The sequence below is a fragment of the Oceanobacillus sojae genome (assembly GCF_900162665.1).
Lineage (GTDB): Bacteria > Bacillota > Bacilli > Bacillales > Amphibacillaceae > Oceanobacillus > Oceanobacillus sojae_A.
Genome location: NZ_LT727812.1, coordinates 903801 through 961471 on the forward strand (window position 1 = coordinate 903801; position 57671 = coordinate 961471).

Genomic DNA, 57671 nt, shown 5'->3' on the forward strand with positions numbered 1-57671 from the left:
TTATTTCAGTATAGAATATCCTGCTAGCGGAGGCGGACCGTTTTGACTCCTGAGGGATTAGCACCATCTGAAGATCCACTTTTGCCAAGTGATCTTCTTGGCAAAAGTTAGCTGAAGAGCGTGCCCCTAGGAAAGCAAAACGGTCCGCCGTAGCGGTCGCTTTAGACTTTACCTTCTATCTTTGTCAACAGATATATGGAAGAAATGATCAACCCCTGTTCTTATGGATAGGAAGTTACTTTTTAAAGTCCGAAAGTTGAGTAATTAAGTTAAAAATGAGTGTTATTTTATAGTTATCCGAACGAAAATATTATTTCAACCTCTATACAATGATTATTTTTTTGCAGTATAACAAAAAAACTGTCCTTTTAGAAGCACAAGGTTTTATCAGAACAATTTTTCTGATTTTCCCATCTCTTCTTTAAAAGGACAGTTTCTTTAATAAAGAAACTGCTTCGGCAATTGCTTACGCATCCATAAATCATCTAAGCTTTTAAATTGATATCCTTCTTCTTTTAAATCCTGAATTACTTTTTCCAGAGCAGCTGCATTATCGCTGGAGACAGCATGCAGTAAAATAATTGCTCCGGGATGGATCTGTTTCATAATCTCATCATAAGCGTAATCTGCGCCTTTTTGCGAGTTTGTCTCCCAATCCTTAAAGGCCAGTGACCAAAATACATGAACAAGTCCGAGTTCTGTTGACCATTTCAATGTATCTGAACTGAATGTCCCCCGCGGAGGTCTGACAAATATTAATTCATCCTGGTCACTCACCTCGGCAACTGCCTGCTCTAAGTCTGTCAGTTCTTTTTCAATGGCTTCCTTATTCATAATTGTAAAGTCCGGGTGATGGTAAGAGTGATTACCGATAATATGCCCTTCCTCCACCATTCTTTTGACCAAATCAGGCTCACTTTCTACATAATGTCCTGTTACAAAAAAAGTTGCAGGGACTTCTTCTTTCTTTAATACATCCAATATGTCAGAGGTAAAGCCCTGCTCGTAGCCGTTGTCAAAAGTAAGATAAAGATTTTTCTCTCCACTGTCATCCAGATAAAAGGCATTGTATTTATCCAATACTTCCTGGTACGACCCTATCTCTGGAGGTGTATGATTATTATTTTTCTGGTAGCCCCACCCATACGCGGAAGCTGTATTCCATGTGAAAGCACAAAAGAAAAAGGCAAGCGATAACAGGAAAGCGATTAGTTGTTTCATTCAAATCCCACCCGGTTTTTTCTCTTACCTTTTCCTTTTACCTCTATTATTATACGCTTTTCTTATAAAACCATCGCAGCAATCCACCCAAAAATAAATAACGGAATATTATAGTGTATAAACGTCGGGACACAAGTATCCCAAATGTGATTATGTTTCCCATCTGCATTAAGACCTGATGTCGGACCAAGTGTGCTGTCAGACGCTGGTGAACCTGCATCTCCTAATGCGCCGGCTGTTCCGACTAAAGCAGCTGTTGCTAATGGTGAAAAGCCTGCCGTCAGACATATAGGCACAAATAAAGCCGCAATAATTGGTATAGTTCCGAATGAAGTTCCAATGCCAATAGTGATAACCAATCCTAACAATAATAGTACAAATGCAATTAATGGCTTATTATCGCCTAATACCGAAGCGGAAGCCTCAACTAATTTATCGACAGCACCTGTTTCCTGCAACGTTTTTGCAAAGCCTGCTGCCACTAAAATAACGAATGAAATAGTTCCCATCATAGCGATTCCCTGTGTCATTACACTATCCAGCTCTCTATATGGAATAACGACCAATACGAACAGAGCAATAATTCCAGTTAATGAGCCTAAAATTAAGTTTCCTGTAATAATTTGTACAATCAGTGCTAATACAATGGCAACGAGTGTGAGTAAATGCTTCTTGTTGAATGTTACTTCCTCAACTAAATCCTCTTTTTGTATTTTAGCCTCTTTCACTTCACCGTTCTGCTTTTTATCTTTTCTATAAGTAACCAATACACCGATTAATAAACCGGCAATCATCCCCAGACCAGGAATAAGCATAGATAAAGTTACCTCATGGAGAGTGATTTCTGCACCGTTTGATTCCAGCCCTTTTAAAATCAAATCTTGGAATAATAATCCAAAACCAGCAGGAATCATAATATATGGTGCTTTCAAACCAAATGTCAGTGCGACCGCTACTGCACGGCGATCCATTCTCATTTGGTCAAATAATTTTAGTAATGGAGGAATTAAAATAGGAATAAAAGCGATGTGCACCGGTACTAAATTTTGAGATAAACACGCAATACCGGCTAATGCGAATAGCATCATTGTTTTCTTTCCTGTTAATACCCGAATTATAAAATTCACTAAAATCTTTGTAATTCCTGTGTAGCTGATAGCCACCGCAAAAGCACCTAATAAAACATAGCTGAGCGCTGTATTTGCAGAATCTCCCATCCCGCTCACCATTAATTTGACAGAATCAACAAACCCGAGTCCTGTCATTAAGCCTGCTGAAATAGCAGAAATAATAATAGCTAAAATAACATTTACTTTTAACAAACATAAAACAGTCATTAATAAGACTGCTGAGATAACAACCCATTCCATCTTACTTCCTCCAATAAATAATATCTTTAACACTTTATCATGATAAAGCAACAAAGAGGAAATTGCAAGAGATTTTTCTTTCCTGACAATACTTCGTTTGATCCATTCGTGTGAATCGTAATTCACACGAATGGATCAAAAGCACATATCAGGTCAATGAGGAATTATTTAGTTCAACTCATACAAATACCACCATTTAAGAGAAAAAGGACCGCCTATTGGCAATCCTTTGTTACAGAAATTAAAAATCATAGAATGATGCGGGAGTTAGCGTTTATTCAAAACTAGCTGCATCCAGTTCAAATCATCGAAATCAGGTCTATTATAAACAGGCCGCTTTTGGCATACATTTTATTTAACTTTAAAGGAGAAAGATAAATAATCCTGTACAGGTATCCAGGCGCCAATTCCTTGTTTTGTTACGTTTTTAATCTGAATCGTTTTATTGGATCCTTTTAATTCAATATAGACTTCTCCGAAGGTTACCTGTCCCTTTTCATTAACTGCAGGAGCATAGGCGTCCAGTATTCCATGCTTCTGAACCGGGATGTTATATGAATTTGCCAATTTTGTATTATGTCCAATAACGGTTTGATAAGATAGAGGCAATTTTGTTTTTTCGCTTGCCTTTAATAACATCATTGTTTTTACTTGTTCCGGATTACTTATTTTACTGGTCAGGGCACCTTTTATTTCTTTTTGTTCCTGTTGATAATAACTCATTTCCTGCGCCTGGTCACCGCCGACATTATTCATTTCATTCTTATTTATCAGCTGATATTCCCAGTTTACGTTGGATTCACTGGATTGATAATTTATCGGCCATCTTCCCAGATAAACCATACCGCGGTAGCCAATTGCAATGGGTGATGGTTTAATATTGCTTTCATTTAAAATTTTAATCAGCTCCGGATTTTCAATTGGTATACCAACACCTTCGATTAATTCCTTTGTTAGATCACTCGCCTCAATAATTTCCTGGTCCTCAGTTGAATTCGGGAATGTATTTTCTTTAGATACATCCAGTACATGACTAGGTATATCAGATTCTTTTTTCTCTTTTATTTCTTCAGCAAAACTATTCATCGGCATCCACAGCCATGTTAAACATAAGAGCAGCATAAAAAAACAGACACGATTGCATTTTTTCATTTCCGTACCTTCCTTTCTTTTTGTTTATTTTTTTCAGAAAGGAAGAAAACTATGCACCGGATGATTTGAGACTTTTTGGCAATTAAAAAGAGACATCCTTTTCATTTTAAAAGACGCCTCTTTTCATTCACTATATTTATTTTATAAATGCACTATACCTTTTCTCCAAACGCTCCTGCAACATGCCAATCAAAATACACACCGGCCAATAGATAAGTGCTACTAATACGTACATGGTCATTGCATCAAATTCTCTTCCAGCGACAATTTGCGCTTTTTGAAATAACTCAGGCACTGTTATCACTGCTGTTAAAGAAGTTGCCTTCACAATATCCATAAAAACATTTGTCAACGGAGGGATTGCAATCCGGGTAGCTTGAGGCAAAATAATTTTACGTAACGTCAGCCAGTAAGGCATATTCAACGCCCGTGACGATTCCCATTGTCCCTTCTCTACACTATTTAATGCGGATCTGTCAATTTCAGCAATATAGGCAGCACTATTCAAACCCAGTCCAATAATTGCAGCGTGAACAGCTGCAAGCTGAATTCCCGCTGAAGGCAACCCCAGGTACAGAATATATAAAAATACGATAATCGGTGTCCCTCGCATAAACGATATATACAGTCGTGCCGGCCACCTTAATAATCCATATTTAGAGCTTCTTGCCAAGGCTAACAACAGTCCTAAAATAAGTCCAATAAGCATACTTCCAATGGAAATAAGCAGGGTGATGGGAAGCCCTCCCAACACAAACGGCAAGTTCTCCCAGGCTAATTGAACATCAAAGAATCCTCCGAAATTCACATTTGATATATCCATTAATAACCTCTAAAAATCCAGACCTTCTACAATTTCAACTTCTACATCCGGTTCCTCAGAAGCATCTTCTTCATAGAATTCTTTTGCCAATTCGCTTAATGTACCATCTTCACGCATATCGTTTAAAGCACCGTTAATTTCTTCCTGCAGCTTACTTGCATCTTTTGGCATCATTATCGCCTGCTCAGTCGGATTAAATTTCAGTGTAGGATGCAGATGTAAATCAAAATCAGGGAATGCTGCTACCCCAAATTTAGTCAGATAATAATCATTTAATACCAAATCTGTTCGTCCTGTACTTATATCACTCAGATAAGCTTCATTTGGAGCGTTCCCATACGTTACAACCTCCGCCCCGAAATGCTCTGCAATTTGACTGTAAATAGTTGTAGCTGCTCCGCCCGCTTTTTTTCCTTCTAAATCATCAAGTGTTTCTATACCTGAATTATCCGATTCTCTTACCGCTGCCACAATATAAGAGAATTTATATGGATCAGAAAATCCAAATTTCTCCTGGTTTTTTTCTGTTATCGTTGCATCATTAGCTCCAACATCAATTCTGCCGCTATTAATTGCTGTAGCTAAATCATCCGCTCCCATGATTTCAAATTTAACCTCTAAATCTAAACGTTTCCCAATCTCTTTCATGATTTCCACAGTATAGCCTGTTAACTCATCATTCTCATCATAGTAGGATGCGCCAATCAGCGTTCCGGAAGTACCGGCCACGATTTCCCCTTTTTCCTGAATTTCCTCCCAATGCTTATCCTCTGCTTCGGCATTATCTTTGTTGTCATTGTCCCCTTCACCGCAAGCAGTCAATAAAAATACTGCGAGAAGCATAAAACTAAAAATAAATAAGTTCTTTCTCACTATAAAACCTCCCTGTATTATACGTTTTACACAGAAATAGTATAACAAAGAAAGGTTTATATGAAAACTATTTATTAATCTGTATAATAAATTTTAAAATGCATAATAACACACCCAACGAACGTATAATTAATGTTTCATTTCTTTTCACAAAAAAAATGAAACGGCGAGATAATTTGCCGTTTCATTTTTAAATTCTTTTCTGATTCAGAACCGTAGCATTTAGAATGCCGCCGGTAATAATAATAATTCCAAATAAATAGAACCAGATTAACAAAATAATGATCGTACCTAAGCTGCCATAAGTGGCGGAAAAATTTCCTAAGTTATGCACATAAAAGGAAAACCCCCAGGAGACCAGCTGCCAGGCAAGTGTTGCAAATGCTGTGCCCCAGACCACCTGTGAAAATTTGAGTCTCCGATTTGGTGCAAGCTTATACAAAAAGAGCAGTACTATAAAGAAGATAAGGGATGACGCTACCCATCGCAAGGTCCCCCATGCTGCTAAAAAAGTATCTGTAAAACCAATCCAGGAAAAAAGATATGTCCCAATCATTTTTCCAAATACCGGCAACAGCAAAGCTAATATAATAATTAAAACCATTCCTATTGTAAGCATCATCGCTACAAGCCGCGAAACCAGAAAGGAGCGGTCTGTCTTTATTCCGTAAGCATGGTTAAATGCTCTTGTAATTGCATTAACACCATTTGAAGCAGCCCATAATGTTCCAATGATACTGATGGAAAGCAAGCCGCTGTTTTGAACAGTTAATGATTGCAGATTCGTTGTAATCAGGCCCATCACCTGTTCCGGCGCAAAATCTCCAATTGTTTCCAAAATTAAATCCATATCAATCGGCAGGTACGGAATCAGGTTAAGTAAGAAGATTAAAAAAGGAAATAAAGACAAAATAAAGAAATAAGAAAGCTGAGCTGCTAATCCAAACACCTCGACTTCTCCATAACGTCTCCAAAAATCTTTGCCTATAATCTGAAGGTTTCGAATGCTGGTCCACCTGCCCTTATCACTTTTTGAACTTCCATTTTTAAATAGCTTGTTCAAAAAAGGAGAAGGGAGAAATTAAAATCTTACCTCCATACGAAATAAAGATAACATTTTATTTTTTACGTTTTTATCCTTCCAGCGTTCCTTACTTTTGAACATCCTGTATTAATCTATTGCTTTCCCTGAATATTTATTCGTAACTTTATCTAATGTTTGCTCCACTTGCTCTAAAGCATTCATAGCATTAGAAGATCCGCTCTCAAAAACATGATTCACCTTATCCACTGTTTTTTGCAGGCCTTGAATTGCTTCAGAAGGATTGCTGATATAATAAGATGATGCAGCTTTCATATCCTTTACTTTTCCGCAGGCATAACTGCGCGCTTCTTTGTCCAGCAATGATGCTGCTCCTCCTACAACTGCTCCTGCAATAACACCTAAAATAATTTTACGTTTTCCCATTAGTATCTCTCCTTTAATTTAAATGATGCTTTTCTTTTAAAAATTGAAGTAACCCGTAACAGCCTTCTGAAACTAATCGATTCGTTTGTCCGAAATCTCCTGTGTAATATGGATCAGGAATGTCATCTTCTTCTATGTCTTCCACAAACTCCATTAATTTCACAACTGCTGTTTTCTCATGATTGTTGGACCCGGTAAGCGTATTATAATTATTTTGATCCATCGCAACCATATAATCAAACTGCTCAAAATCATCGGCTGTAAGCAGCCTTGATTTCACTCCGTCATAGGAAATGCCCTGCTGATCAAGTATTTCCTTGGTTCCCGGATGAGGTGATTGCCCGAGATGCCAGTCACCAGTACCGCAAGAATCAACCTCTATCTTATCTTCCAGATGCTCTTTCTTAACAAGATCCCTGAATATTGCTTCCGCCATCGGGGAACGGCAAATATTACCTAAACAAACAAATAAAACACGCACCAATCGCTATTCACCCCATTCATCTCGCGTCAGCTTAAAAATAAGCCCTTCTCAATGAACACCCTAAACAGTGCTTAATAAGTTTAGGGTGTTTTGCTGTAACTCCATTATAAGCAACTTAGCCCGATAAGCAAAGAGTTAATTGTAGAAAGTTGTTATCCTGCTTCCATTTTTGTCGAAAAGATACAGACGCTAAAACACGCTCATATCCCAGCTGTTTGCAATATGACGGAGCAATTTAATTCCTGCAACACTATTTCCCTGCTTATCCAATGCCGGCCCAAATACACCAATACCGCAGCCATCTAAAAAGGGCAAATCATTATCACGGACCCTTGGCGGTACGACTGCTAAAATACCTCCAGAAACACCACTTTTTGCAGGAATACCGACATAGGAAGCAAATTTCCCGGAAGCATCATACATACCACATGTTAACATCAGAGATTTGGCAATTCGAGCTACATTCTTAGGGATAATTATTTCTTCTGTATCAGGATGAACTCCGTCGTTTGAAAGAACCAGTCCAATTCGGGCTAAATCATCGGTCGTAATATTAATGGAGCATTGTTTAAAATAAGTTTCCAGCGTTACTCCCAAGTCCGACTCCAAATACCCCTCTTCCAGCAAATAGTAGCCAATAGCCCGATTACGCATCGATGTATCACGTTCAGACACATAAACATCTACATCAATTTCAGGTCTGTAGCCGATTATTTTTTCCATTAAGTTAAATAATGGCTCCAGCTTTTCATCTGATGTATTTCCATTTAATAAAGAAGATACTGTAATCGCTCCTGAATTTACCAAAGGATTAAAAGGGCGCTTCGGATTATTAATTTGCAAATGCATTATGGAATTAAATGCTTCCCCAGTCGGCTCTACATCTACACGCTGCAAAACATAGGTTATTCCCCTATCAATACATGCAACAATAAAACTGAGAACCTTGGATATACTTTGAATGGAGAAGGAGTGATTTAAATCTCCTGAACGGATTTGCATCCCTCCCTTACCAATAATCGTAATACCTAAAGCATCAGGGTCTGCTTCCTCTAATTTCGGTATGTAATCAGCAACCTTCCCCGTATCTGTCTGTTTCTTAAAAAAAGCCACCCAATTATCTACATATTCCTGAAGCCATTGTTTATTTTTTTCAGTATTTAAATTTACATATCCTTGTACCATGTATTGACACCTCACTTCTATATAATAGTAAATATCAGTTCGTGTTCAAAAAAGCCAATAAAAAGAACTGATTGACTAAGCTCGAAACATTCCTGAACATCCTTTATAAGAACTATACCCCGTATAACAATTATTTACCCATTAACATACTTAATATTAATTATTTGTGTTTTAAAAGGAAATAATACTGTTCAAAAACAAATAAAATTATAATAATTGAGAAAAACCAAGAAAATCAATTAGTCTTTAAAATACTGGTTTTCTTGCCAAGGAGATGTCCGCTGCGATGGTTTTCGATAGGGCGAGTAATCGCAGTCCCGGAAGAAATACACGGAGACTCCTGTGGGAATGCGCAGTGGAAAGACCCCGCAGGAAAAAAGTGCTCTTCTTTTTTTCGAGGAGATGAGCTCGGGGCCCACGGAAAGCGGAGTGTATTTCTGGAGCGGCTATTCTTTAGCAATTTTTATATTCCTATTATTTAAAAAAGTATTGACTTAAATGAAAATTTAGATTAACTTATTACTTAATAATAAAATTGAATCCTAATATCTCTTATCAAGAGTAGCTGAGGGACTGGCCCGTTGAAGCTCGGCAACCTTTTATGTTTAGGCATAAAAAGGTGCTAAATCCTGCAAAACGATACGTTTTGAAAGATAAGAGAGGAATTTTGTACATTGGACAAGCCTCTCTTTCTTTCATTCGAAGTAAGAGAGGCTTTCTTTTTTTATTAAAAAAATACGAGGTGGAAGAACATGAAGAAATTAGCATTACTAGCTGTTATTTTATTATCCGGGATACTCGCCGCCTGCGGTAAAAATGCTGAAGCACTCAGCGAAGACAAACTGATTGTCGGTGTTACTGCCGGACCGCAGGAGCAAATTTTAGAAGTCGCTGCAGAGGTTGCTGAAGAAGAAGGACTTGAAATAGAAATAAAAACCTTCTCTGATTATGTGCTGCCAAATACAACATTAGATGAAGGAGATCTGGATGCAAACAGCTATCAGCACAAACCATTCTTGGATGAATTTAATGAAAACCATAATACAGATTTAGTACCGGTTGGAGAGACTATTTTAAATCCAATGGGTGTTTACTCAGAAAAATATGACAGTATTGAGGACCTCCCTCAAGGTGCAACATTCGGGCTTCCGAACGATCCATCTAACGGAAGCAGATCTCTATTCATTTTAGAAGAAGCCGGTTTGATTACGCTTGATGAAGAAAGCAAAGAAACAGCGTCTATTCATGATGTTATTGATAATCCGCTTGATCTGGAATTTGTAGAATTAGATGCTGCCCAAATCCCTAATCAATTAAGTGAAGTAGACGCTGCAGCGATTAATACGAACTTCGCTTTAGGAGCTGGAATCAGCCCGAAAGATGACTCTATCCTGCTGGAATCTACTAACTCACCATATGTAAACTACATTGTTGTCCGTGCGGAAAATGAGGATGATCCAGTCGTAGAAACACTGGTTAACGCTTATCAGTCTGATAAAGTAAAAGCATTTATTGAAGAAGAATTTGAAGGCTCCATAATCCCGGGCTGGGAAGATTAAAATAGTTATTAATGTGTTAACTTGCAGCATGACTCTTACTCCAAGAAAGAAAACGTTAAATCAATTTTTAGCGGGGGATGAAAAAAGCTTCTCCCCCTAAACGAGATTTCATATTACCTATATCAATACATATCTGGATATTGACAAAATAATCATTACGAAGGGATTTATTTTATATGTCTAATTATCTTTATATCGAAAGAAATGGCTCCATTGCAACGATTGTTATTAATCGGCCCGAAAAAAAGAACTGCTTCTCTCTGGCGATGTTCCGTCACCTTGAGGATTTATTGGATGAATTAAAAGAAGATCCATCAGTGAAATTCCTGATCCTTCGGGGTGTTAATGATACTGCATTTTCTGCCGGTGCTGATATCAATGAGTTTCTGGAAGTCCGCCTGCATGCTGAAAAAGCAAAAGCATATAACGATTTTGCACTTGGAGCTATTGAAAAGCTCTATCGCTTTCCCAGACCGACAGCAGCGTTAATTCAGACACTTGCTATCGGCGGAGGACTTGAACTGGCTAATTCATGTGATTTTCGCTTTGCAACGAAAGGAAGCAAGCTTGGCATTACAGCAGCCAATATCGGAATCATTTACAATCTGACAAGCACCAAACGTCTATTTAATCTGGTTGGACCATCCCAAGCAAAGAAATTACTTTATACAGCAGAATTAATTACGGCGGAAAAAGGCGAAGAAATTGGCCTTATCGATTTTGTCTGTAATCCTCAGGAAATCGAGCAGGATGTTAATACTTTTGCAAAACGTGTGCTACAAAAATCCTCTGTTGCCAATGCAGGAATTAAACAGGTCATCCAGGCAATTATTGATGGTGAAAATCAGGAAACAGAAGATATCGCAAATCTTGTCTTAGACTCTTACAGCTCAATTGATTATACAGAAGGCATTCAAGCCTTTTTAGAAAAACGGAAACCAGATTTTTCTTAATTAAGGGTTTTCTATAAAGGAGAGAAATATATTGGAACAAGCTCTTAAAGGAATGAAAGTCGTAGATTTATCTCAGGTTCTTGCCGGTCCTTATTGCACAATGGTATTTGGCGACATGGGAGCGGATGTTATTAAAGTGGAGAAATATCCGCTGGGTGATGATACACGGACAATGGGACCTTATATTAATGAAGAAAGCTATATGTACATGATGGTAAATCGCAATAAGCGGGGAATGTGCGTAAATTTAAAAACGGAAGCAGGATTAAAGGTTTTCTATGACCTGATTAAGGATGCAGATGTTCTCGTTGAAAATTACCGCCCCGGCGTTACCAAAAAGCTCGGTATTGATTATGAAATATTAAAAGAAATTAATTCAGATATTATCTATTGTTCTATTTCTGGCTATGGGCAAACAGGGCCTTATCGTGATAAGGGCGGATTCGATATTATGGCACAGGGACTTTCCGGTTTAATTGATATGACTGGTGACAAAGAAGGTAAACCTGCAAAAGTAGGTATCGCTATCCATGACATTGCTGCTGCAGAAACAGCCATTCAATCTATTCTAGCAGCTTATATTCATCGGCTTAAAGGAGGAAAAGGACAATATATTGATATTTCCCTCGTCGATTCCGGGTTAGCATGGACTGTCTGGGAGGCTGCTGCCTTTTTTGGAAAAGGTGAGGTTGCAGCCCGTAATGGTACAGCACACCGTGTTTCAGCTCCTTATCAGGGATTTAAAACAAAGGATGGCTTCATCCTGATTGGTGCCGGAAATCAGAAACTGTGGGAAAATCTATGTCAGCACGTTCTTCATAAACCGGAATGGATTAATGAGGAGCGTTTCTTAACAAATAGTATTCGTGCAGGAAACGTAGAAGAGTTAGAAGCAGAGATGGAGAAAATATTAACAGGCAATACCTCTGACTATTGGTTAAATTTATTAGAAAAGCATGGAATTCCATCTGGTCCAATCTTATCCTATGATCAGGCTCTCGGTAATGAACAGATTCAAGCACGGGACATGATTTTAGATTATGAGCACCCGGCAGGCGGCTCCATGAAAACACTCGGTTTTCCAGCTAAATTTTCCGAAACTCCCGGCAAACTTCAAAAACCGGCTCCGCTTTTGGGGCAGCATAATAATGAAATACTTGAAGAACTTGGCTACAGTCTGGAAGACCTGAAGCAGTTAACAAATAACAATATATTAAAAGTTAATCAGACTAATGAAAAAGTAAATTCATAATAAAAAAACCTTTCCGCACGGGTGTACTACCTTTTTAAAAGATAGTTATTCCAGCGGAAAGGTTTTTTATTTAAACTATAAAGTTCATCTGCTTATTTTCCAATAAACATTTGTGTCCAGTAGTTACCGTCTTCTACGTAACCAATTCCAATATGAGTGAAATCACCGTTCATGATGTTTTCACGGTGTCCTTCACTATTCATCCATGCATCTACTACTTCTTCTGGAGACTGTTGCCCTTGAGCAATGTTTTCACCAGCAGTGCTGTAATCAATACCGAAGCTTTGCATCATATCAAATGGGGAACCATAGTTTGGGCTATTGTGATCAAAATAGTTGTTTGCCTGCATATCCTTCGATTTCTCGCGGGCTACTTTGCTTAACTCCGTATCTAATTCAAGTGGAGCAAGTCCTTGTTTTTCTCTTTCCTGGTTTGTTAAGTCAACTACTTCTTGTTCAAATTGACTAACGTCACCATCAGCTTGCTGATCTTCTGTATTTTTCTCAGCTTCTTCATTATTACCAGTCTCTTCTTTATTTGCTTGCTCAGAAGACTGATTTTCTGCTGGCGCTTCTGCCTCTGCTTCAGCTTCAGCGTTTGGAGCAGCTTCTCCATTTATCATATTAAAGCAATCGAAGCCAGTTTGTTCGAATTGCTCATTATTTAATTCGTTCCAGCCTTGTCCATTAACTGAATAATAAACCTGCATAGAATTTTGAGGAGAAGCTCCATTATTTGCAGATGCTTCTGCATTAGAAACAAATGCTCCTCCAAATAATACAGTTGCTGACAACGCAGTCGCAATGCCTACTTTCTTAAACATGCACATACACTCCTTTGTTTTGTTGTTTTGTTTTGTGCAAAATGATCATAACACGGGTTTTTCTGTAATATTTGAAATAAATAAGGCAAGGTTTACCAGACTCATTTTTCAGGCATTAATTTCTTGCTCTTAAACTTGTAAAAGCCTATCAAATCTACTATTCTAAATTGGGTATATTTCTCCTGTGCTGGAAATTAAACAATAGACAGGAAATCATTTCTATAAAACGAATATTGACAAGTTTCTACAGCGGGTCTAATGTTACATTATAAGCATAATTGTAACGAAAATGTTACTTGATTTCATTTCTTTTATGTTTTATTTTATAGACTAGTTCTTTCTATATAAGTAAAGGGAGTTTAATACCCCCAGAAAAACAATTATTTGATAGAATAGTATTTTAAGAAACTGTATTAAAAATAGAACTGTATAACGAATGTATAAATGAAATAACCATTTAGGTTCAAAAGACCTGCAATAAGAATGTATTAATTAGACTTTTGAACACGATCTAATACGGAAAAGTGTCGTAAATTGTCTTTTCTGTCTACAAAAGGAGGTTCAAAAAACCTGATAAACAGGATTTTTTGAACACGTATTATAATAGAAATAAAAAAATGTATTTATATGGAGGATTTTATATATGTTTTCAAGCGCTGAAATTGGAATTGATTTAGGAACTGCAAATATCCTGGTGTATTCAAAGTCAAAAGGAATTGTATTAAACGAACCATGTGTCGTAGCAATTGATGTGAACACAAAACAGGTTATGGCCGTAGGAACAGAAGCAAAAGAAATGGTTGGTAAGACACCAAAGAACATCATTCCGATCCGTCCTTTAAAAGATGGAGTTATTGCTGATTATGATGTTACTGCCCAATTACTGAAAGAACTGCTTAAAAAGGTAAGCAAAACACTGGGGATGTCTATGCGTAAACCGAATGTTATTGTATGTACACCGTCTGGCAGTACAAGCGTGGAAAGAAGAGCAATCCATAATGCTGTATCAAGCTATGGTGCGAAACAAGTTCATTTAATTGAAGAACCTGTGGCAGCAGCTATCGGTGCAGATCTGCCTGTAGATGAACCTTATGCAAATGTTATTGTGGACATCGGCGGCGGAACATCTGAAGTTGGTATTATTTCCTTTGGCGGAATTGTATCCTGCAATTCTGTGCGTACAGCCGGAGACAAAATGGATGAAGAAATTATTCAGCATATCCGTAAGCAATACAATATTTTGATCGGGGAACGTACTGCCGAAAATATTAAAATGGAAATTGGGTATGCACATCCAAATCATAAGGAAGAAACAATGGAAATTCGCGGTCGTGATATGGTTACAGGACTTCCAAAAACGATTGAGATTACTTCTACAGAGATTTATGCATCTCTAAAAGAATCCTTAGAACAAATCCTGGAAGCAATTCGTGCAACATTGGAAGAATGCCCGCCTGAATTAAGTGGTGACATTGTGGATAATGGTATTGTTCTTACTGGTGGAGGTTCCCTGCTGAACGGTATGCAGGAGTGGCTTGCTGAGGAGATCAGTGTTCCTGTTCATATGGCTCCAAGTCCATTAGAATCTGTTGCAATTGGAACTGGCCGTGCGTTAAAAATGATTCATAAACTGCAAAAAGCAGCAAAATAGAACTTGTATTTTCTCTAGAGAATATATATACCGGTATTTGTTTTTAATTAATTTTATATATAATCTGCAGGATTTTCTTATGCCTGCAGATTATACAGCCTTTTAAAAACTTGATTTAAAAAGGCTTTTTAAAGATGCTTTAAAGAACTGTTTCTCTTCAAAAAGAAATCAGACAATGAGCTCATCTGATTTCTTTTGAGATTCAGCCTCCTATTTACTTCAAATGCAGAAAAAATAACCTCTTCCTTTTTTAAAATTAACATTTGGGAAGCTTCTTTGTCATGGTTTCATATGAGATTGCTTTCTTTCACTTGATCAGGAAATCGTTGAGTGGTTCTCCATGGATATTTTCTCTTTTATGATTACTCCTCTTTTCGCCATTTCTTCGATATAAGCTTCTCCCGGGATAATTTTTTCAGGAGGGTAGACTCCTTTTTTAGTAATTGTTCCATCAGCGATCATTTGGGCAGCAACAGAAATGGTGTTTGCAGTAGCACGTGCCATCGCTGTTACCCCTGTCTGCTGATCTTTGTATGTTGTCATTTCATATGTGAATTGTGTTTTTACCTGCTTATTATAGCCTTTAATAATCGCACGTAATAAAACGGCATCTTCTTTATCTTTTAAATCAACAATTGGATCAAGTACCTTTAATAAAACCTTTCGGGGGCTGATTTGTACACCGTCCACAACTACTTCATAATTATTCCTGGTCAGGTTCAAATCTACTAACAGCTTAAATTTCTCAGCATGCCCGGAATAGCGGATTGTTTTATACTCCAGTGTATCTAAAAAAGGAAAGGATTTTGTCAGTGTCGATGTTCCGCCTGACGTATGGAATGCTTCCAGTTCTCCAAAATCATCAAATGTAATGGATTCAATTTCTGATAAAGAAGGAACTGTAATCAATTTATTTTCGCGTATAATTTCTGACGGATCGGTATAATGATCCAGTACTCCCTCCATCGAAAAGACATGATTATATTTTAAAGGGGCTTCAGGATGAACCGGAATTCCACCCACAAACAATTGAATCGATGCTGCTTTTTCTAATTTACTGACACCATAACCGGATAATATATTAATCATACCCGGTGCCACACCTAAATCAGGGATAATGGTTACGCCTGCCGCTCTTGCCTTTCCTTCTAAATCCAGAACTTTATCGGTAATATGATCAATATGACCACCTAAATCAACAACAGAAGTACCTACTTTAATACCTGTTTTCGCAACAATTTCATTAAAGGTATAAAATAACGCATTCACAATAACATCAAAACGGCTCATAAAATCTGCAAGCTCATCTTCATTCTTCGCATTCACCTGGTAGGCTGTCATTAATGGAGACTGTAATTGATAGCAAATGTCCTGAGCCCGCTGTAAATCTATATCGGCAAGCCCAATCTCTTTAATGCCATCACTTCCCGCCAGATCTCTTGCTACTTCTTTTCCCATGAGACCGGTTCCTAATACACCTATTTTCATGCAAATTCCTCCTTTTCTTACTGCTTTTAAAGGCACTTACAGTTTATGCATCTGTATCGATTTGGGCACGCTGGAGCTTCCCGCTATAATCGACATAGACTGCCTTCCACTCTGTAAAAACGTCAAGCGCCTGCACCCCGGAATCACGATGCCCATTCCCTGTTCCCTTAGTTCCTCCAAAAGGTAAATGAATCTCTGCACCTGTTGTTCCGGCATTTACATAAACAATTCCAGTATCTAAATCGCGCTGTGCTTTAAAAACACGATTAACATCCTGTGTAAAAATAGAGCTGGACAGGCCATACTTCACTTTATTATTTGCAGCGATTGCCTCATCAAAATCATTCACCTCGATAAGTGAAACTACCGGCCCAAAAATTTCTTCCTGAGCAATCCGCATATCTATGGTGACATCTGAAAACAGTGTCGGTTCAAAATAAAAGCCATTCTCATAATTTTCCACTGTCAGCTGCTTTCCGCCAGTAACTAAATTTGCCCCCTCTTCTTTTCCGATCTCAATATATTTTAAAATCTTATCTAATCCGGCCTGATTAATAATTGGACCGACTTTAATATTTGGATTAAGTCCATCCCCTATGGTTAAATCTTTCATTGCCTTCAGCAGCCGGTTCTCCAGTTCTTTGCGGACATCTTTATGAACAATTACACGGCTGCAGGCTGTACAGCGCTGTCCGCTCGTTCCAAAAGCGCTCCATAGAATTCCTTCCACCGCTAAATCTATATCGGCGTCTTCCATGACAATCACTGCATTTTTACCGCCCATTTCCAGAGATACCTTTTTCAATTGTCTTCCGCATTCTGTAGCAACTTGTCTGCCTGTCTCATTGGAGCCGGTAAAAGAGATAACACGGATAGCTTCATGGTTAATCATAGCCTGACCGATTGTCGCTCCTGATCCATATACAACATTGATAACTCCTTTTGGCAATCCTGCTTCCTCAAATATCTTTGCCAGTGCTTTTGCCATAAACGGTGTTTCTGAAGACGGCTTCCAGATAACTGCATTTCCGGAAACAATTGCAGGAAATGACTTCCAGGTCGCTATCGCAATCGGAAAATTCCACGGTGTAATAATTCCCACCACGCCAACCGGGCATCTCTGGCTCATCGCAAATTTATCTTTTAATTCAGATGGTGTTGTCTGCCCAAATAAACGTCTTCCCTCCCCAGCCATATAAAAAGCCATATCTATTCCTTCCTGAACTTCTCCACGTGCTTCCTCAATTACTTTTCCATTTTCCAATGTTAACAGCTGAGACAGCCTTTCCTTCTGCTCCTTCATCTTTATCCCTACTTTATACAGCAGTTCAGCACGCTGTGGGGCAGGCACACCCGCCCATTCCTTTTGAGCAATACGTGCGGATTCCGCAGCCATATCAATAGCGGCTGCATCAGAATTTGGAATTTCTGCAAGTACTTCTCCATTAGCAGGGTTATACACCTTTTCCTTACTGGAAACCTCTATCCATTCTCCATTAATAAAGTTTTTTAAGTTCTTCTCCTTCGATGTAAGCGTTATCATTTTAATTCCTCCTGTTCTCATTAAAATACTGTTTCCGATATTACTTTCTATTCTTTCTAATTCTAGTATAATGGAAGCTCAAATATGTTTACAACTATTTTCAAATAATATTCAGAAAATGAAAACAATGTTATTTTTAAATGCATGAAGCTCACTGAATGTAATTGGGTTTTATGGTATACTGAACATTGATTTTTGATAGGAAGGATTTTACGAATATGGAAAAAAAGACAGAACAATGGTCAACTAGACTTGGATTTATTTTATCTTCTGCCGGTGCTGCAGTCGGGTTGGGTGCTATTTGGAAATTCCCGTATATGACCGGGATGAACGGCGGAGGAGCATTTTTCTTTATTTTTATATTATTTACTGTTCTGATTGGCCTTCCCCTGCTTATTGCTGAATTTGTTATTGGGCGCGGGGCTCAAAAGGAGGCAGTCAGTGCATATCAAAAGCTTGCACCCAAAAAGAGCATCTTCTCTTTCATTGGACATTGGGGAGTAATCGGTGCGTTTATTTTAATGTCCTTTTACAGTGTTGTTGGCGGCTGGGTATTAATCTATAGCCTGATGTCTCTTCCCGGCATGATTATCACAGACAACGCAGATTATGGAGCATTATTTGATATGATTACCGGAAATCCGCTGATTACCGTTGCAGGTCTTGCGGTATTCGTGTTTTTTAATTCCTTTGTTATCTCTAATGGAATTAAAAATGGCATCGAAAAATATAGTAAAATACTGATGCCTTTATTATTTATCTTTTTTATTATTATTGTGGTTCGTGCTTTAACCTTTGAAGGTGCTATGGAAGGTGTACGCTTCTTCCTGCAGCCTGATTTTTCACAGTTAAATGGCGAGAATATTTTATATGCATTAGGACAGGCCTTCTTCTCTCTTGCTGTCGGGATATCCGTTATGGTTACCTACAGCTCTTATCTTGCTAAGAATGTCAGTTTAACGAAATCTGCAGCTTCTGTTTCTGTCATGAACATTCTGGTATCTTTACTTGCCGGCTTAGCAATTTTCCCGATTGTATTCTCATTCGGGCTTGAACCGGCAGAAGGACCCGGGCTATTATTTGTCGTTCTTCCGGAAGCATTCTCACAAATGCCTTTTGGAGAAATATTCTTGAGTTTATTTCTTTTCTTATTCCTGTTTGCGATATTAACTTCTTCCTTCAGCATGCTGGAGATAATTACTGCTTCTATGAATGAGAAAATGAAGGCATCACGTAAACAAATTGCCTGGGCTGCCGGAGCGGCTGTATTTATTTTCGGTATACCTGCAGCTTTGTCGTCCAATGTTCTTGCTGATTTTCATATTTTCGGAAAAACAGCATTCGATGCAAGTGATTTCTTAGTCAGTAACATTATGCTTCCTGGCGGCTGTTTACTGATTGCGTTATTTGTAGGTTTTAAAATGAATCGTACATTAGTTGAACAGGAGTTTCATGCGGGCAATCAATTTGGTAACGGAATGTTTCAAATATGGTATCAAATATTACGTTGGCTTGCTCCAGTTATGATTATTATTGTTTTTCTTTATTCAATTAGAGATATTTTGAACGTATAAGAATAAAACTCTCTGCTTCGGTGGAGAGTTTTTTTAAGAGGATGTTCAAAAAGTCCAATAAAAATGACACGGCGAATTTCTGCGTTGATAAGCTTTCTCCAATACTCACGTATTATAAAGCATACGCTCCGTTTGGAGAAAGCTTATCGCCTTGAACTTCTTGGTCCTTTTCACCGTACTTTTTGAACACGCACTTTAATTACGACATTCAGGTTTCATATTTACTTTTACAAATAAATTACTTTTCGATTAAGGCAATTTGGGGAACTATTATATTAATGAATGAATTCTAAGATATTTCGACAAGCTATTTCGAGAGGGGCTATTATATTATGGTAAATAAAATTGTAATTGTCGGTGGTGTTGGCGGAGGCGCTACAGTTGCAGCACAAATACGGAGAACTGATCCTGATTCAGAAATTCATATTCTTGACCGCTGTGGGTACATTTCCTTTGCTAATTGCGGCATGCCCTATTATTTAGGCAGAGATATTACCGATAGAGACCGCATTATTTATTCCGAGAATGATTTTGCAGAGAAATATAATATTTCTATTGAAACCTATGCTGAGGTTACACATATTGAAAGGGAAAAGAAAACGGTTTTTTTTGAAAAAAATAGTAAACCTTATGAAATGGATTATGATACATTAATTCTTTCTCCAGGAGCGCGGGCCGTTATGCCAGATTTACAAGGGATTCAATCCAATACTTTTACATTGCGCACTATTGAAGATATGGATCAGATAGAAGCATTTATCTCAGAGGAAAAACCAAAAACAGCAGCGATTATCGGCGGGGGCTTTGTCGGCCTGGAGATGGTGGAGAATCTGCATAAGCGGGGACTGCCGTGCTCCCTTATTGACCATTCAGCGCATGTAATGAAACGCTTAGATCCTGATATGGCCAGTCATGTAGATGAACATTTAATAGAAAACGGGGTTGAGCTTTATCTAAACGATAAATTAAAAAGCTATTCCAATCACGGCACGACCCTGCATCTTCAAAGCGGAAAAACGATTCAGGCAGATATGACCCTTATGGCTGTCGGTATCACGCCGAACTTGAAGCTTGCAAAGGATGCAGGACTGGAATTAGGAGAAACCGGCGCCATCAAAGTAAATAAAGTCATGCAAACGAATGATCCTTCTATTTATGCACTAGGCGACGCGGTGGAAGAGGTTGATTTCATAACCAAAAAACCGGCACATGTCGCTTTAGCCTGGCCAGCACACCGGCAGGCATTTGTCATTGCATCACATTTAAATGGAGAAACTATTCAGCGTGATGGTATTTTAGGTTCCTCTCTTTTCCGGGTCTTTGATTTAACAGTGGCTATTACAGGTCAAAACAGCCAGGCATTAAATGAATTAAATATTCCTTTTAATTCTGTTACTTCAAAAGGCTTTTCCAATGCAGGATATTATCCCGGCTCAGAAAAGCTTTGGATGAAAATTGTATATGATCCGAAATCAGGGCAATTAATGGGAGGCAGTGTTATTGGAGAAAAAGGGGCTGATAAGCGAATGGCTGTATTGGCTACCGCCATTAAAGGCAAACTTACAGTTGATGATTTAACAGACCTGGAGTTAGGATACAATCCTATTTATTCGGGTTCCAAGGATGCTATCAATATTTTAGGTTACAAAGCGCGTGAGCAATGGAAAAAATCAAACAGCTAAACTGATAAAATCATGTAAAAATCCGGCTGAATTTTACCCAGCCGGATTTTTACATGAAATAATTTTTTAAGATAGCTGCTTTCAGCTTAATGATCTTCAAATTGATAAACCAGTTCATATCTGGTCTCATCTAATAGTTCAGCAACATGAACCCGGACACCATGACCAAATACAATCTCATCGTCTGTCATCGCAACGATCATAGCACGGGTATTATTATGGATATCCAAATAAATATCACCGACAGCCGGCTTCAATGTATCATCATTTTCTGCTAAATAAGAAATAGATTCATCCTGAAGCTGCTTTTCTTCTGGAACAAGGGTCTTATCGAAATAAGCAATTTCCTGGCTTGCTTCCGATTTTCCCGGGACCATCACAACGTATTCACTATGCTTCACGCCATTATCGCGCGTTGTAATTACATTCCCATCCTCTACTCGCTCTACCTTCTCAATTTCATTTAATGAATAATGATCCAAGAAGTCTGGAGTAGGCTTCACAATTAAAATATAATCACCGGCTTCCGGCTTTGCATATTGATCAATCGTGTATCGCTTTCCATAAAAAATAAATGTATCATTATGCTTCGGACGATAAAAGTTAATTTCTCTTGCTGTCGTTAATACTTGTTTCATATCTTTCAGCCGATACATATGAACAGATTTTTTAAACATAGGCTTTACAGAATAAACCTTATGCAATTCATTCTCAAAAAATACAAATTGCCCTTTTCTCACTTGAAAAAGCTTCATTAAATAACCTCCTTGATTAATCACTTCCAAAATAAGGTACACTCTTCTTCTCTGTATTCCCTTATACTCGTAAAAATGAAACATATAAAAAGCTTTCTTTTCCATTTGGATAAGCTGCAGACTGTTTAAATTGAAGAGCAGGGACTGGCTATTGTTTATTTTTCACGAAGAAAGAAGTCCCTCCAGCGCAATGATGCGATATGCCTCTTTACACTAGACTTCCTTTACTTATCTGGTGATTTCAAACGTAAGTATAACATGGCAAACACACGAATGCTACCCGGATTTTGCATCTGAACCTGCAAATTTATTATATTGCGTTATTATCGGCCGCATCTTGTTGTAAGTTGATACAAGTTCATTATATCGTGCACACAATTATTATGCATTACCAGATTCAAAACTCTCCTTTAACAGGGACAGTTCTTCCCAGCGCTCCATTTTTTCTTCTAATTTCTGTTCTACTTCCTGCTGCTCTGTAAATAAAGGCTGCACCTTTTCTATATTACTTCCCGCTTCAGCAATTTCCTGTTCAATTTCACCGAGGCGCGCCTCCAGCTGAGTAATTTCATCCTCTATTGTTTCCCATTCCCGCTGTTCCATGTAAGATAGTTTCTTTTTTGTTTTAACTGCGGTATCAGGCTTCGTTTCTTTTGCAACAGCCGTTTTCATTTGTTTTGGAATAGAGTTGGTTTCTAAAAACTCGCTATAATTGCCATAGTAAACCGATACCTCCCCTGCTCCTTTAAACACAAACAGCTTTTCCACAATCCGGTCTAAGAAATAACGATCATGCGACACCGTAACAACGACACCAGGGAATGTTTCTAAATACTCTTCTAAAACAGCCAGCGTTTGTGTGTCTAAATCATTTGTCGGTTCATCTAAAAATAAGACATTTGGTTCATGCATCAGTACTTTAAGCAAATATAGCCGGCGCTTCTCTCCTCCTGATAGCGTACGTATATAAGACCATTGCTGTGCTCTCGGGAATAAAAATTGCTCCAGAAGCTGTTCAGCTGTAATAACATGTCCATCTGCTGTGTGCATCACCTCTGCTACTTCTTTAATATACTCAATAATACGTAAAGTTCCATCCAGATCCTCATCATCCTGTGTATAGTAGCCGACCCGGACAGTCTCTCCAACTTTTACATTTCCCTTATCAGGTAAAATACGTTCTGCCATAATATTGAGTAAAGTCGTTTTCCCGGTGCCATTAGGTCCGATAATACCAATTCTGTCACCCGGAATAATTTGATATGAAAAATGGTCAATAAGCGTCTCTTGATCATAGGTTTTTGAAATATCTTCCAGCTCGATTACGTCTTTTCCCAGCCGTTTTGATCCAGCCTGAATAGCAAGATTCTCTTTTTTCGTATCAAATTTCTTTTCTTTCATTTCTTCCGCACGTTCCACACGGGCACGCTGCTTCGTTGACCTTGCCTTTGCTCCCCGTCTCAGCCAGGCGAGTTCACGCTTTAATGTATTACGATGCTTTTGTTCATCACTTATTTCCTGTGCTTCTCTTTCTGCTTTCTTTTCTAAAAACAGCTCATAATTTCCTTCATAGACATACAGATTTCCTTTATCCAGTTCAAAAATACGGTTCGTTACCCGGTTCAGAAAATAGCGATCATGCGTTACTAATAAAATAGAACCGCGATAGCTCTGTAAATATCTCTCCAGCCACTCTACCGTTTCGTGATCCAGATGGTTTGTCGGCTCATCTAATATAAGCAGATCCGCAGGCTGAATCAGTGCTTTGGCGATGGCAACTCTTTTTCGCTGACCGCCGGAAAGCTCATGAACCTTTTTATCAAATGCAGTAATCCCGAGCTTTGTTAAAATAGTTTTCGCATTCGCATTAGCTTCCCATGCTTCTTCCTGATCCATCTTTTGCTGCAGCTGCAATAGCTGTTGCTGAAAAGATTCTTTTTCCGGGTCCTTTTCCAGATTCAACATAGCCTGTTCGTAAGCACGCATCAGCTTCATCTGTTCCGATTCTCCATAGTAAATTTGTTCAATCACCGTCAAATCTTCATAAAGCACTGTTTCCTGTGCAATATATTCAATCTGATAATCCTTCGCGTGTTTCATTTCTCCCTGGTCCGGTTCATCTATTCCTGCAATAACTTTTAAAAAGCTTGATTTCCCGGTTCCATTGACACCAATTAAGCCGATCCGTTCAAATTCACCGATAGATGTATTTATATTTGTGAAAAGACTTTTATCTCCGTAGGACTTGCTGATATTTTCAATACGTAGCATAACGCATCACTTCCTTGTAAAAGATGGATTATTGCTGATTCGACTCTTTCTTCCCCCGAACCCATGTTTTGATTATTAAAACGATTAGTAATAAAAGCCACGAAGTAACTAAATAGAAGATCAATTGGCTTGCATTGCTCATGTCCTGAAAAAAAGTAAGCAATCCAGCCCATATAATGAAAATAATCGCAAATTGTCCAAGCAGTAATTTCATTTTAATACCCCCTCTGGTTTCAGCTTATCTATATACTATTTACAAATTCAATTCTAAAAAAATGCCTAACGTATATTTTATCGTATACGCAGGCATATTTCTATCTATATTCATCATTCTTATAAAAGAAACTGTACATTCAATCATACATACCTGAGTAACGCCTTATCTTTATCTAAATTCATAAAAGTCCTTCTCTGCTTTCTGAGCTATTTTCTTTGAAAGAAGAGCACAGATCAAAAGCAGCAGCCAGTAAGCTGCCATATAATATATCCATGTTAAAGCAAGATAACTTTGTTCGCCGGTATTCCACCAAAAGAAAAGAAGAGACACTGGAAAATACAAAGATAAACAGATTTTCGGAAAAAATTTAATTGTTTTTATTTCAATTATCCGCCAATTTCTCTTCAAAAGTACCGTTATGATTCCACAAATAATTAAAATCAACCCAAACGAGATAAAAGCTGTATCTAATTCTCTTCTTAAAATAGGGATAACAGCCTGTGCAAAACCCGCAAAACAGAATACTGAAAAGAACACAAAAAATGTAGGCTTATTTTGTATTTCCTTGTCATCATACTCCTCCACCATTTCCAGAGATAAGGACTTGGGAGTTTTAAAATCCGTCAACACTTTAGCTACCGCCTGATTATCACTATACCCTTCTTCTTTTAATTCATTTACTTTTTCATTTAAATGCAGGTCAATTTCCGCTACGATATTATCCCGGTCTCTTTTAGGCAAGACATTCAGGTATCTGGCCAGTTCGCTTAGATAATCATTTATTGTTGCGTTCAAACTAATCACCGCCCTTAATAGAAAGAATCATTTCCGCCGAATAATGAAATACTTCTAAACGTTTTTCCAAAGCAGCTGCTCCTGCTTCTGTCAGCTGATAATATCTTCTCCGCAGACCTTCTTCAGGAGTATCCCAATAAGAATAAGTCCACCCGCTTTTTTCCAGCCGTTTTAAAATAGGATAGATAGCTCCATCTGATAATCCAAGATACATAGTGTCTTTTAAAGCAACAGTTAACTCATAACCATAATACGCCCGCTCTTTGATTATCAACATAATCATTAATTCAATAATTCCTTTTTTAAATTGCAGCTGCCACTTATCCGTTTCCATGTATTTCACCTCTTCCTTAATTATATCGCGTAAAACACTATATGGCAATGACACATATATGTCAGCATGACTTAATATCCTGCTTCACGCATGGCAAAACAAGCAGACTTCCTTATAGACCAAGGGAGTCTGCTTGTTTTATACTTTTTAAATGTTATTCTGTTTTACTCATCTGTTCAAACTGCTTTACCATCTGCTTATAGCTTAATGCCCCAAATGATTTAAATTGAATAATCCCGTCAGCATCCACCATATAGGTCATTGGAATTGGCTGAATACGATATAACGTACTGACCTCTCCTTCTTTATCTAATAAAACAGGAAATGTCAGCTCTAATTCCTGTAAAAAATGATTCACTTGCTTCGTATTCAGCTCTTCATTTGTTAAGTTTACAGAAAAAATAACAGGATCATGCTCCTGATAGAACTGCTCCATATCCGGCATTTCCTGGCGGCAAGGCGGACACCATGTTGCCCAGAAATTAATCATCACCGGCTCGCCCCGGAAGTCTGATAATTGCCGTGTTTCTCCCTCAAGTGTTTCCAATTTAAAATCTGGTGCCTTATCACCAATTTCCAGCCCTTCCTTTACATCATCTGCACTGACAATATTTATTGTTAAAAAAAAGAAAAAAGCACTGAAGAACAACATTCTGATCAAACTTCTCCTCATATTATCACCCCATTTTTAATGTTTCCGAGATGCCTTATTCCATACAAGGGATAATTGATTTGTTATAATTTAATTAAAAATGAAAGGTTTTGAATGAAATGACTTTGCCAAGAGGAGAAAAGAATTGCATTACAGATGTTGAGGGCGTTCAAGTCGGACATGTTACGCTGTATGAGCATTTAAATGATAAAGAAACCATTTGCACTGGAGTTACAGCTATTTTGCCCCATACAGAAAACTTATTTCGAAAAAAGGTAATTGCTGCAAACAGTGTTATTAACGGATTTGGAAAAACAGCAGGTTTGGTGCAGATGGATGAGCTTGGTGTTTTAGAATCACCAATTATGCTGACAAATACATTAAGTGTCGGTGCTGTCATGCAGGGAGCTTTAACTTACATGCTGAATGAAACAGAGGAAATCGGGGACACGACCGGAACAATTAATGTAGTAGTTGGAGAATGCAATGATGGTTATTTAAACAGTATTCGTCTTCAGGCGGTAAAACCGGAGCATGCTATCACTGCCATTCAAGGCGCAACAAATGAAAAGATTGCTGAAGGTGCTGTCGGCGCAGGAACTGGTATGCAGTGTCTGGGCTATAAAGGCGGGATTGGTACTTCATCGAGAATAATTGCTGCTGAAAAAGATAATTATACATTGGGCGCCCTGGTTGTAAGTAACTTTGGCAGACGTGAACAAGCTTTGTTTACCAGTAATTCTAAAGAAAGTCCGGATACACCGGATGGATCCATTATGATGATACTTGCAACAGATGCTCCTTTTTCTAATCGTCAGTTAAAGCGGCTGGCAAAGCGTTGTGTTATCGGCCTCGGAAGAACAGGAAGCACGATAGACAATGGAAGCGGTGATATTGCAATCGCCTTCTCAACAGCTGCTAAAATGGATCATCATTCCGACGAAATAACGAGCTCTTTCACAATGGTCCGGGATGATCACCCAATCATGAATCAATTTTTCCAAGCCGTTGCGGAAGTAATTGAAGAAGCCATTTACAGCTCTTTACAGCAGGCAGAGACAACCATTGGACGCGAAGGAAGAAAATTAGAAAAAGCGCCAATTTAATTACGTATTACCTTATTTCACCATCTCTAAGTACGTAAAAAGCCATTGCCCTAATATCTCAAGAGTAATGGCTTTATCTATATTATTTAGATTTATGATAAAAAGAAGTTGGAACATCGGAACGGAAAAACATCAATTTATCTGTTCTTGGATGGTAAAGCGCCAATGCTTTTGCATGCAATCCTAACCGTCCAAGTATACGGCGATGTCCGCCGCCATATTGCTTATCACCAACCACTGGATGGCCAAGCTCCTGCATATGAACACGGATTTGATTCTTTCTTCCTGTTTCCAGTTCTACCTCGAGTAAAGAAAATTGCTGATTTGATTGAATGACCCGGTAACGTGTCGCTGCACGCAGTCCGTCATTTTTTACACGGCTGGAGTACATTTTATGTGTCGAGCTTTCTTTTAACCAGGAAACAATATAGCCTTTTTCTTTTGGAACCTTTCCTTCAACTAAAACGACATAGGTTCTCTCTTTAACAATATCTTTCCAATTATCCTGAAGTTTACGCTTTACTTTCTCACTTTTCGCAAAAACCATGACTCCAGAAGTTTCCTTATCCAATCGATGGACAACAAAAATGCGATTCATTGGATTTTCCTGCTTCACATAATCCATCAGCTGATGAAAGGCTGTTTGACGTCTTTCTTCCTTTGTTGCAATAGAGAGAAGCCCGGCTTCCTTATCAATGACAATAATATCTTCATCTTCATAAATAATGGACATTCCAATAAAGACTTCTTGTTTTACAGCTTCTTTATTCTTTAATATTTTAACAACCTGTCCCTTTTCCAGCATGTAATTATGCTGGGTTTGTATACGATCATTCACGGAAACCTGCCCTCTGGTTAAAATAGACTTAACTGAATTACGGCTGCGATTTTCTAAAACCTCCCTTAAAAAAGGAAATAATTCCTTGGATTCCGTAACTTCATAAGTCAAATATGGGGCGGGCTTTTTCGATCGGGGACGTTTTTTGTTTTTCATTTGAAAACTCCTTTAATGTTTTGCTGTATCGATTTTCTTTTTATTTCAGAGAATTATTTGTATATTCAGCCTTGTGGATCAAAATTAATCTTCATCCTTCACATCAATATCTTCTGGAATTGGTTCGTCCAAATACGCTTGTACTAATTTCCTGTATTTCTCAACCTGCTCGAAGTATGTTGTAAATTGATTTCTGTTGATTAAATAGTTCTCCCCATCATAAATTGTACGGATTTTACCCTGTAACACATATGCCCGTACAATAGATTCATCTATAGATAAATATGCCGCTGTCTCTTTAATTGTCAGATACATTTAAATAAATTGTTTTTGAAGGACGTCATGATACGCTTCATTTTTCTGCATTTGTTTTTTTGCAAACGGGCATAAAGGGATAATATATTTATCATTTTCTCTTGCATATTGAACAACATGCTTCAGTAACTGTTGAGCAATTCCTTGGCTTCGGAGTTCTTTTGCCACATACGTATGATCAATAACCAGACGATTTGACCCTGATTGAACAAAAGTGATTTCTGCTTCCGGATCCCGGATGTCCTCCCCAACATAAAATTTAGTTTCTCCTTTATGAATTGTAGCCATTTTAGCCCTCCTAAATCACAACATTATCTTTCATTATACTCTTTCAGGTTTCTTGTCTCAAGATATTATTTTTGTAAGCGTTTTAAATATTGAGAAATTACGCTCTTTTTCTTCAATTGAATTGCTGGACGAATCTTTATATCTCTTTTTATAATGAACTCTGAGGTGATTTTATGAATGCTTTAATCCGACAATTATTACCATCAGATAAAAATTTAATGGCGGGCATGCATACAGGTATAGCAGATGATTATATTATACGTATTTTCGAAAGATTATGTACTGGAAACCATATACTTTTTGGATATTTTATTCATAATCAGTTAGTAAGTACAGCCGGTTACACTACATTCGGGTCTGAATTTGCAATGCTCGGAAAATTAAGAAGTGATGTCCGTTACCGGGGCCATGGTTATTCAAAGCAATTAACAAAATATGTACTTGACCAGGCATTTCAAACAAAGGAGCTGCAATGGATAGGAGCAAATACACAAGCCGATAATACACCTGCACAAAAGGTATTGAATCATATTCATTTGGAAAAGGAAACAGCATTTTACGGATGCACAGCAAAGAAGCTTGATGTATTGCTGAATAAAGAGCCCGGCTGGCAGGAAGTAACGCAGACAGAATCGAAAAATAAATTACTCAATACATATCACATTGCAGAGAAAACCTTCTTTCCGCTTGAATGCTACTACCCGTTTCCAAGCTCACCAAAGCTTTTTCAAAATGATCAGATTAAAAGCTGGCGTTTTTTTCAAGAGGAAGATCTTTCCCCTTTAATTACAAAAAAGGATATTAAAAAAGAGACATATCTTCACGCAGTATATCCGTTTGAGGATTTATTTCATCGTAAAGGGCTGTGGGAAACCATTGCTGAAGCACAAAGAGACTTACAAAATCAATGTCCTGATGAAGAAGTCCTTGTTTGGATTGATATTCCTGCTTCCATTATAGACCAGCTGCCTGAAAATCATCCATTTGTATTAGATTCCCCATGGCTGTTATATGGGATAGACCGGGATACGTGGTTAAATAAATAAGTCTACATACACTGATATAAAAAAAGATTTTCGTATCCGTAATATGGATGCAAAAATCTTTTTTATTTGTATTCTTATTTCTTCCGGGGAAAAATTAACCCGACTTTATTTTGGAGGTTCTGATTCCAAAACATCACCATTACTGTAGACATGATAATATCCTACTGTTCCGGTTCCTCCATTATCTATTAATGATTGACTGGAAGCTTTCAAAATATAAAATACTTTCCCGTCTTCTTCATATAATACACCATCACTGCTAAATATTAGATCTTCGTTATCCAGCTTATTTTCTGCAAGACTGACGGCATCATCTACTGTGAACTGGTCTTCACGTTCTTCAAACAATAACGCTGTCCAAGTTTTTTCTCCTACAATTCCATCAGCTATTAAATCATGATCTGCCTGGAATTGTCTCACCTGTTCTTCTGTCTTGGGACCAAATATACCATCGGCTTCAACTTTCAACCCAAAATGATTTAGTTTTTCCTGTACCAATTGAACTTCTAATCCAGAATCAGTGTTTTCCAGGGTGGGCTGATGCTCTGGAGCAATATCTAATAACGGCTGTAATTCTTCTGAAACATCAGGGTGCTCCTCTGCCTGAACTGCCTCTCCGCTTGAGGCTGATGCTGATTGAAACGGAAGTGGTGCTATGCTTAAGGCGATTAACGACGCAGCTGCAAACCATTTCTTCTTCATAAAATAGAGCCCTCCTCTAAAATTTGTTACATTATACCAGTACCACCCAATTTATAAACGAAACCTTATACATTATTAATTAACTTAAATGTAACCTTCATGCAATAATCAGATAAACCCAACTTCTCTTCAACTACGAGTATCTGCTCGTCTCCAGACTAATAAAGGAAAATCTAAACCATCATTTAATTTCTCTTTACAAGAAGTCAAAAAGGTTCAGATTTTCCATTGTATATAAATTATTTGATTTTCAGTCAAGTCACTCTGTTATTTACAAAACCTTATGCTTTTTCTGCCCCCGCTTAATATTCATGAAACCGGCTTTCCGCATAACCTGGTATGGACCAGATATTTTCTTCATTTCCCTTCGCTTCTTCCTGTGCTTCCTCTAACTCTTCCAGGTACTTCGTATTTGGCTCATAAACGAAAGCAACTCTTGCATAGCCTTCTTCTACTAATATCTGATTAACATTTTCATCATCCACCCAGATATAAGCAAGCATCCGGTCATAATCATCCCGGTCCGGGCTCCCTCTTTCCAATTCGACAGTCTCCCCTTCCGGCATCAGTTCTTTGGCAAAGTCACTTGCCTCTTCACCGAACGGCTGTACTTCTGTATCAGGTTTTACACTTTCCGGGGTATCAATTAAGAGCAGCCGAACCCGCTCTCTTGTTCCATCTTCCAAATGCACAATTACTGTATCTCCATCCACTACCCGTTCAATAGTTACAAGCTCTCTTCCCTCTGCCGGCTCACTGTCTTCTAAAAAATCAAGCATCCCGCACCCTGTTAACATAAACAACAACACGAGCAAAATAAGTATCTTTTTCATTTCCTGCATCCTTACTTTTATCAAAATTCTCTTTTTAACCTATTATTTAATATCCGCGATCATGCCGATATAGATTAATTGATGGTGATTCTCCATTTAAATAGCTTTTTAAATTCGGAATAAATATATCTTCAATGACACGCTGATTATAAAATTCTGTTGCTCCGGCCGTATGCGGGGTCAGAATAACATTCTCCATCTCCCAGAGGGGGCTGGCATTATCTAGTGGCTCATTTTCAAATACATCCAGTCCGGCGCCGGCAATTTCGTTGTTCTGCAGTGCTGCAATCATTGCCTTTTCGTCAACAATCGGTCCACGTCCAATATTGACAAAGAAAGCATCCTTTTTCATCTGTTTAAATTGTTCCTCACCGATCAGATGACGTGTATCCTCTGTCAATGGTAAAGTAACAACAACAAAATCACTTTGTGGAAGCACACTGTCCAGTTGATGAGGCTGATACATTTCATCTACGTATTCCGCTGCTTTTCCTGAATGACGCACGCCAAGCACCTTCATTCCGAAAGCTTTTGCTATTTTAGCTGTTTCTTGCCCTATTTTCCCGGCACCAAGCACTGCAATCGTCTTATTATGTATTTCACCGCGAAGCTTTGCATGATGCCAAACCTTCTCTTGCTGCTGTCTGACATAGGTATGAATCAGTCTGGTAAATCCAAGAATATAAGCAAAAATTGTTTCAGATATTGGATAGCTGTGAACCCCGTTTGCACTTGTCAGCATGATCCCTTTCCCATCAATTTTGTTCAGATTTAAGGAATCTACACCAGCACTCCAGGACTGCACCCATTTCAGCTGATCACTTTCCAGGTACGTGCTCTCTTTATCCTTTTGCCAGTTAACAAGGATTTCTGCTTTTTTGAGAATATCATCTGGGAGCTCTTTTCCTGTATGAATATCCCAATCTGGAGCAGCCTTCTGAATTTCTTCTACATACTTATCCTCCAGGTTTAAATGAATTGCCATTGTCCGTTTAGCCATACATCCTCCTATCCGGCACCATTTTCATAACAAATCATGGTACCTGTCTCTATATTATTATATTTATCTTAGCAATTGCTTCTCCATATCGCAACGACTGCGCATTCTTTGTATTTTTGTAAAAGTAGTAATACAATGTGAACGGAGCTTTTTTAATCTATAGAAGATGTTTAAAACTCCAATAAAACGGAATCATTGCAAATGATTTCAAAAGGAGAAACAATCATGAATACAAATCAATTACCACAAGCAGTTCAAGAACTGCTTGAAAATAATAAAAAACAAACTACAAGTCATCGGGAGCTGATTCGTTCCGGCGGATACCTTCCCCCGAGTGAGGAATTATTAATTGATGCGATTGTAGCATTGAGCATGGGTAAAAATATTTTATTAAAAGGACCGACCGGTGCAGGAAAAACAAAATTTGCGGAAACACTTTCTTCTCTTTTTGAACGCCCAATGTACAGTGTAAACTGTTCTGTAGACCTGGATGCTGAAAGCTTGATGGGATTTAAAACACTTACCTATGAAGAAGAGAAACAAACAATCCAATTTGTTCCCGGACCAGTTACCAACGCAATGAAGCAAGGGAGTTTTCTATATATTGATGAGATTAATATGGCGAAGCCGGAAACATTACCTTTGATTAATGGCGTTTTAGATTATCGACGGACCATTACGAATCCTTTCACCAACGAAATCGTTACTGCTGCAGATGGGTTCGGAGTGATTGCAGCCATTAACGAAGGTTATATTGGAACAGTTCCATTAAACGAAGCCTTAAAAAATCGTTTTATCGTTATTGATGTACCATATATTCAAGGAGAGCAGCTGGAACAGTTAATAACCGATTCAACAAATCTGACAGACAAGCAGCTGATCAGTCACTTTGTCACATTATCGAATGATTTAATCACAGCAGTGAGCCAGGGGAACTTGTCAGAGGATGCTGCTTCTATCCGTGCCCTGCTGGATGCTTGTGATCTTTCGATTTATCTTCCGCCTAAGCGTGCTATTTTACGCAGCATCGTTGATAAGCTGGAAGAAGACCGTGAAAAAGCTTTCGTTGAGAATCTGGCAGATACCCTATTTTAATGAAAGGAGCAATGTTCATATGTATCGATTTCATCAAACAAAAGTCGACACCCATTTATTTATGCAATTGCAGGATTTGACTACTGTTTTAGCAAAGAATGGACAGCTGCAATTCGAATCCAGCTTTGGCTCCTTTATTGATTTAGTAGAAAACAAAGTAACAGCCAGCCGTTTCTGGGACCGGCTCCCGTCAGAAATGAAGGAAGCAGGCACTAAATCAGATGTCATTCTGCGGACATTAGGGACACTGCAGCAAACAGATGTAAAAAGCCTGCAGCAATTTAAAGAGGATATACAGGACTCCCTTCTTCCTAAATTCGCAATACAACTGATGACTTTATTAGAGGATATTCGCCTGGAGGATGCTATCCGCAGAGAACGGCCTGGCACAAAACGGAACTTCACTTATCGGCAGCAATATTTTCATCATTATTTTACGACCCAGCTGCAGTCTAATGTGACACGCAGTTATGCGACAGATGAAATTTTTTGTATGATTTATTTATTACTCTTTGCCAATCAGCCCGATCCAAGTTTCCCTCGTGTAGAAGCGGAGCAGGTGGATATGCTCGATAGTTTAAAGCCTCATCTGTACAGTGTTTTTGAAACTAAAAGTACGCAGGACAATGTTGCTTTAACAGAAAAAATTGTTCAGAAAATGCAAAGAGCAGGTTATACAGATTCCATTCATGAATATTTTATCCTGCCAATCGGACACGTGGAAACTTATGAGAAAAATACACTATTCGATGAATTGACACGTACAGATCCACTTGTGAATGAAGATCAGCAGGAAGAAACAAACGAAGAAAATGAATACTTTGATGAGACCTTCTCTACATGGCACCGTGAAAATAAAAACGATAACCGCAAACAGAATTTCCTGCAATTTGAATTAGAACAGGGAACAAAAACTTCTATGCTGGGAGGCGGTGCCCGTGAAACAGAGGATGGCGACCAGGCGATGGATGCAATTCAAGGGGCTTCCAGCCAAAGCACACAAAATGATTATTCTGATAAAGAAGCTCTAGATAAGGAAGAGTACACTTCGGGAAACAGTAGTGAATCAAACTTTGGCAAAGAAAATGAGCATGCCCGGATGTTTACAGAATATGCAGCGGCTCCTACAGTGGACGAAGAGCTGCAATATCGGCAATTTGCAGAGGAAATTGACCCCTTTAAAAGAAAACTTGCCAAAACCATTCAATTGACCCTGGAGCATAAACAGAATGCACCGAGAACAAACCTTTTATTCGGCCGGCTTTCTAAAAAACTGCTTCCTATTTTTTTAGAGGATTCTCCCCGAGTTTTTTATAAAAAAGAACAGGAATCAAAGGAATTTGATGCAGTTTTCACTTTATTAATCGATTGCTCTGCTTCTATGGAAAACAAAATGGAGGAAACCAAACGCGGTGTTACTCTGTTTCATGAGGTACTAAAAGAATTACGCATCCCTCATGAAATTATCGGCTTTTGGGAGGATGCCAATAAAGTAAGCGAAAATTACCAGCCGAATTATCTCCAATATATCCAGACATTAGAGGATTCCTTGTATAAAGAACAGGGTGCTAAAATCATGCAGCTGGAAGCGCAGGAAGATAACCGGGATGGCTTCAGCATTCGTCATATTACTAAAAAATTAATCAGCCGCAGCGAGAAGAATAAATTTTTACTTGTCTTTTCCGATGGACAGCCGGCAGCTTCCGGCTATGATCAGAATGGCATTGTAGATACGTACCAGGCCGTTGCCGATGCCCGCAAACACCAAATCGACGTAGTCGGTATGTTCCTTGCAAACGGACTGATTGAAGAGAATGATGATAATATGATGCAGAATATTTATGGGAAAGAGCGCATCATGGTCCCGGATGTGGGCGCTCTGCCAGAGCATTTCACACCTTTACTCAAGCGCTTATTGCTCAAAGCCATCTAAATAAAACAAGCCCTGAAACTCCTCAATTAGATAGGAATTTCAGGGCTTTTTAGGTATTGCTGTCTCAGTGCGAACGTTACATTAAAATATTATGTGAGTCCCGTTCTAATATTACAAATTTAATTTAAGAAGCTATCCAGAAATTTACTTGCCTCACTATTAAATTTCCACGTCACACCAAATTTATCAACTAACATGCCAAAGCTTGCTGACCACGGCATAGAAGATAAAGGCATAATCACAGTACCGTCTTCCGAAAGCTTTTCAAAAAATTGTTTATTCGTTTCCGGATCAGCATCAATAATGCTGATTAAGACCATACTCCCCTTTGTGACTGCGCCTGTAATATCCTGCATAGAAGGCAGAACATCCGAGATCATTAAAATATTCCCTGAAAACTCCATACGGGATTCCATAATCATGTTTTGCTCCTCTTCCGATAATGGATATTCTGAATTTTGACCAAATGCTCCAAATTTTACTTTAACGCTTTTTGCCTGAAAAGCTTTTTCATAGAAAGCTATTGCTTCCTCTGCTTCTCCATTAAATTGTAAATAAACGATTGCTTTCATCTTTATTTCCCCCTTTTCATATCTGAAGTATAATAGACCAAAGACGACAACTGTATGTCGTATATAGGAGGAAAACATGAAAAAAATTGAACGGCTTATCTCCATCGTTATGATTTTATTACAAAAGAAATCTGTCTCCGCTTCAGAATTCAGCAAGCTTTTTCATGTATCTAAGCGAACGATTCAGCGTGATATGGAAACATTAAGTTATGCAAGAATACCTGTTTATGCAACATATGGTGCTGAAGGAGGTTACGCTCTTATGGAAGATTATAAATTCGATAAACGTTTATTAAATAACAGTGACATTGAAAATATACTCATTGCATTGGGTGGTTTTGATCAGTTAATTACAAACCAGGAAATTCAGACGACTATCCAGAAAATCAAAGGAATGACCAGTGCTGACATTTCCCCAAAATATGATTTATCTTTTTACGACTGGGCAGGAAGAAGGCAAATTAAAGAAGATATTTCATTTATCAGACAAGCCATTGAAAATAATTGGTTACTAAAGTTTGAATATGTAGACCAAAGAGGAAATATAACATACAGATCTGTGGAACCTTATAAGTTACATTTAAGTGAAATGCATTGGTATCTTATCGGGTTCAGCTTAGAACGGGAAGACTATCGGACGTTTAAGTTAACAAGGATAATACATATCCAAAAAGACGGTTTTTTCACCCCAAAAACTGATAAGATATTTGAGGAAGAAAAACAATATAATAAACAACAAGATTTGATTAGTGTGCAAGTGTTGATTGATGTCGCTGTAAGAGATCAATTTATCGAAAGATATGGAAAAAACGCTGTTACAGAAAAGACCCCAAGAAGCTATTTTGCAACTATTGAACTCCCTGAGAATCCATTCTCCTATCAATTTTTAGCGGGATTCGGTGATAAAGTTAAAATTATAAAACCAGAAAGCTTTATTGCTAAATATAAATTTTTTTTGGAGGAGGCATTAAAGCTTTATCAATAAAATGCTTTAGGCTGGCTTTCTATAAATAGCGGGCTCATATAGATATAAGTAAATGGCATATGAGCTCAAAAAACAGAAATCATTGCCAAACCAGCAATCCTCAACATCTTATATAATTTTAATTCCACACTAAGAAACCATTAGTTTCTTCCTTTGATACCTTCACATAGTCAATCAGTTATGCACTATCTGATTGACTCTTTCACTTTCCCTTCTCTTCCTTTTCTTTTTACTGGAAAGAAATATTGTTCAATTTTAAATAAAAAATATTACGTATATTATACCTATCTCTCATTCAAGTTCATTATTATTCATTTTACAGATTTATTTTGAATGATTTTGGTTTTTTTTGAATGTTTTAGATGATATTATAAAAACAAGAGGTGAGGATATGCTAACAGATGAACGCCATCAGTATATTTTACGCCGTCTAAATGAAAGCGGTGTAATCAAATCAGTTGATTTAATCGAGAGTCTTGACTGCTCGGAATCAACAATCCGCAGAGACCTCGCTCAATTAGAAAGTAAAGGTCTCCTGCTCCGCATTCATGGCGGAGCAAAATTGAACGCAACATTTGGAGCGGAGCTGACGTATCAGGAAAAAACGATCAAAAACAGTCAACAAAAAAAGAATATAGGGAGGTATGCCGTCACACTTTTAGAAGAGAATGATGTCATTTATCTGGATGCAGGTACAACAACACTTGAAATGATCCCGTTTCTTACAGATACATCTATTACTGTTGTTACGAATGGTATTGCCCATGCTTCTATGCTTGCAGACAGACAAATTAACGCTTATCTCGTAGGCGGTAAATTAAAGCATTCTACAAAAGCGATGGTAGGCGCACCCAGTCAACGTTCTTTAATGAATTATCAATTTACAAAGGCATTTCTCGGCGTAGACAGTATTGATATGACATATGGCTGTACAACACCGGATCCCGAGGAAGCTTCTATGAAACAATTAGCAATTGAAAGAGCTTCAGATACTTATTTCCTGGCAGATGACAGCAAATGGAATAAAGTCAGCTTTGCAAAAATATGTGATTTTTCCGATGTAACTTTCATTACCGATAAGATATCTACTATACATCAACCGTATTTAAACCATACAACAATTTTGGAGGCGGATTAGATGATTTATACCATTACTTTAAATCCATCGATTGACTACATTGTTCCTGTAAACAAAATCGAATTAGGCGGCTTGAGTTATATGGAGAATGACTATAAGCTCCCTGGCGGAAAAGGGATTAATGTATCAAGAATATTAAAAGCACTATCGACAGACTCTGTTGCCCTCGGATTTGTAGGCGGCTTTACAGGTAAATTTATTGAAGATGCTTTAGATGAACTAGATGTTCAGACAAACTTTGTCAATATTAAAGAAGACACCCGGATCAATATCAAGCTTAAATCAGATCAGGAAACAGAAATAAACGGGCGCGGCCCTGCCTTATCCGATGAAGAAGTTGCCAAATTCTTAAAACAATTAGAAGAGATAAAAGAAGGAGACACCGTTATTCTATCAGGAAGCAGGCCCCCTTCTCTGTCAGAGGATTTTCATGAAAAATTAATCAGGCAGATAAAGAGCCAAGGCGCTGAATTTGCTATCGATACCACAGGTGCTGCACTTGAGGCATCTTTAAGCTATAAACCATTATTGGTTAAACCAAATATTCATGAGCTGGAAGCATTATTTAATGTGAAGCTGGAAACAAATGAAGCGGTGGTAACTTATGGGAAAAAGCTGTTAGAAAAAGGAGCGAAGCACGTTATTATTTCCATGGGTGGAGATGGTGCATTGCTTATCACTGACCGGGGAAATTACAGAGCAGAAGCACCTGAAGGAAAGCTGATTAATTCTGTTGGTGCGGGCGACTCCATGGTTGCAGGCTTTATCAGTTCCTTCTTAAAGTCAAAGGACGCTTTCGAATCGTTTAAAACATCTGTTGCTTCCGGAAGTGCAACTGCTTTTTCTGAGGATTTAGCTACCACAGAAGCAATTGAAAATCTACGCTCTCAAATTCAGATAGAAGCTATATAAATTCAATATAGGAAGGATGATAAACATGCAAGTTGCAGATTTATTAAAAAAAGATGTCATGCTTTTAAATCTTCAAGCTACAACAAAAGAAGCTGCTATTGATGAAATGATCGCAAACCTTTATAAATATAGAATCATTTCCGAAAAAGAATCGTTTAAAGAAGCAATTCTGGCCCGTGAGAAACAATCCTCGACCGGGTTAGGTGATGGTATCGCGATGCCCCACGCAAAAATGGCTTCCGTGAAAGAGCCTACTGTGCTATTTGCGAAAAGTAAAGCCGGAATTGATTATGATTCCTTAGACGGGCAGCCTGCCCACCTTTTCTTTATGATTGCTGTACCTGAAGGCGGGAATGATACACACCTGCAAACGATAGCTGCGTTATCCCGTCTTCTGATGGAACCGGACTTTGTAAATAAGTTAAAAGATGCTTCGACTCCTGATGAAGTAGAAGCACTATTTGTTGAATCAGCGGAGGAAGAGGAAGCTCAGGAAAAAACCAACCAGGCTGCAGAAAGTGGAGCAGAAGCAGCAGATGACAAGCCGTTTATAGTTGCTGTAACAGCTTGTCCTACTGGAATTGCACACACTTATATGGCTGAGGATGCTTTGAAGAAAAAAGCCACAGAAATGAATGTGGATATTAAGGTAGAAACAAACGGTTCAGACGGTACAAAAAACCGTTTAACGGCTGATGAAATCAAACGCGCTTCCGGTGTTATCGTTGCTGCCAGCAAAAAAGTAGAAATGGCACGGTTTGATGGAAAACACGTAGTCGAACGCCCTGTTGTAGACGGCATTAAAAAAGCAGAAGAGCTTATTACCAAAGCTTCAAATCAAGATGCTCCAGTTTATCATAGCTCTGGCGAAAAATCTGGAGACGATGGAGAATATGAAAAGCAATCTGCCTGGGGTAAAATCTATAAAGATTTAATGAACGGAATTTCCCACATGCTTCCATTTGTTATCGGCGGCGGGATCTTAATGGCTATCTCCTTCCTGTTTGAAAGTTTCTTAGGAAGCGAATCAGAAATTTTCCTATTCTTTAATACCATTGGAGATACAGCATTCAACTTCTTAATCCCAATTCTTGCCGGTTATATCGCTATGAGTATCGCTGACAGACCCGGTTTAATGCCTGGTATTGTAGCTGGTATGATGGCAGTAAACAGTGATGCCGGCTTTATTGGCGGGCTTATCGGTGGTTTTGCCGCTGGTTACTTAATCATTTTAATTAAACACTTATTAAAAGACCTGCCACAGTCTTTAGCAAGTCTTAAACCTATTTTATTGTATCCTGTGCTGGGGTTACTCGTTACAGGAGCAGCCATGTACTTTGCAATCGGACCTGTATTCTCCACACTAAATAACTATATTTTAGATTTCTTACAAGGTCTCGGAACAGGAAATATTGTTTTACTTGGTGTTCTGCTTGGCGGTATGATGGCTATAGATATGGGTGGCCCATTTAATAAAGCAGCCTACGCATTCTCTATCGGGGTTTTCACAGACACAGGAGACGGCGCATTCATGGCAGCTGTTATGATCGGAGGTATGGTGCCTCCATTAGCTATCGCTCTGGCAACAACCTTATTTAAAAATAAATTCACGGCAGATGAACGTAAATCGGGAACAGCTAATTATATTATGGGATTATCCTTTGTTACAGAAGGAGCTATTCCATTTGCTGCAGCTGATCCATTACGTGTAATTACTTCATCTGTTATCGGTGCAGCAATTGCCGGAGGGCTGACACAATTCTTTCACAGTAGTGTTCCAGCACCGCACGGCGGCATTATCGTTGTTGCTGCACTAGGTGATGCTCGAATATTATTCATACTATCATTATTAATTGGTACAGTTATTTCAGCGTTAATACTTGGATTATGGAAAAAACCAGTTTCATAAGTGATAGAGAAACAATTTAGATTTCTGAGGAAGTTCAACAGATGTTGGACTTCCTTTTTGGGTGTTTACTGGGAATGGACGTAGAAATTTCATCATTATTCTACAAAGGGGACTTAAGCACAGTATTGTAAGGTTTATCATGTAAAGACAGACCTTTTCCCTGCATGAAGACTTATATGAAAACAGGCCCGGCAAAAGATATGCCGGGGCTGTTTTCATATAATCCAAATTATTTTCTCTTATAATTTTTATGGTTTACTACTGTTTTAATCGGCTCTCCCGTAGATGGATGATTTCCGATACGGACAATAACAGAATTTTCGCGTACAATAAGCACCTCTGCTTTTTTGCCTTTATGCTCCCCGCGTACGATACTGATGGTTTCTCCAACTTCCGCAATATTTTCCGGCTTCACTGCCTGTTGTTCTACATTTTCCTCTTCCATGTTATAACCTCCTTTTAATTCTTAGCTGACTAGTGTTTTTATCCCACTTATCGTACCACAAGTCTAAAACGAATGACATTTTTTTTCAAAAGAAACGCTAAAAATTTATTTCTATGCTCGAATCTTATATAATCAAGGTATCTATAAGGAGGATTTGTTATGAACCTTGTTTTTGAACCCAAATGGGATAAAGCGCTTCCCAATATTGACCGGCGCAAGATTGAACAAGCATTTCAAAATTTAGTACCGCCCAATTCTGTTGATACACAGATAACATTTACTGCTTTATGGCAAGCAAGAAATCATCGGTCAGATTTATTGGTTACTGTTTTAATTAATAATTACAGCAGACAAGCTTACTCATTTAGTAACTCAACATTACAATATGTAGAAGACGACGCAGTAAAAGCAGAAAAACAATTTACTTTAGAAAGGGTTTTTGTACCTCCAGATTCAAGCATGCCCTGGACTTTTATTTTTCCAGAGTCCAGTTTTACAGATTTCCCTATTAACCTGCAAGGGAAACTAGTTTATAAATAGTATATTTCTTGGATATTCATGCATAAGTAGGTCCTTTTACTTTTTTAAACCAGGATTTAACTATCATTTTTCAATTAAAATCTTTTTCAGGATTTTAATTAATACAATCCTATGCTATATTTGAAGATATGATTTCATCAGCAGAAGTCTAAAAATTCATATCCCCTTTTCTTATAGAAAACAAGCTCGAATAGTTTTGCCAAATATTTATTTTGAACTGCTACTAGACTCAAGAATCAATATCGCATAATTATTCATTTTTTATTTACATCACGAAAATACTCACTCAAATGACAGGAGATGATAATTTTGAGTATAACACCAACTTCGAACAGAACTTTGAATTTTATTGACGCTTTTACGTTATCCGAAAAAACGAATTTAAATATTTCTATACTATCTTTAAGAGATTTAGATGATTTTCAGCTTGATTCATCAAATGTACCGGATTTAGTCATGGTACCCATTTATCAATATAATGATATTACGCGTATTCTTGAACAGGAACAGTTAAAGGATGTTAAAACTGCTATTATCCTGCCTAATTTGCATATGAAGGATATTATCCGCCTTTATGAATTAGATTTTGACGGCTATTTTGTTAAAAATATGAGTTTAAATGAAGTAGTTTCAGGAATTCGTTTTATCGACTCAGATTGTATTTATGTTTATCCGGAATTGGCTAAAGATTTACACGACGAATTTTTAACCCTTTCTTCTACCTTACAATCCCGTCCGGAGGGGCTTCTTACTAAACGGGAATGGGATGTCTTACTCGAGATATCACGAGGCAATAATAACGAAATTATAGCCAGAAACTTAGAAATATCTGATAAAACAGTTAAAAACCATGTTACAACAGTTTTACGGAAACTAAATGTAAATGACCGGACGAATGCAATGCTTTTAGCATACAAAAAAGGCTGGATTTAGAACAATAGTAGTGAAGTAAAACGAGAAGCTTATGAATGAAATAGGCTTCTCGTTTTTTGATGCATGTACATTAACTGCCCTGAGATAATTCAGTCTGTACTTGTTGAACCTCCTGAGGACTCGCCTGCTGGCCAGGCTGATAATAACCATTTTGCAAGGCATATTGATATACTTTCAATTGGCGTGCCTCATCACGATTTCTCAGCTCCACAAATTTTTGGCGCAGCTGGGGATTATTTGATTCTGAAATATAGCCAGCATAACCTTTCAAACTTGCGTTAAGTCCATTTAAATAATCATTCACCATTTCTTTATCCTGAAACATTTTTAAATCACCCTCCTATTGTAAAAATGACATTAATTGTTGCTTGGCATTGCGGGCATCTTCTGCGTCAAATTGCAGCATTGATTTAAATTCCGGATCTTGTGCCTGCTCAGCATAAGCCTCCAGTTTATTGACAATCATCCCATGCTCCCCAATAACTTTGCGCAATGTTTCCAGTTCGCTTTGCGTTAATTGGCTCATCAGTCAAACCCCTTTCAAAAAATTTATCACGGCGGTAACAAACGCTACCTCCCTGAATTACTCCACTGACATTCAACGAAAAAAGAGAAAGCAGACTGCGTTTACGGTATACAGGAGCTGCTGTTGCTCCTCTGCCGAAAAAACTCACACACTTCGTAAATCCTCTTCATTGAATACAGTTTCGTTTTATCAAGGTTATTATGCCCGACGAATTATTTTATATGCCATCAGGAGGGTATTATTAACAAATTTATTGTTTTCTTCCCAGTTTATCCAAGCTGTTTCTCACGAGTATTTATTTGGCTTTTAATTTTTACTTGTTGTCATGTATTACTCCACGTCTTATATTCATCCAAATCAAGAACATCCACTACTCCAGACCAATGCAAAACCGTCCCGATAAAATCCGGAATATCTAAATCCTTCATTTCATATACTTCTCCATTATTTACTGTTGCCGTAGCATCTTCCAGAAAAACAACCTTAAATCCGCGATCATATGCCGCAATCGCTGTGAATAAACAGCAAAATTCTGTATTAAGACCGATAATGACAAGCTCGTCCACATTGTATGCTTTACACTTCTCCAGCAAATTGGTTTGAAAAAAGGCACTCGGTGTTTCTTTTTGAATGATTTCTGTACCATACTTTTTAAAAGGCGGATAAATTTCTGCTCCGCTTCCGTTTATATAAAATGGATCTTCTTTATTTTCACTAGTATGCTGAATCAGAAAAATAGGTAAGCTCTGTTTTGAAAAGTCTTTTAAGATAAGCTCCATATTATTAACACGCTCTCCTAAATCATATTGCTCGTTAATTAGTGCTTTCTGCATGTCTATCGCTAATAATGCTTTCAATGTTACAAACCTCCAATGATATTAAAAATGATTTTCTAAAATAATTGATTATGTATGATATACCGCTGGAATCAACTCCTCTTTATTTATATAAATTCCATTTTATTTACTAAATTCCTGCTTTTCACTAAAAAAAGAGCTCTCTTATTCGAGAACTCTTTTCATTCAATTACCCGTTTATGTTATTTATATTTTCCAGATAAAAACGCATATGCTTCTTCTCATTTTGATAATAACCCAGACGATCTTGAAGTGTTCCCGTGTGGAGCTCCAGCTTATGTCCATCCAAATCTGTAAAATAAATGGATTGCTTATCCTCTGCTGCCCGTTTCCGTCCTTCCAGTATGTGAACCCCTGATTGTTTTAAATGCTGCTCCCAGGCCTTTAATTCTTCCTCTTTAACTGAAAATGCCAGATGTGTATAGGAAGCTTCAATCTCATTGCGGGGAATATCCTTTTCTTCATTCAGCGCAAGCCAGATGCCATTTAAATCGAAATAAGCAGTAGATCGCCCTTTTACAAGTAATTTTGCATGCAATACATCCCGGTAAAACACAATCGACTTCTCCAAATTGGAAACAGAAAATAAAAGATGATTTATTCCTTGAATTTGCATCGGGCTCTCTTGTTCAGCCTTTAGCTTCAATACTGCACTTGTCGGTTTCGGCTCATACCCGTAGATTTGCTTCTGCCTGTAAGAATGGATTTCTTCATAAACTATTCTCATGTATTCCATTAATTGCCCATCCGTTTTCGCCTGCTCATCCCAATACATAATATCCAGTTCTGTTTCCGAATGAGATACCAATGCCTGAAACTGATAAGAAATGGCTTCTGACACCTTGAATCCTTCACGGAAATAAAAGCGCAGCCGTTTCCCGCTATCCTCATTATTCTCATTTGCAGGCTCTACTTCTAAAATAATTGTTTTCCGCTTATCTTTTAACTGCTGAATCAGTTTTTTACCAATTCCTTTTCCGCGGGCTTTCTCAGAGACCCACAGAAAATCAACAAAGACAAAGTCTGCAAATTCCGCGTACATCATTATATGAAGGTCACTTTCGTCTTTATAATAATGTTCTGGTTTGTCCTTCAATAAAGCCTCCATTTGTTCTTTTGCTTTCATTTCCTCTACCGGAAAATATTCATTTAACCTATGGAACCAATCCACGATACTACCTCCTGTTACATTACTTCCTTCATTTTATAACAGGTCATTAAGAAAAGCATCTAAAGCCTCCTCAACCTCTCTTCTGCATAAAAAAATCTCTCTTTACAAGTTAAGAGAATGTTTCTTATTTCTCCGTAAACGCTAAAGAGAGATACTATTTTTTAGCTTCATTTAATTACTAAACTTTCGCACTTTAAAAAGTAACTTCCTATCCATAGGAATAGGAGTTGATCATTTCTTCCATATAACTGTTGACAAAGCGTAAACTCTATTTAGAAAGAAGGTAACGTGTAAGGCTACCGCTACGGCGGACCGTTTTGCTTTCCTAGGGGCACGCTCTTCAGCTAACTTTTTCCAAGAAGATCACTTGGCAAAAGTGGATCTTCAGATGGTGCTAATCCCTCAGGAGTCAAAACGGTCCGCCTCCGCTAGCAGAATGTTCTATACTGAAATAACTGAACAAATAAAAGATAGATCTGACAGAACGAATTTTTATATTGCATGGTGAACATGGCTCAGTAATCTTTATTTTTGGTGCATGAAAGCTATTCTCGATATGAATTATTCATGCTGTTATGATTTGAACTGCTAAAAATCATTTGAAACACCAGCATGATTTTTTATTTAGACTAAAAAATGATGATTTCATCTCCACTTCATCAGGAAATTATTTCTTCCATACGCTGTAGAATCCTATTAGAGCGCAGGCCAACCACGTAGACTCCTATGGGAACAGGGCGAGCTGAAGATCCACTTGAAAAGCGGGTTTCTTTTCAAGTTAGCTGAAGCCGTCCCCATGGCAGACTAAGATCGCAACGTCCTGTTGCAACGTCTGCACTAGTACGTCCTGTACGTCGGAAAGCGGAGTGGTTGGCCGGAACGGAAGCTATACACAATAACCTGTTCAAAAAATAAAAAGATGAGTTAACTAAAAGCAAGCATGTTAATAGAGACCATGTACATCCTGGAACAGCAAGGTTAGTATGTTTATGCTTAGGTGCGAAAGTTTAGTTAATTATTAAACTCTGACAAATCCGCCGAATAAGGAAACTAAAATAACACTTACAACACCGACTGCTACTGCTGCCATAAAACCGATATAAAACGGCTTAAGCCCCATCCCTTTAAACTTTTTAAAGTTCGTAGACAAACCGACACCTGCCATGGCAGCTCCCAGAAGATATGTTGTTCCAAATGAGCTTAGATTGTTATAAATCGATTCCCATGTACTCCCCGCAAATAAGCCAAAGGCATTTCCAGCACTTTCTAATGTAGCATCCCNGCGTACATCATTATATGAAGGTCACTTTCGTCTTTATAATAATGTTCTGGTTTGTCCTTCAATAAAGCCTCCATTTGTTCTTTTGCTTTCATTTCCTCTACCGGAAAATATTCATTTAACCTATGGAACCAATCCACGATACTACCTCCTGTTACATTACTTCCTTCATTTTATAACAGGTCATTAAGAAAAGCATCTAAAGCCTCCTCAACCTCTCTTCTGCATAAAAAAATCTCTCTTTACAAGTTAAGAGAATGTTTCTTATTTCTCCGTAAACGCTAAAGAGAGATACTATTTTTTAGCTTCATTTAATTACTAAACTTTCGCACTTTAAAAAGTAACTTCCTATCCATAGGAATAGGAGTTGATCATTTCTTCCATATAACTGTTGACAAAGCGTAAACTCTATTTAGAAAGAAGGTAACGTGTAAGGCTACCGCTACGGCGGACCGTTTTGCTTTCCTAGGGGCACGCTCTTCAGCTAACTTTTTCCAAGAAGATCACTTGGCAAAAGTGGATCTTCAGATGGTGCTAATCCCTCAGGAGTCAAAACGGTCCGCCTCCGCTAGCAGAATGTTCTATACTGAAATAACTGAACAAATAAAAGATAGATCTGACAGAACGAATTTTTATATTGCATGGTGAACATGGCTCAGTAATCTTTATTTTTGGTGCATGAAAGCTATTCTCGATATGAATTATTCATGCTGTTATGATTTGAACTGCTAAAAATCATTTGAAACACCAGCATGATTTTTTATTTAGACTAAAAAATGATGATTTCATCTCCACTTCATCAGGAAATTATTTCTTCCATACGCTGTAGAATCCTATTAGAGCGCAGGCCAACCACGTAGACTCCTATGGGAACAGGGCGAGCTGAAGATCCACTTGAAAAGCGGGTTTCTTTTCAAGTTAGCTGAAGCCGTCCCCATGGCAGACTAAGATCGCAACGTCCTGTTGCAACGTCTGCACTAGTACGTCCTGTACGTCGGAAAGCGGAGTGGTTGGCCGGAACGGAAGCTATACACAATAACCTGTTCAAAAAATAAAAAGATGAGTTAACTAAAAGCAAGCATGTTAATAGAGACCATGTACATCCTGGAACAGCAAGGTTAGTATGTTTATGCTTAGGTGCGAAAGTTTAGTTAATTATTAAACTCTGACAAATCCGCCGAATAAGGAAACTAAAATAACACTTACAACACCGACTGCTACTGCTGCCATAAAACCGATATAAAACGGCTTAAGCCCCATCCCTTTAAACTTTTTAAAGTTCGTAGACAAACCGACACCTGCCATGGCAGCTCCCAGAAGATATGTTGTTCCAAATGAGCTTAGATTGTTATAAATCGATTCCCATGTACTCCCCGCAAATAAGCCAAAGGCATTTCCAGCACTTTCTAATGTAGCATCCCCAATGGTCCGGATAACGGAAAGAATTAAGAAACCAATAACAAACAACGGGATAAATGTATACCACTTCGGTAATGTGTCCTTATCCAGTTTATCCTCTCCAGCTTCTTTTCTGGAATAATTGAAGAATATATAAGATACCAGCGGGATAATTGCAATAATAAATAAATTCCTTGTCAATTTTGTCACTGTCGCCGTTTCGATGACAGCCGGATTTTGGAAGAGCTGGTCATAAATTAATGCCGCTCCGGTTACCTGAGCAGTATCATGTATTGCTGTTCCTAAAAATAATCCTGCTTTAATTGGATCATCCGCAAATAAAAAATGTCCGAGGAAAGGATAAAGCATCATGCCGGTTAAACCAAAAATAGTAATATTAGCCACAGCATAAGAAATCTCATTTTCCTTTGCTTTAATAACCGGAGATGTTGCCATAATCGCGGTCACGCCACAAATGCCGGTACCGCTTGCAATCAATGTTCCAAGCCTCATGGACTGATTCATTTTCTTCGTCAAATAGAGTGTTAAAGCTAAACCGACAGATATACAGGCAACAATCAGCGGAATTCCAAATGCGCCAAGCTTTAATGCCTCCATCAGACTAAGACGTAAACCTAGCAGAATAATTCCGGTACGTAATACATACTTCATGGAAAAGCTGATTCCTTTTGTAAATATACCTGAAAGATTTATCACATTCCGGATAACAATTCCAATTAAAATCGCCACAAATATGCCGGAAACCGGTGTTGAACTGCCTTCTGATAATAATCCTGTCCATATCATGATATTTCCTATCAGTTCAGCACCATAAATACCTAAAAACATTACAACAACACAGAGCAGTAACCCAGGCAGTATGTCTATTAAAATGTTCTTACTTCCTGCTTTCCCCAAATTATCAACTCCCTTATGTATACTGCTTGAAAATCATTTAGCCTGACACACCGCTCTTAGTACTTTAAAATTACGTGTAAATATATCTAAAATTTCCGCACCGGATAAACCGGTACGGAAATTTATCATAGATGACCGTCGGTGAAAACTCCTATTGAAGGAAGTTTCGCTTTATTATATCAGATTATTCCTTTCCCCACACTTCATAATCCAGATGCTTATACTTATCAAGATATCTGGTTGGCATTTGCAATGCATCTCTCCGGAAAGGAGGTGCTAATTGTGTTCCATCCACATAAATATTGACAACTGTAGGTTTTCTCGCATCCAATGCTTCCTTGATAACCGGTCCAATATCTTCTGCATTTTCAACCGTATATCCTAATGCGCCCATTGATTTAGCAACCTCTGCAAACTCTGGTCCTTCAATATCAGATCCAACATAACGATCATCATAATAATCCACCTGATTCTTCTTCTCTGCTGCCCATGATTTATTATTGAATACGCAGGCAACTACAGGGATATTCTGTTCTACTGCCGTACTCACTTCATGTAAGCTCATTCCCCATGCGCCGTCACCAATGATTGCAACTACCGGTGCATCTGGCTCTGCCAACTGTGCTCCCAGTGCTGCCGGGTATGCAAAGCCTGTATTTCCAAATGTCAACGCCGCAATGTGACGTCTTGTCTGGTTAAATTTCAAATAAGAATTTGCTGTAGAAGAGACATTCCCGATATCTGTGGAAATAATCGTATTCTCAGGCAACACTCCTGTCAGCTCCAGCAAGGCACGGCGCGGGTTAATCGGATTCCCTTCCTCCATTGCCAAATCAATCAGTTCCTGATCCCATTCTTTTTTGGCCTTCGCAATTTCCTCTAATCTGCCCTGATTTTCTACAGCATCAGATACTTTTTCTGTTAATTTTTCATACAATGCTTTAGTTGCCGCATTTGCATCACCTATAATCCCCACTTCCACCGGATGCGTTCTGGCAATATTTCTTGGATTGATATCAATTTGAATAATTTTAGCATTCTTTGGAAAATAATCAATATCGTAACAAGGCAGGGTACCGAACACAGACAGCCTTGTTCCGATCGCTAATACCACATCTGCTTTCTTCAGGGTATGCATGGCTGCTTTTGATCCCATGTATCCAATCGGCCCTACAGCAAGCGGATGCTCTGCCGGAAAGGCATCATTGTGCATATAGGATACAGCTGATGGAATTGTTAAATGCTCAGCAATCTGCTTTACAACATTTACCCCATCAGAATCCACGGCGCCTCGGCCAGAAATGATCACTGGATATTTGGCATTCTTTAATAAATCAGCTGCTTTGTCTAATAAGACGGGATCCCCACTGCCGCGTGAGTCTACACGGTATTGATAAGGCTGTAAAATCTGATCCTCCAGCTCTCCATAAAATAAATCACGAGGGATATCATAAAGTACCGGGCCACGCTCCGCATAAGCTATCCGGAAGGCTGTACGTAAACAATCTGCAACTCTGCTTTTATGCGTAACTCTTACCGTTTCTTTTGTGATAGCCTGGAAAATCGAGACCTGATCTGCTTCCTGAAATCCGTCCCAGCCAATGGTAGGTGTACCGGCTGATGGCGATATGATTACCATTGGAGTATGTGCCTGATTTGCTGCCGCAACAGACGTCACCATATTTGTAATCCCCGGACCGTTTTGACCGATAACAACTCCTGCAGTGCCGGAAACACGTGTATAGGCATCTGCCATATGTGCAGCACTTTGTTCATGTCTTACCGGAAGGAAGCGGATTCCTGCTGTTGGAAATAAATCGAGCATATCCATAAATGCTGAGCCGACAATACCATAAACCTCTTTTATCCCTTCTGCTACCAGCGTTTCAACAATTGCTTCACTCGGAGTCATCTTCATTTTCTGATTTGTCACTTGTTTTACATCCAATGATTGCTTTGCCATTATAATTCCTCCTTGATTATACTTATATTTTATTTAAGAAATGCTTCAAATAATTAACCCTGGTACAGCATCATAAAATTTTTTTGCATCGTGTATTACAAACACCTCCTTTAAGGAATTATTTTGATAAACACTGTTACAAAGCAAGCTCCCTCCTTTTTTGCGTCATCTTATATAATTCTTCTAAAAATAATTCTGCTGTAGATTTCAAAACCTGATTTTTCCCATAAGCGGTATAAAAAAATCGATAGAAAGACACATCCTTTACTTTATATGCTGTTAATAAATTTAGCTTCTGCTCTTTTTTTATGGCACTTTTAGAAGTAATCGAGATACCTAGTTTTGCTTCCACTGCTGCTTTAATTGCCTCCGTACTGCCTAACTCCATTACAATATTCAGATCTTCCTCCCTGACACCGGATTGCTTTAAATATTGGTTTACTACGGCTCTGGTCCCTGATCCTCTTTCTCTTACTATCAGCGGCAACGCTTTCAATTCTTCCACTGATATGACTGGATTTTCTGATGAAAAAGATAACGGAGAAGCAATAAGAATCAATTCATCTTCTAAAAAGGATTCCACAACTATTTCTGAATCATCTATTGGCGTTTCAATCAAACCAACATCCACACGCTGGTCTTTAATATCAGAAATGATATTATTGGAATTAGTAATATCTACCTTTATTTGAATAAGCGGATACATATCTTTAAATTGTTTTAGAAACTCGGGCATAATATACTCACCGATAGTAAAGCTGCATCCAATACTTAATTCCCCATAGACTGTATTCTCTATTTCCGTAATTTCTTTTCGGGCGGTATCATTTAACCGGACGATTTCCTTAGCATAATTCATCAGGATTATTCCCGATTGAGTTAAGTTCACCTTTTTGGTAGTCCGTTCAAATAATTTCGTGCTCAGCTCCTCTTCTAAAGCTTTAATCTGTGCTGTGATGGTAGGCTGGGTGACAAATAACAGCTTGGCAGCTTCAGAAAAGCTTTTCTTTTCAGCAACAACTATAAAGGTTTTTAATTTTTCATAGTTCATATTTTCCATCCCATCAATCACTCATTTTAATTGTCAGGAACTTATCTATTATAGAGATACTGACATCACGACCAGTTAAGACATAAGCATTTACGAGTAAGATATTTTTTTCTGTTTCTCTTCAGAATTAATTGTATGATTAACCATGGTATAATTATACTTGTTCGATTGTTTTTACTTTGTTTAATTTGTCAACTAAATCTAAAAATAGTTTTCTTATATCAGAGCTTGCCGGAACAATCCGGTTGGTTAAAATTCCATTTCCATCCAGAGCATCCTTCGCCAGCAAATCAATATTACGCTGTAAATCCTGAAGATCAATAAATTTCAACGCATCCTTCCATATTTGAAAATCATCACAGTATTTTTCAATGATCTGTATCGATTGTTCAGCCAGTTCATGTATGTCTTTATTTGCTTCCGCCCCTAAAGCAACTGCAATTTGCGCATATCTTTCAGGAGCTGCCTGCAAACCAAAACGCATCACTAAAGGTAATAACACAGCTACACTTAATCCATGGGGAATATGGAATCTGGCTCCTAAAGCCCTTCCAGCTGCATGAGCTAAATTTGTAGAAGCATTTGAAAAGGCAATTCCCGCATACGTACTGGCCAGCAGCATCTCTTCTCTCGCCTTTATATTCATTCCATCGTTGTACACAACCGGTAAAGATCTCCCTGCAATTTGGATTGCTGTTAAAGCATATTGATCTGTCGCTATATTGGCTTTTGTTGATACAAAGGCTTCAATCGCATGCGTTATAGCGTCAACTCCGGTATACGCTGTGAAATTTTTCGGCAGGCTGCTTGTTAAAGCGGGATCGAGAATAGCTATATCAGGAATTAAATCTGGATGTCCCGGGTTCATTTTAATGCCCTTTTCTGTATCTGTAATAACCATCACCTTTGTTGCTTCCGAGCCTGTTCCTGCAGTAGTCGGAACAGCAATTAAAGGCAGTCTTTCCAAGCTGTCCTGCTTCGTGATCGCCTCCCAGTCCATGTGAGGATTCCTGTAGAAGAGAGCCGTTGCTTTGGCAATATCAATAGCGCTTCCTCCCCCAATTGCAGCGACTCCATTGATTCCTTTTTCTTTTGCAATGGTTAAAGCTGCGTCCAGATGGTCTGTTGTCGGTTCCCCTTGATAATCGGAAAAGAAGGTGACATCAATATTTTCCTGATTTAGAATTTGCATGATTTTATCATCATAATTTAATGGTTCTGTTGTTAAAAATTGATCTATCACCACTAACAAGTGTGTAACCTTTAGCTTTTTGGCACTTTCCCCTAAATTCTCCAGACTATTTTCACCTATGGTAATTTGTTTTGGCTGATAGGTAATATACATAAAAGCCCCTCCCTTTCTAATTTTTTATTATCTAGTTTCTTATTAACTCCGGCAGCCACATGCTAATTCCCGGAACATATGAAATTAACAAAAGCAAAACAATCATTGTTAACAGTAAATACTTATTCCCTTTAATAATTTCTTCGATTTTAATTTTTGCAGTACTTGCTGCCACAAATAAATTTACTCCAACTGGAGGAGTGATAAATCCAACAGCCAGGTTAAAGATCATGATTAGCCCAAAATGAACCGGATCCAGACCGATTGCAATTGCCATTGGCAGCAGTATCGGTGTCAAAATTACAATTGCAGCCAATGCTTCTAAAAATAAACCGACAAATAATAGAAATAGATTCAAAAGTAAAAGGATAACAAATTTATTTTCACTCAATGTAAGTACAAAATCTGCTATAATTTCTGCTACTCTTTCCAGCGTGATCAATCGTCCGAAAATACTCGCCATAACCATCAGCATGATAATAACGGAAGAAGTAATCCCTGCTTTAACAAGGCTTCTGTAAACGCCTTTCAAGCCTAAATCCCTATAAACAAACATGCCGATAATAATACCGTAAGCAGCCGCTACAGCCGCAGCCTCCGTCGGTGTCATAAACCCGCCATAAATTCCTCCCAAAATGATAACGGGAACTAACAGAGCCAGCTTTGCATCCCAGGCAGCCTTTGCCGAGCTTTTCAAATTAAACTCCTTCCGGTCCCCTTGCCAGCCATTTTTCTTGGAAATTATATAAACAACAAGCAACAAAAGGAGACCAGTTAAAACTCCAGGAATGATACCTGCAAGAAACAATTGGGAGATAGATTCCTGAGACACTACTCCATAAATAACAAGCGGATTACTCGGCGGGATAATAACGCCAATCGTACCTGCTGTTGCTACCACACCTGTGGCAAAACCGGCATGATAGCCCTGTTTAATCATCGCAGGAATTAAAAGTGTCCCAATAGCTGCAACCGTTGCCGGTCCTGAACCGCTTATTGCCGAGAAAAACATTGAAGTAATAATTGCCACTAATGCTAAACCGCCGGGCAAAAACCCTAATAATTCATCTGACAGGTTTAACAATCGTTTGATAATCGCTCCCCCGCCCATTATAATGCCCGCAGCAATAAAAAATGGAACAGCCATAATCGGGAAATTATCAATGCTTGTAAATGCAGTTTGCGGGAAGAAATCGACCGGAATAGCATCTGTGGCAAGAACAGTTGCTAATGTACTTGCTCCCAGAGCGAATGCGATTTGCATACCAATTAAAATAAATAGAGCAAAATAACCGAATAATACAAGTGCAATTGCTGCGTCGCCAAGAAAAACAATCGGCATAATCATCACGATAGCAAAACCGATCCCAAGCAGACCTTCCTTAAGAGACATTGTCTTCGTATCTTTTATAAACATTTGTATTAAACGGATCATAATCAACGCAAATCCTATTGGTATCGAGCTATATGGAATTCCCATTGGTATAGATAAAGCCGGAGTTGTCTGCTGTGTTTCAATCTGAAAGGATATCAGCTGAAAGCCATTGGTTACCATCATATAGCTGAAATAAAACATAAATAATAGATTCGCTAAATGAAGTGCACTTTGAATGGATCCCGGTAATCTATTAATAACTATACTGACTTGAATAGACTCCCTTTTCCGTATTGCCAGACTGGCTCCTAAAAAAGAGACAAATATAAATAAATATCTTGAAAGCTCTTCCGTCCATGTCGTAATATTTCCAATATCTAAGAACGGAAGTAAATAACGGTTAATTACCTGAAGATTGATTAGAATAATGAAAGTCAAAAACCCTGTGACAATGAGTATTTCTTCAAATCTGCGATCAAGTACGGAAAGACCCTTCATCCAAAAATTTGGCGGTTTGCTGGAATGATTATTTACTTTACTATCTACAGCCGCTTCCACTTGTCTCACCCTCTATTCTTCAAAGATACTTTCTCTTGTCTTCCCTAAGGTATCTAAGATTATGTCAACATAATCTGGCTCTGCATACCCTTCCCTGACGTATTGATCCCAGACAATTTCCGTCGCCTGCTTCCATTCCAGATACTCTTCATCGGTAGGTTCATATATTTCAATTCCATAATCAATAAATTGCTGCTTAGCCTCTTCATCCCTTTCTGTTGCTACAACTCTTTGCCACTCCATTGCTTCCTGACCAGCTTCCATAATAATTTCCTGCTGATGCGGTTCAAGCTCTTCGTAAAGATCCTTATTCATAACGAGAATATCTGAGCTGTAGTTATAATTTACTTCTGCTACATGAGAAAGAACCTCTTGATGCTTCGAATCCCAAAGTAGAGAATACGAATTCCCCTCACCATCCACAGTTCCTTGCTGCAGTGCTGTAAAAACCTCAGACCAGGCAACTGGAGTAGGACTTGCCCCCAGAGCTGTAAAGTCGGCCTGTTCTATTCTTGAATTTGTCGTTCTAATTTTCATCCCATGAAGATCAGATGGTTTTTCAATTGCTTTTTCATTATTAACAATTTGCCGGAAACCGTAATCTGGAAAGAAAATAACCTTAAACCCTGACTTTTCCATCTCTGCTCTGACAATATCTCCCGGCTCACCATCAATTGCTTTATATACCTCTTCTTTATTCTCAAAAATGTAAGGCAGATCCCAAGCCGTAAAATAATTTGTAAAGCTTGTCATATTTGGAGTGGAGGAGCTGGCGAAAGCGATACTCCCTCTTTGTGCACTTTCAATAACTTCCCTGTCATCTCCGATCAATCCATCGTGATACGTTTCAATAATGATTTTTCCATCTGATTTTTTCTCTACCAACTCTGCAAACTTATCAACCCCCTGTGAAACGGGATGATTCCAGGCTTTTGACTGGGCAGCCCTAAGTGTAATAACATCTAATTCTGTCGATCCGGAAAGTCTGGCTAACCTTTCATCACCTAAAAATACCATCATGAAAAATACGAAAACAACGAGGATCGGTAGAAACAGTCTTTTCATAACAGCCTCCATTTGACAGCGCTTACATTTCGAAGATAATAAAAATCATCGGGCACTATCAGTTATTTTTTATTTATGTTTCTTTTGGTTTTTATTCGAAATGTGTACATATCAGGGCGGTACTGTCCAATATAATACTCAACGACATTCCCTATATCATCAACAATTGTTCTTTCTACAAGCAATACGTTTGAACCATCAGGTATTTCCAGATATTTTGCCAGATGATCCTCAATTATTTCTGTTGTTATATACTGCTCTGCCTCATCCAGAACAATGCCTAATTCATTTTCCAATAAATCATAGATTGTTTCTTTATCCAGGTTAAATTCAGATAAACGTTCTCCAATTGATAACGGGTAGTAATGCCGTTCAATTGCGATAGGTTTTTCATCAGCATAACGAAGTCTTTCTATCATAAATACTTCTTCTTTAAATATTTCTATTCCATGCTTATCCGCAGATAACTTTTTAACCGTTAATAGCTTGCTGGTTGGCACCATCCCCATTCTTCTTACCGTTTCTGTAAAACTGTTTAAAGAAGATAGCCACTCTTGAATCGGAGGCTTTTTATTTACATAGGTTCCTTTTCCATGCACTTTAATTAATAAGCCGTCATTTACCAGTTTTGTGACAGCTTCTCTTACCGTCGTTCTGCTTACTGAATACATATCCATCAATTCTCGTTCACTTGGTATTTTTTCAATAAACTCCTGTGCTTTTATTTTTTCTTCTAAGCTTTTACTAAGCTGAACATGTAATGGAATATATAATGTATCATCAATCATCTTACTTTCACCCCATTGGTTGTGACGTCACTACCAGTTGTCGCTATTAAAAATTAAAACATGAATTTAATAATAAATCAATATTTTACGAAAAATTACATTATTATAAAATATTATTAGATTTATTAATAATTTTTATTAATGCTCAGAAGCGTATTTAGAATGGGGATTTTCTCGGTCGCTTCAAAAACTTTAGAATAAAGGAGCTTTTCAAATTATAAAAGAGCCGATGATTTTATTTATCATCGGCTCTTAATTGATATTTTACACACTTCTAGCTATCCAACAGCAGCACTGCTTCTTCTTCAACAAATTCGCCTGTCCGCTGAAAACCGCTATGTTCATACAATGTTATAGCAACATGATTGTCTTTTACAGCTGATGTGCGTAATTCTTTATCCGGATAATCTTTTTGAAATTCTTCTATAAATTTACTTAAAGAAGCTTTTCCATAGCCTTTACCTTGAAAATCCTTTGCAATCATAAACCGTTCCATCCACCATGA

General features: G+C 38.1%; 55 protein-coding genes, 1 pseudogene and 1 riboswitch (1 of these 57 only partly in view). Of the genes and pseudogenes, 16 read left to right on the forward strand and 40 right to left on the reverse strand.

The features are described 5' to 3' along the window. Positions 1-438: 438 nt before the first annotated feature. From pdaA to BN1068_RS15360, 9 genes are all read right to left on the reverse strand, one after another. Entirely contained in the window at positions 439-1221 is a 783-nt protein-coding gene (pdaA, locus tag BN1068_RS15320) for a delta-lactam-biosynthetic de-N-acetylase (protein ID WP_077603697.1), read from the reverse strand. A 62-nt stretch (positions 1222-1283) separates the two neighbouring features. Next, positions 1284-2591, reverse strand: coding sequence for a Na+/H+ antiporter family protein (locus tag BN1068_RS15325; protein ID WP_077603698.1), 1308 nt, complete (start codon positions 2589-2591; stop codon positions 1284-1286). A 351-nt stretch (positions 2592-2942) separates the two neighbouring features. After that, positions 2943-3683 (reverse strand): YfkD famly protein, encoded by a 741-nt coding sequence (locus tag BN1068_RS15330; RefSeq protein WP_254846808.1) that lies wholly within the window; start codon positions 3681-3683, stop codon positions 2943-2945. Positions 3684-3879: 196 nt separating this feature from the next. After that, positions 3880-4566, reverse strand: coding sequence for an amino acid ABC transporter permease (locus BN1068_RS15335; protein ID WP_077603700.1), 687 nt, complete (start codon positions 4564-4566; stop codon positions 3880-3882). Between the two features lie 9 nt (positions 4567-4575). Further along, entirely contained in the window at positions 4576-5439 is an 864-nt protein-coding gene (locus BN1068_RS15340; RefSeq protein ID WP_254846787.1) for a transporter substrate-binding domain-containing protein, read from the reverse strand. Positions 5440-5629: 190 nt separating this feature from the next. Beyond that, positions 5630-6445: a YihY/virulence factor BrkB family protein gene (locus tag BN1068_RS15345; RefSeq protein ID WP_077604093.1), complete on the reverse strand. Its 816-nt coding sequence runs from the start codon at positions 6443-6445 to the stop codon at positions 5630-5632. Between the two features lie 165 nt (positions 6446-6610). Next, positions 6611-6907 (reverse strand): YtxH domain-containing protein, encoded by a 297-nt coding sequence (locus tag BN1068_RS15350; RefSeq protein WP_077603701.1) that lies wholly within the window; start codon positions 6905-6907, stop codon positions 6611-6613. Positions 6908-6920: 13 nt separating this feature from the next. After that, a complete protein-coding gene (locus BN1068_RS15355; protein WP_311200297.1) occupies positions 6921-7388 on the reverse strand; it encodes a low molecular weight protein-tyrosine-phosphatase in 468 nt (155 codons plus the stop codon). Positions 7389-7580: 192 nt separating this feature from the next. Then, positions 7581-8576: a glutaminase gene (locus tag BN1068_RS15360; RefSeq protein ID WP_077603703.1), complete on the reverse strand. Its 996-nt coding sequence runs from the start codon at positions 8574-8576 to the stop codon at positions 7581-7583. A 549-nt stretch (positions 8577-9125) separates the two neighbouring features. Continuing rightward, a riboswitch (SAM riboswitch) is annotated at positions 9126-9236 on the forward strand. 92 nt (positions 9237-9328) lie between these two features. Between BN1068_RS15360 and BN1068_RS15365 the strand changes: the two genes are divergently transcribed. From BN1068_RS15365 to BN1068_RS15375, 3 genes are all read left to right on the forward strand, one after another. Then, positions 9329-10135, forward strand: coding sequence for a MetQ/NlpA family ABC transporter substrate-binding protein (locus BN1068_RS15365; protein WP_077603704.1), 807 nt, complete (start codon positions 9329-9331; stop codon positions 10133-10135). Positions 10136-10311: 176 nt separating this feature from the next. After that, positions 10312-11088: an enoyl-CoA hydratase/isomerase family protein gene (locus BN1068_RS15370; protein WP_077603705.1), complete on the forward strand. Its 777-nt coding sequence runs from the start codon at positions 10312-10314 to the stop codon at positions 11086-11088. A 31-nt stretch (positions 11089-11119) separates the two neighbouring features. Further along, positions 11120-12340 (forward strand): CaiB/BaiF CoA transferase family protein, encoded by a 1221-nt coding sequence (locus BN1068_RS15375; RefSeq protein ID WP_077603706.1) that lies wholly within the window; start codon positions 11120-11122, stop codon positions 12338-12340. A gap of 92 nt (positions 12341-12432) precedes the next feature. Here the strand turns inward: BN1068_RS15375 and BN1068_RS15380 are convergent, their stop codons facing one another. After that, a complete protein-coding gene (locus BN1068_RS15380) occupies positions 12433-13164 on the reverse strand; it encodes a CAP domain-containing protein (protein ID WP_077603707.1) in 732 nt (243 codons plus the stop codon). A gap of 643 nt (positions 13165-13807) precedes the next feature. Here BN1068_RS15380 and mreBH point away from each other — a divergent pair. Continuing rightward, complete coding sequence (mreBH, locus tag BN1068_RS15385; protein ID WP_077603708.1) at positions 13808-14815, forward strand: rod-share determining protein MreBH; 1008 nt, start codon at positions 13808-13810, stop codon at positions 14813-14815. A gap of 315 nt (positions 14816-15130) precedes the next feature. On the opposite strand, the gene BN1068_RS15390 is transcribed toward mreBH, so the two are convergent. Next, on the reverse strand, positions 15131-16303 hold the full coding sequence (locus BN1068_RS15390) for a saccharopine dehydrogenase family protein (RefSeq protein ID WP_077603709.1): 1173 nt from the start codon (positions 16301-16303) through the stop codon (positions 15131-15133). A 43-nt stretch (positions 16304-16346) separates the two neighbouring features. Next, complete coding sequence (locus BN1068_RS15395; protein WP_077603710.1) at positions 16347-17846, reverse strand: aldehyde dehydrogenase family protein; 1500 nt, start codon at positions 17844-17846, stop codon at positions 16347-16349. A gap of 218 nt (positions 17847-18064) precedes the next feature. Here BN1068_RS15395 and BN1068_RS15400 point away from each other — a divergent pair, with 218 nt between their 5' ends. Both BN1068_RS15400 and BN1068_RS15405 read left to right on the forward strand, forming a co-directional pair. Beyond that, the gene (locus tag BN1068_RS15400; RefSeq protein ID WP_077603711.1) at positions 18065-19420 is read left to right on the forward strand and encodes a sodium-dependent transporter; all 1356 of its coding nucleotides are present in this window, start codon (positions 18065-18067) and stop codon (positions 19418-19420) included. 332 nt (positions 19421-19752) lie between these two features. Beyond that, positions 19753-21102, forward strand: a complete 1350-nt coding sequence (locus BN1068_RS15405; RefSeq protein WP_077603712.1) for a CoA-disulfide reductase — start codon at positions 19753-19755, stop codon at positions 21100-21102. Between the two features lie 86 nt (positions 21103-21188). Here the strand turns inward: BN1068_RS15405 and BN1068_RS15410 are convergent, their stop codons facing one another. The 6 genes from BN1068_RS15410 to BN1068_RS15435 all read right to left on the reverse strand — a co-directional run bounded on the left by BN1068_RS15410 (position 21189) and on the right by BN1068_RS15435 (position 26126). Further along, positions 21189-21857: a hypothetical protein gene (locus BN1068_RS15410; protein ID WP_077603713.1), complete on the reverse strand. Its 669-nt coding sequence runs from the start codon at positions 21855-21857 to the stop codon at positions 21189-21191. A gap of 381 nt (positions 21858-22238) precedes the next feature. After that, positions 22239-24128: an ABC-F family ATP-binding cassette domain-containing protein gene (locus BN1068_RS15415; protein WP_077603714.1), complete on the reverse strand. Its 1890-nt coding sequence runs from the start codon at positions 24126-24128 to the stop codon at positions 22239-22241. A gap of 28 nt (positions 24129-24156) precedes the next feature. Then, positions 24157-24342 carry a hypothetical protein gene (locus tag BN1068_RS15420; RefSeq protein WP_077603715.1) on the reverse strand — a complete coding sequence of 62 codons (186 nt, stop codon included), beginning with the start codon at positions 24340-24342 and terminating at the stop codon, positions 24157-24159. A gap of 171 nt (positions 24343-24513) precedes the next feature. Next, positions 24514-25140: an HAAS signaling domain-containing protein gene (locus BN1068_RS15425; RefSeq protein ID WP_077603716.1), complete on the reverse strand. Its 627-nt coding sequence runs from the start codon at positions 25138-25140 to the stop codon at positions 24514-24516. 1 nt (position 25141) lies between these two features. Then, positions 25142-25474 (reverse strand): PadR family transcriptional regulator, encoded by a 333-nt coding sequence (locus tag BN1068_RS15430; RefSeq protein WP_077603717.1) that lies wholly within the window; start codon positions 25472-25474, stop codon positions 25142-25144. Positions 25475-25628: 154 nt separating this feature from the next. Next, positions 25629-26126: a TlpA family protein disulfide reductase gene (locus tag BN1068_RS15435; RefSeq protein ID WP_254846809.1), complete on the reverse strand. Its 498-nt coding sequence runs from the start codon at positions 26124-26126 to the stop codon at positions 25629-25631. A gap of 119 nt (positions 26127-26245) precedes the next feature. Between BN1068_RS15435 and BN1068_RS15440 the strand changes: the two genes are divergently transcribed. After that, positions 26246-27232: a P1 family peptidase gene (locus BN1068_RS15440; protein ID WP_077603719.1), complete on the forward strand. Its 987-nt coding sequence runs from the start codon at positions 26246-26248 to the stop codon at positions 27230-27232. An 82-nt stretch (positions 27233-27314) separates the two neighbouring features. On the opposite strand, the gene BN1068_RS15445 is transcribed toward BN1068_RS15440, so the two are convergent. The 3 genes from BN1068_RS15445 to BN1068_RS15455 form a co-directional block, all read right to left on the reverse strand. Next, positions 27315-28226 carry an RluA family pseudouridine synthase gene (locus tag BN1068_RS15445; RefSeq protein ID WP_077603720.1) on the reverse strand — a complete coding sequence of 304 codons (912 nt, stop codon included), beginning with the start codon at positions 28224-28226 and terminating at the stop codon, positions 27315-27317. Positions 28227-28310: 84 nt separating this feature from the next. Continuing rightward, entirely contained in the window at positions 28311-28541 is a 231-nt protein-coding gene (locus BN1068_RS15450; RefSeq protein WP_077603721.1) for an excisionase family DNA-binding protein, read from the reverse strand. Beyond that, on the reverse strand, positions 28542-28829 hold the full coding sequence (locus BN1068_RS15455; protein ID WP_077603722.1) for a GNAT family N-acetyltransferase: 288 nt from the start codon (positions 28827-28829) through the stop codon (positions 28542-28544). A gap of 173 nt (positions 28830-29002) precedes the next feature. On the opposite strand from BN1068_RS15455, the gene BN1068_RS15460 reads away from it, so the two are divergent. Beyond that, the gene (locus BN1068_RS15460; protein ID WP_077603723.1) at positions 29003-29875 is read left to right on the forward strand and encodes a GNAT family N-acetyltransferase; all 873 of its coding nucleotides are present in this window, start codon (positions 29003-29005) and stop codon (positions 29873-29875) included. Positions 29876-29980: 105 nt separating this feature from the next. On the opposite strand, the gene BN1068_RS15465 is transcribed toward BN1068_RS15460, so the two are convergent. The 3 genes from BN1068_RS15465 to BN1068_RS15475 all read right to left on the reverse strand — a co-directional run bounded on the left by BN1068_RS15465 (position 29981) and on the right by BN1068_RS15475 (position 32410). Then, entirely contained in the window at positions 29981-30577 is a 597-nt protein-coding gene (locus BN1068_RS15465; RefSeq protein WP_077603724.1) for a peptidoglycan-binding domain-containing protein, read from the reverse strand. A gap of 302 nt (positions 30578-30879) precedes the next feature. Next, positions 30880-31410: a thermonuclease family protein gene (locus BN1068_RS15470; RefSeq protein ID WP_077603725.1), complete on the reverse strand. Its 531-nt coding sequence runs from the start codon at positions 31408-31410 to the stop codon at positions 30880-30882. 46 nt (positions 31411-31456) lie between these two features. Beyond that, entirely contained in the window at positions 31457-32410 is a 954-nt protein-coding gene (locus BN1068_RS15475; RefSeq protein ID WP_077603726.1) for a D-2-hydroxyacid dehydrogenase, read from the reverse strand. Positions 32411-32635: 225 nt separating this feature from the next. On the opposite strand from BN1068_RS15475, the gene BN1068_RS15480 reads away from it, so the two are divergent. Both BN1068_RS15480 and BN1068_RS15485 read left to right on the forward strand, forming a co-directional pair. After that, positions 32636-33505, forward strand: a complete 870-nt coding sequence (locus BN1068_RS15480) for an ATP-binding protein (protein ID WP_077603727.1) — start codon at positions 32636-32638, stop codon at positions 33503-33505. 19 nt (positions 33506-33524) lie between these two features. After that, a complete protein-coding gene (locus tag BN1068_RS15485) occupies positions 33525-35438 on the forward strand; it encodes a vWA domain-containing protein (RefSeq protein WP_077603728.1) in 1914 nt (637 codons plus the stop codon). Between the two features lie 119 nt (positions 35439-35557). Here the strand turns inward: BN1068_RS15485 and BN1068_RS15490 are convergent, their stop codons facing one another. After that, entirely contained in the window at positions 35558-36010 is a 453-nt protein-coding gene (locus tag BN1068_RS15490) for a VOC family protein (protein WP_077603729.1), read from the reverse strand. A gap of 76 nt (positions 36011-36086) precedes the next feature. Here BN1068_RS15490 and BN1068_RS15495 point away from each other — a divergent pair, with 76 nt between their 5' ends. From BN1068_RS15495 to BN1068_RS15510, 4 genes are all read left to right on the forward strand, one after another. Continuing rightward, the gene (locus BN1068_RS15495) at positions 36087-36995 is read left to right on the forward strand and encodes a helix-turn-helix transcriptional regulator (protein ID WP_077603730.1); all 909 of its coding nucleotides are present in this window, start codon (positions 36087-36089) and stop codon (positions 36993-36995) included. 391 nt (positions 36996-37386) lie between these two features. Continuing rightward, positions 37387-38133 (forward strand): DeoR/GlpR family DNA-binding transcription regulator, encoded by a 747-nt coding sequence (locus BN1068_RS15500; protein ID WP_077603731.1) that lies wholly within the window; start codon positions 37387-37389, stop codon positions 38131-38133. Then, entirely contained in the window at positions 38134-39045 is a 912-nt protein-coding gene (pfkB, locus tag BN1068_RS15505) for a 1-phosphofructokinase (protein WP_077603732.1), read from the forward strand. It begins immediately after the preceding gene. A gap of 25 nt (positions 39046-39070) precedes the next feature. Then, the gene (locus BN1068_RS15510; RefSeq protein WP_077603733.1) at positions 39071-40954 is read left to right on the forward strand and encodes a PTS fructose transporter subunit IIABC; all 1884 of its coding nucleotides are present in this window, start codon (positions 39071-39073) and stop codon (positions 40952-40954) included. A gap of 229 nt (positions 40955-41183) precedes the next feature. On the opposite strand, the gene BN1068_RS15515 is transcribed toward BN1068_RS15510, so the two are convergent. Further along, positions 41184-41399, reverse strand: coding sequence for a DUF2187 family protein (locus BN1068_RS15515; protein ID WP_077603734.1), 216 nt, complete (start codon positions 41397-41399; stop codon positions 41184-41186). Between the two features lie 159 nt (positions 41400-41558). Here BN1068_RS15515 and BN1068_RS15520 point away from each other — a divergent pair, with 159 nt between their 5' ends. Further along, positions 41559-41939: an SLAP domain-containing protein gene (locus tag BN1068_RS15520; protein ID WP_077603735.1), complete on the forward strand. Its 381-nt coding sequence runs from the start codon at positions 41559-41561 to the stop codon at positions 41937-41939. 309 nt (positions 41940-42248) lie between these two features. Beyond that, the gene (locus BN1068_RS15525) at positions 42249-42872 is read left to right on the forward strand and encodes a response regulator transcription factor (RefSeq protein WP_217697326.1); all 624 of its coding nucleotides are present in this window, start codon (positions 42249-42251) and stop codon (positions 42870-42872) included. A 70-nt stretch (positions 42873-42942) separates the two neighbouring features. Here the strand turns inward: BN1068_RS15525 and BN1068_RS15530 are convergent, their stop codons facing one another. The 14 genes and pseudogenes from BN1068_RS15530 to BN1068_RS15590 form a co-directional block, all read right to left on the reverse strand. After that, the gene (locus BN1068_RS15530; RefSeq protein WP_077603737.1) at positions 42943-43197 is read right to left on the reverse strand and encodes a spore coat protein; all 255 of its coding nucleotides are present in this window, start codon (positions 43195-43197) and stop codon (positions 42943-42945) included. 15 nt (positions 43198-43212) lie between these two features. Continuing rightward, on the reverse strand, positions 43213-43398 hold the full coding sequence (locus BN1068_RS15535) for a hypothetical protein (RefSeq protein WP_077603738.1): 186 nt from the start codon (positions 43396-43398) through the stop codon (positions 43213-43215). Between the two features lie 323 nt (positions 43399-43721). Further along, entirely contained in the window at positions 43722-44255 is a 534-nt protein-coding gene (locus BN1068_RS15540) for a cysteine hydrolase family protein (protein ID WP_077603739.1), read from the reverse strand. 169 nt (positions 44256-44424) lie between these two features. Then, positions 44425-44871, reverse strand: coding sequence for a metallothiol transferase FosB (fosB, locus tag BN1068_RS15545; RefSeq protein WP_077604094.1), 447 nt, complete (start codon positions 44869-44871; stop codon positions 44425-44427). 228 nt (positions 44872-45099) lie between these two features. Next, a pseudogene (locus BN1068_RS24030) lies at positions 45100-45381 on the reverse strand (GNAT family N-acetyltransferase); the annotation flags it as partial. Positions 45382-46444: 1063 nt separating this feature from the next. After that, on the reverse strand, positions 46445-46591 hold the full coding sequence (locus BN1068_RS23720) for a hypothetical protein (RefSeq protein WP_175637165.1): 147 nt from the start codon (positions 46589-46591) through the stop codon (positions 46445-46447). A 1272-nt stretch (positions 46592-47863) separates the two neighbouring features. Then, entirely contained in the window at positions 47864-49021 is a 1158-nt protein-coding gene (locus tag BN1068_RS15555) for a YeiH family protein (protein WP_254846789.1), read from the reverse strand. 184 nt (positions 49022-49205) lie between these two features. Then, positions 49206-50984, reverse strand: a complete 1779-nt coding sequence (xsc, locus tag BN1068_RS15560; protein ID WP_077603740.1) for a sulfoacetaldehyde acetyltransferase — start codon at positions 50982-50984, stop codon at positions 49206-49208. A 136-nt stretch (positions 50985-51120) separates the two neighbouring features. After that, positions 51121-52035, reverse strand: a complete 915-nt coding sequence (locus tag BN1068_RS15565) for a selenium metabolism-associated LysR family transcriptional regulator (protein WP_077603741.1) — start codon at positions 52033-52035, stop codon at positions 51121-51123. A 154-nt stretch (positions 52036-52189) separates the two neighbouring features. After that, positions 52190-53380: an iron-containing alcohol dehydrogenase gene (locus BN1068_RS15570; protein ID WP_077603742.1), complete on the reverse strand. Its 1191-nt coding sequence runs from the start codon at positions 53378-53380 to the stop codon at positions 52190-52192. Positions 53381-53411: 31 nt separating this feature from the next. Beyond that, entirely contained in the window at positions 53412-55322 is a 1911-nt protein-coding gene (locus BN1068_RS15575) for a TRAP transporter large permease (RefSeq protein ID WP_311200296.1), read from the reverse strand. Positions 55323-55325: 3 nt separating this feature from the next. Further along, positions 55326-56378, reverse strand: coding sequence for a TRAP transporter substrate-binding protein (locus tag BN1068_RS15580; RefSeq protein WP_217697327.1), 1053 nt, complete (start codon positions 56376-56378; stop codon positions 55326-55328). A 62-nt stretch (positions 56379-56440) separates the two neighbouring features. Then, the gene (locus tag BN1068_RS15585; RefSeq protein WP_077603744.1) at positions 56441-57166 is read right to left on the reverse strand and encodes a GntR family transcriptional regulator; all 726 of its coding nucleotides are present in this window, start codon (positions 57164-57166) and stop codon (positions 56441-56443) included. 274 nt (positions 57167-57440) lie between these two features. Continuing rightward, positions 57441-57671, reverse strand: the 3' portion of a protein-coding gene (locus BN1068_RS15590; protein ID WP_077603745.1) for a GNAT family N-acetyltransferase. It continues 225 nt past the right edge of the window; the window shows 231 of its 456 coding nt (coding positions 226-456); its start codon lies off the right edge, out of view; it ends in the stop codon at positions 57441-57443.

Coding starts and splice junctions, on each gene's coding strand:
- BN1068_RS15440 (WP_077603719.1), top strand. CDS start 26,246: ATGACTTTGCCAAGAGGAGAAAAGAATTGCATTACAGATGTTGAGGGC.
- BN1068_RS15395 (WP_077603710.1), bottom strand. CDS start 17,846: ATGATAACGCTTACATCGAAGGAGAAGAACTTAAAAAACTTTATTAAT.
- BN1068_RS15390 (WP_077603709.1), bottom strand. CDS start 16,303: ATGAAAATAGGTGTATTAGGAACCGGTCTCATGGGAAAAGAAGTAGCA.
- BN1068_RS15400 (WP_077603711.1), top strand. CDS start 18,065: ATGGAAAAAAAGACAGAACAATGGTCAACTAGACTTGGATTTATTTTA.
- BN1068_RS15405 (WP_077603712.1), top strand. CDS start 19,753: ATGGTAAATAAAATTGTAATTGTCGGTGGTGTTGGCGGAGGCGCTACA.
- xsc (WP_077603740.1), bottom strand. CDS start 50,984: ATGGCAAAGCAATCATTGGATGTAAAACAAGTGACAAATCAGAAAATG.
- pfkB (WP_077603732.1), top strand. CDS start 38,134: ATGATTTATACCATTACTTTAAATCCATCGATTGACTACATTGTTCCT.
- BN1068_RS15470 (WP_077603725.1), bottom strand. CDS start 31,410: ATGAAAAAGATACTTATTTTGCTCGTGTTGTTGTTTATGTTAACAGGG.
- BN1068_RS15485 (WP_077603728.1), top strand. CDS start 33,525: ATGTATCGATTTCATCAAACAAAAGTCGACACCCATTTATTTATGCAA.
- BN1068_RS15420 (WP_077603715.1), bottom strand. CDS start 24,342: ATGAAATTACTGCTTGGACAATTTGCGATTATTTTCATTATATGGGCT.
- BN1068_RS15530 (WP_077603737.1), bottom strand. CDS start 43,197: ATGTTTCAGGATAAAGAAATGGTGAATGATTATTTAAATGGACTTAAC.
- BN1068_RS15415 (WP_077603714.1), bottom strand. CDS start 24,128: ATGCTACGTATTGAAAATATCAGCAAGTCCTACGGAGATAAAAGTCTT.
- BN1068_RS15480 (WP_077603727.1), top strand. CDS start 32,636: ATGAATACAAATCAATTACCACAAGCAGTTCAAGAACTGCTTGAAAAT.
- BN1068_RS15535 (WP_077603738.1), bottom strand. CDS start 43,398: ATGAGCCAATTAACGCAAAGCGAACTGGAAACATTGCGCAAAGTTATT.
- BN1068_RS15465 (WP_077603724.1), bottom strand. CDS start 30,577: ATGAAGAAGAAATGGTTTGCAGCTGCGTCGTTAATCGCCTTAAGCATA.
- pdaA (WP_077603697.1), bottom strand. CDS start 1,221: ATGAAACAACTAATCGCTTTCCTGTTATCGCTTGCCTTTTTCTTTTGT.
- BN1068_RS15520 (WP_077603735.1), top strand. CDS start 41,559: ATGAACCTTGTTTTTGAACCCAAATGGGATAAAGCGCTTCCCAATATT.
- BN1068_RS15500 (WP_077603731.1), top strand. CDS start 37,387: ATGCTAACAGATGAACGCCATCAGTATATTTTACGCCGTCTAAATGAA.
- BN1068_RS15370 (WP_077603705.1), top strand. CDS start 10,312: ATGTCTAATTATCTTTATATCGAAAGAAATGGCTCCATTGCAACGATT.
- BN1068_RS15360 (WP_077603703.1), bottom strand. CDS start 8,576: ATGGTACAAGGATATGTAAATTTAAATACTGAAAAAAATAAACAATGG.
- BN1068_RS15325 (WP_077603698.1), bottom strand. CDS start 2,591: ATGGAATGGGTTGTTATCTCAGCAGTCTTATTAATGACTGTTTTATGT.
- BN1068_RS15570 (WP_077603742.1), bottom strand. CDS start 53,380: ATGTATATTACCTATCAGCCAAAACAAATTACCATAGGTGAAAATAGT.
- BN1068_RS15565 (WP_077603741.1), bottom strand. CDS start 52,035: ATGAACTATGAAAAATTAAAAACCTTTATAGTTGTTGCTGAAAAGAAA.
- BN1068_RS15580 (WP_217697327.1), bottom strand. CDS start 56,378: ATGAAAAGACTGTTTCTACCGATCCTCGTTGTTTTCGTATTTTTCATG.
- BN1068_RS15335 (WP_077603700.1), bottom strand. CDS start 4,566: ATGGATATATCAAATGTGAATTTCGGAGGATTCTTTGATGTTCAATTA.
- BN1068_RS15515 (WP_077603734.1), bottom strand. CDS start 41,399: ATGGAAGAGGAAAATGTAGAACAACAGGCAGTGAAGCCGGAAAATATT.
- BN1068_RS15585 (WP_077603744.1), bottom strand. CDS start 57,166: ATGATTGATGATACATTATATATTCCATTACATGTTCAGCTTAGTAAA.
- BN1068_RS15435 (WP_254846809.1), bottom strand. CDS start 26,126: ATGTTGTTCTTCAGTGCTTTTTTCTTTTTTTTAACAATAAATATTGTC.
- BN1068_RS23720 (WP_175637165.1), bottom strand. CDS start 46,591: ATGGCAGGTGTCGGTTTGTCTACGAACTTTAAAAAGTTTAAAGGGATG.
- BN1068_RS15450 (WP_077603721.1), bottom strand. CDS start 28,541: ATGTATCTGACAATTAAAGAGACAGCGGCATATTTATCTATAGATGAA.
- BN1068_RS15350 (WP_077603701.1), bottom strand. CDS start 6,907: ATGGGAAAACGTAAAATTATTTTAGGTGTTATTGCAGGAGCAGTTGTA.
- BN1068_RS15495 (WP_077603730.1), top strand. CDS start 36,087: ATGAAAAAAATTGAACGGCTTATCTCCATCGTTATGATTTTATTACAA.
- BN1068_RS15365 (WP_077603704.1), top strand. CDS start 9,329: ATGAAGAAATTAGCATTACTAGCTGTTATTTTATTATCCGGGATACTC.
- BN1068_RS15445 (WP_077603720.1), bottom strand. CDS start 28,226: ATGAAAAACAAAAAACGTCCCCGATCGAAAAAGCCCGCCCCATATTTG.
- fosB (WP_077604094.1), bottom strand. CDS start 44,871: ATGCAAATTCAAGGAATAAATCATCTTTTATTTTCTGTTTCCAATTTG.
- BN1068_RS15430 (WP_077603717.1), bottom strand. CDS start 25,474: ATGGAAACGGATAAGTGGCAGCTGCAATTTAAAAAAGGAATTATTGAA.
- BN1068_RS15380 (WP_077603707.1), bottom strand. CDS start 13,164: ATGTTTAAGAAAGTAGGCATTGCGACTGCGTTGTCAGCAACTGTATTA.
- BN1068_RS15410 (WP_077603713.1), bottom strand. CDS start 21,857: ATGAAGCTTTTTCAAGTGAGAAAAGGGCAATTTGTATTTTTTGAGAAT.
- BN1068_RS15475 (WP_077603726.1), bottom strand. CDS start 32,410: ATGGCTAAACGGACAATGGCAATTCATTTAAACCTGGAGGATAAGTAT.
- mreBH (WP_077603708.1), top strand. CDS start 13,808: ATGTTTTCAAGCGCTGAAATTGGAATTGATTTAGGAACTGCAAATATC.
- BN1068_RS15330 (WP_254846808.1), bottom strand. CDS start 3,683: ATGCCGATGAATAGTTTTGCTGAAGAAATAAAAGAGAAAAAAGAATCT.
- BN1068_RS15490 (WP_077603729.1), bottom strand. CDS start 36,010: ATGAAAGCAATCGTTTATTTACAATTTAATGGAGAAGCAGAGGAAGCA.
- BN1068_RS15455 (WP_077603722.1), bottom strand. CDS start 28,829: ATGGCTACAATTCATAAAGGAGAAACTAAATTTTATGTTGGGGAGGAC.
- BN1068_RS15510 (WP_077603733.1), top strand. CDS start 39,071: ATGCAAGTTGCAGATTTATTAAAAAAAGATGTCATGCTTTTAAATCTT.
- BN1068_RS15460 (WP_077603723.1), top strand. CDS start 29,003: ATGAATGCTTTAATCCGACAATTATTACCATCAGATAAAAATTTAATG.